This is a genomic window from Thermomonas sp. (assembly GCF_029945965.1).
In the GTDB taxonomy this organism is placed as follows: Bacteria; Pseudomonadota; Gammaproteobacteria; order Xanthomonadales; family Xanthomonadaceae; genus Thermomonas.
This window is the reverse complement of the sequence record NZ_JAQSDO010000015.1, coordinates 1095777-1153053: the sequence shown is the minus strand read 5'-3', so window position 1 is coordinate 1153053 and position 57277 is coordinate 1095777. Positions and strand designations below refer to the sequence as shown.

The window sequence follows — 57277 nt, the reverse complement described above, 5'->3', positions numbered from 1 at the left end:
CCTGCGCCTGGGCCGGATGCAATTGCTGCTCGCAACACCACTGCTGCTGGTGGCCATGACTGTTGCAGCGTGGCGTGCTCTGGCCACCCGCAGCGATGACGCCTCGCGCTACCTGGCGCTGTGTGGTTCGCTGATCGTGCTCGGGTTTCTTGCGCTGGGCTTCTTCGCCGACCGCGAGCGGGTGAGCTTCCATTGGCCGTTGCCCGGCTACCTGGCGTTATTGCCTTTGGTGCCTTTGGTGTTGGCGCGTTGGTCGCGCGGCTGGCGGATCGCCACCTGGGTCACGGCAGGGCTGGGCCTGGCGGCGGTGCTCGGGTATTACGCCATCGCATCTGTGCCCGCGTTGCGCGCGCAAACGGCATCGCGCAATTTCCATCCGACTAATTTCGCCGGATGGGATGTGCTTGCCGATACGGTGCGGAGCAGGTTGGCGTCGATGCCACCCGGCACGCGCCTGATCGCCGGCGACTTCAAGCTGGGTGCCGAGCTGGGCTTTGCACTGGGTAATGCCGAGATCCCCGTGCTCGACCATCCGCTCAATGGCAAGCACGGGCGCGCGCCGCAGTTGGCGTTATGGGGACTGTTGCGCGAGAGACTCGATGTCGATGTCGACCGGCCCGAGTTACTGGTAATCGCAGCGAACGATGTCGAATTCAGCGACCTGCTCGGCTACTACCATCGCCTGTGCGAACAGGCCGGGCCATTGCCGGCGCCGCAGGTGGTGAACGTGGACCATGGCCGCCAGCGTTTCCTGTTGTTCGCGCTGCAGGCACGTGCGCCATCGCATGCCTGCACCACGCCATCGCTGGCTTTCCTCGATGCCCCCGGGCCGTCGGCGATGGTGGATCCATCGTTCGATGTTGCCGGTTGGGCATTCAAGGATGGGGTGGGACTCGCATCGGTCGAGATCCTGCTCGATGGCCGCGTGGCCGCATTGGCGGAATATGGCGAATCCAAGCCCGAGGTGGCCGGTTTCTGGAAGATCAGCAGCGATCCCAACCAGCCACGGGTGGGTTTACGCGGCCGCATCACGAATATCGCGCCCGGCGGGCATTGGCTGGGCCTGCGCCTGCATGGCGCAGACGGCAGCGTCGAAGACTGGGCCGAGCAGCGAATCACGGTTCGCTGACAGCTTGCGCGGTCAGGGCAGGGCGAAACCCGCCAGCCGCAGCACTCGACAGGTTGCAATCAGCGGAAGGCCGACCAGTGCGGTCGGATCCTGATTGTCGATGTGCTCGAACAGGGTGATGCCGAGGCCTTCGGACTTGAAGCTGCCGGCGCAGTCAAAGGGCCGTTCGGCATCGACATAACGTGTGATCTCCGCATCGTCCAGCGCGCGGAAATGGACCTCGGTGAGATCAAGCGCCGCAAACATGTGCCCATCGGGATGGGCCACGCACAGCGCCGTGTGGAAGCGCACGCAATGACCGCGCATCGCCTGCAGTTGGACAATTGCCGCATCGCGGCCGCCGGGCTTGCCGAGGGGCTGGCCGTTCAGTTCGGCGACCTGGTCGGAACCCAGCGCCCAGACATCATCCGATTGCTGCGACGCGACCGCCCAGGCTTTGGCGCGCGCCAGCCGAACTGCCAGATCGCTTGGGGCCTCATCTGGAAGAGGCGTCTCATCGACATCGGGACGGGCCACATCGAACGGCAGACGCAGGCGCCCGAGCAGCTCGCGGCGATAGACCGAGGTGGACGCCAGGATCAGCCGCGACATCGATCAGATACCAACCAGCCGGGCCTGGTCGACCCGCTGCAATTGGCCTTCGAGCTTGACCCGGGCGGCTTCCAGCGAGTCACGCACGGCTTGCAGGTGCTCCACGCTGGCGTCGTTGGCGTGTTCCTGCAGCCACAGGCGCTGGCGCAGGATTTCCTGCATCGCGCCGAGTACCGGGTCCTGCTGGTCGCCAGCAATCGCCTCGATTTCCTCCCGGGCGGTGCGCAACCGGGTTTCCAGGGCGTCGGCGGCATCCAGCAGCTCACGGATGGCGCGGTGGCGTCCGCTGCTGATGCGGCGTAACCGCCAGAGCAGGAACAGGGCACCCGCTGCAACAGCGGCTAAAATCACAGTCAGGGCGGCATTCATGTCTCCAGTCTGCGACAGCGCGAAGATAGCGGCAAACCTGTGCGCTTTGCCTCGACGCAGCGCTCGATCAGTCAACAAGTCCATGGTTTGACGAGAAAAGGCCAGTCCCGTAACATTCTCCGGCTTATGTCCCACACCGTGCCCGATGTGCTGGATGCTTGGCGGATGGTCGCGGCGCGGCGTGAATTCGAAGGTCGGATTCCGCTTGCGGCGATGACCCGGCTGGGCAGCAGCTTGTTTGATACCGAAGGCGAAGTCCGGTTCCGGCTTGCGTTCGGTATCGATGCGTTGCGGGTTTCGTACGTCGAACTCGGGATCGATGCCGAGCTGCCGCTGGAATGCCAGAGAAGCTTGAAGCGATTCCTGTTGCCGGTACGGATTTCGCAGCGGCTGGGCTTGATCCGTAATGAGGCCGATGAAGCGGCCCTGCCGGAGGAGTACGAGGCGCTGCTGGTGGATGCCGATGCGATGCTGCGGCCGGCGGAGCTGGTGGAGGACGAATTGATATTGGCGTTGCCGGTAGTTGCGGTGGCGCCGGATGCCGAAGTGGTCGAGCGCGATTTCGCGCCCACCATCGAGGAAACGGCCAAAGCCAATCCGTTCGCGGCATTGGTGGGGCTGAAGAAGGATTGAACGTCCAGCTATTTAAAATCGTTGGTACGAATTCGAGACCTTAGAGTTCGACTGACAAATCATCGCGGCTTGGCCGCACTGTTGTGGTCCCGTTTTCACAGTTTGGAGTTGCACGATGGCTGTCCAGAAGTCCCGCGTTTCCCCGTCCCGCCGTGGCATGCGCCGCGCCCATGACGCCCTGTCCGCCAAGCAGTTGGCCACCGACCCGACCAGCGGCGAGATCCATGTGCGCCATCACGTGACCGCCGATGGTTACTACCGCGGCAAGCAGGTCATCGCGCCCAAGGTCAAGGTCGTCGACGAAGAGTGAGCCGCGACCGCAAGGTCGTGTGAGCTTCCATGCCCGGCCGCGCCCTTGGTGCGGCCGTTGGCATTTCTGCGTTTCGCCCAATTTTGGGCCGGCCTCGGCCCGCCCCGGCCCGCCGCGCTATGGTGGCAGGCCTGCAAGGAGCTTCCCGCATGAGCCAGTCGTCCACGTCGCCGCGCCTGTTTTCCCGAATTGCCGGTACCGGCAGCTATCTCCCGGAAAAGGTGTTGACCAACAGCGACCTGGCCACGCGGGTCGACACCAGCGACGAATGGATCACCTCGCGAACCGGCATCCGTGAACGCCATGTCGCCGCTGAAGGCGAGCTCACCAGCGACCTGTCCCTGCATGCCGCGCGTCGCGCGCTGGAAGCGGCCGGTGTGGATGCGTCCGAGATCGACCTGATCATCGTCGGCACCACTACCCCCGACCTGATCTTCCCGTCCACCGCCTGCATCCTGCAGCACAAGCTGGGCATTGCCGGTTGTCCGGCATTCGACGTCAATGCCGCGTGCTCGGGCTTCATCTACGCGCTGACCGTCGCCGACCAGTTCATCCAGTCTGGCGCCGCGAAGACCGCGCTGGTGGTGGGTGCCGAAACCCTGACCCGGATGCTCGACTGGACCGACCGTGGTACCTGCGTGCTGTTTGGCGATGGCGCGGGCGCGGTAGTGCTCAAGGCCGATACCGAAACCGGCATCCTCAGCACCCATATGCATGCCGATGGCAGCAAGAAAGAGCTGTTGTGGAACCCGGTTGGGGTGTCCACCGGCTTCAAGCCCGAAGAACACAATGCCGGCGTTCGCGTGCTGATGACCGGCAACGAAGTGTTCAAGCATGCGGTCAAGGCGCTCGACAGTGTTGTCGACGAGGCGTTGTCTGCCAATGGACTTGCACGCGAGGATCTCGACTGGCTGGTGCCGCACCAGGCCAACCTGCGCATCATCGAGGCCACCGCCAAGCGCTTGGCGATGCCGATGGATCGGGTCATCGTGACCGTCGACCGGCATGGCAACACCTCCTCCGGCTCGGTACCGTTGGCACTGGACGAAGCCGTGCGTTCCGGTCGCGTAAAGCGCGGCCAGCTGGTGTTGCTGGAAGCCTTCGGCGGAGGTTTCACCTGGGGCTCGGTGCTGCTGCGCTATTGAGCCTTGCGCCTGCTGGCGCATTCACACTTGATGCGTGCAGTCACCACATACGCGCTGGTACAGACGCGTTAGAGCAATTGCTCGTATCATGCGCATCCGTAACAGGGGCCACAGAGGCCAATGCCACGCGTGACTGATTTCAATACTTCGCCATCGCTTGCGTTTGTGTTCCCGGGGCAGGGTTCGCAGTCGGTCGGCATGCTCGCCGAGCTGTCTGAGCTGCATCCCGGCGTGCGCGCCACCTTTGAGGAAGCCTCCGAAGGTGCTGGCGTTGACCTGTGGGCGTTGTCGCAGGCCGGTCCGGAAGAACAGCTCAACCGCACCGAATACACCCAGCCGGCATTGCTCGCCGCGGGCGTGGCCGTGTGGCGTCTGTGGCAGCAGCAGGGTGGCGCGCAGCCGTCGGTACTGGCTGGACATAGTCTTGGCGAATACGCCGCGCTGGTTGCGGCGCAGGCGATCTCCTTGCGCAATGCCGCGCATCTGGTCCGCATCCGCGGCCAGCTGATGCAGGCCGCTGCGCCAGCAGGAACGGGTGCGATGGCCGCCGTGCTCGGTGCCGAAGACGCACTGGTGCTTGAGGTTTGCGAGGCGGTCTCCGCCAGCGCGGTCGTGGTGCCGGCCAATTACAACTCGCCGAGACAGATCGTGATCGGCGGCCATGCTGCGGCGGTGGATGCGGCGCTTGCCATGCTGGCTGAGCGCGGTGTGCGCAAGACAGTGAAACTTGCGGTCAGCGTGCCGTCGCATACGCCGCTGATGCGCGACGCCGCCAATCGGTTGGCCGACACCATGGCCGGCATGGATTGGAGACTGCCGGTGTTGCCGGTGGTGCAAAACGTAGACGCGCAAGTACACGACAGCATCGATGCGATTCGCGAAGCCTTGGTGCGCCAGTTGTACCTGCCGGTGCAGTGGACCGGTTGCGTGCAGGCATTGGCCGCACGTGGCATTACCCGGATCGGCGAATGCGGACCCGGCAAGGTGCTGGCAGGACTGGCCAAGCGCATCGACAAATCACTTGAAGCGCGCGCGCTGGGAAGCGTGGGCGACTTCGAAGCGGCAATCGAGGAATGGACGGCATGAGCGAGCAAGATCTGAAAGGAGCGTCTTTGCAAGGCGCATCTCTGAAAGGGGAAGTCGCACTGGTGACCGGCGCATCGCGCGGAATCGGGGCGGCGATCGCCGATGAACTGGCGGCACGCGGCGCGACAGTGATTGGGACTGCGACGTCGGATGCAGGCGCACTGGCGATTGGCGAGCGACTTGCAGCTGTCGGTGGACATGGCCGCCGCTTGCAGGTCAACGAGGCGGGTGCGATCGAGGCATTGATCGATGCCGTGTCCAGTGAATTCGGCGGAATATCAATCCTGGTCAACAACGCCGGGATCACCCGCGACAACCTGCTGCTGCGGATGAAGGAAGAGGACTGGCAGGCGATCCTGGACACCAACCTGACCAGCGTCTTCCGCAGTTCCAAGGCGGTGCTGCGCGGCATGATGAAGGCGCGCAGGGGCCGCATCGTCAACATCGCCTCGGTGGTCGGAGTCACCGGCAATGCCGGGCAGTCCAACTACGCCGCGGCCAAGGCCGGGATCATCGCGTTCAGCAAGTCGCTGGCCAAGGAGATTGGTTCGCGTGGGATTACCGTGAATGTCGTGGCGCCCGGCTTCATCGCCACCGACATGACCGCCGATCTGCCTGAGCAGGCGCGCGAGACGATGCTGGCGCAAATCGCGCTGGGTCGCCTGGGCGAGCCGGAAGACATCGCCAAGGCGGTCGCGTTCCTTGTCGGGCCGTCCGCGGCCTACATCACCGGCGAAACTCTGCACGTCAACGGCGGCATGTACATGCCGTGATGATGTCAGTAAAGAGCTTCCCGTCAACAGACCCGTCGTGGGAGCGGGCCGGAGCTTGTGCCGGCCGGCTTTCCCGTACACTACCCACCTGAAACAACCGACTCCCGGGAGGAGCAACCAAACATGAGCACCATCGAAGAGCGCGTCAAGAAAATCGTTATCGAGCAACTGGGCGTCAAGGAAGAAGACGTCACCACAAGCGCGTCGTTCGTTGACGACCTCGGTGCAGATTCGCTGGATACCGTCGAGCTGGTGATGGCGCTCGAGGAAGAGTTCGAGTGCGAGATCCCGGACGAAGATGCCGAGAAGATCACCTCCGTGCAGCAGGCGATCGATTACGTGAAGGCCCACGTCAAGGCCTGAGGCTGCTGATGGGAGGTTCGCGCCGGGGCCGCTGATGCGGCCCCGTGCGTTTGTGAGTGTGGCCGTGCAAGCACGCAACAGTTCCCGCAACCGGCCCGCAACAGATAGTTTCAGGATCAATCGAGGAGCCGTCATGTCGAAACGACGCATCGTGGTGACCGGGATGGGCATGGTTTCGCCACTGGGCAACGACCTGGCCAGCAGCTGGGACGGGATCGTCAATGGTCGTTCGGGTATCAGTATGGTCGCCGGTTTCGATGCCTCGACCTATCCGACCCGGATCGCCGGCGAAATCCGCGACTTCGATGTCACCCGGTGGGTGTCGCCGAAGGACGCCAGGAAGATGGATCACTTCATCCATTACGGCGTGGCCGCATCCTTGATGGCGATAACCGATGCCGGACTGGAAGTGACCGAGGCCAATGCCGAACGCATCGGCGCGATCCTGGGTTCCGGCATTGGCGGCATCTGGGGCATCGAGGAAACCGCGATCAAGCTGCACCAAGGCGGTGTGCGCAAGATTTCGCCGTTCTACGTGCCCAGCACGATCATCAACATGTTGCCCGGCCAGGTCAGCCTGCTGACAGGCATCAAGGGCCCGAATTTTTCCGCAGTGTCTGCTTGTGCGACCGCCAATCACAGCATCGGCATGGCGATGCGCCTGATCCAGTACGGCGATGCCGACGTGATGGTCGCCGGTGGCGCCGAACGCGGCAGCTCGCCGACCTCGATGGGCGGTTTCTGCGCGATGAAGGCGATGAGCACGCGCAATGACGACCCGCATGCGGCGTCGCGGCCATGGGATGCCGAACGCGACGGCTTCGTGCTGGGTGACGGCGCGGGCGTGCTGGTGCTGGAGGAATACGAACACGCCAAGGCCCGCGGCGCGCGCATCTATTGCGAGCTGGCCGGGTTCGGTGCATGCGCCGATGCGTACCACATGACCGCGCCCAGCGAGAACGGCGAGGGTCCGGCGCGCTGCATGACGGCTGCATTCAAAGATGCGGGCGTGAATGCCAGTGATGTCGGCTACCTCAATGCGCATGGCACCTCGACGCCACTCGGTGACCTTGCCGAAACCCTGGCGATCAAGCGCGCACTGGGCGACCATGCGTACAAGACGATGATCAGTTCGACCAAGTCGATGACTGGTCACCTGTTAGGTGCCGCCGGTGGCGTAGAGGCGATCTTCTCGGTCAAGGCACTTCAAACCGGGATCATCCCGCCGACCATCAACCTGGAAAACCCGGGCGAGGGCTGCGATCTGGACTATGTGCCGAACATCGCACGTGAGGCCAAGGTCGACGTGGTCGTGTCGAACGGCTTCGGCTTCGGTGGCACCAACGGCACGCTGGTGTTCCGGCGCATCTGACTGCTGGTCTTCCTTCCCCCGCCTGCGGGGGAAGGTGCCGCAGGCGGATGGGGGCGTGATGACCCAGACCCGAGCCCTCCCCACCGACATCGACCTGCTGGCCCTGCATCGGCTGGCACCCGGACGCTATCCGGTGCTGTTCGAGTCCAGCGCCAGCGGCGCGCACGGCCGCTGGGACATGCTACTGGCGCATGCCGGCGAACGCTTGGAATTGCAGCGCGATGGCGTGGTCCGCGGTCAGGATGGTCATGCTCATGCAGGTAAGTTCCTGGATGTGCTGGATGCGCATTGGCGTGCCCTGCGATGCGAACACGATGCCGATGCCTACTGGCCATTTCGCGGCGGTTGGGCGCTGTTCCTCGGTTATGAACTTGCCGCGCAAATAGAACCAATCCTGCATCTGCCCGCTGCCGAAGGCGGCTTGCCGGTGGCCTGCGCATTGCGTTGTCCCGCCGCCGTACTACGCGACCGGGTGAGCGGCGAATGCATCGCGATTGCCGAGGCCGACCAAGCCGGTTGGTTGGATCGCATCGAAATCGATATCGCTGCGCTGGACGATTTGTCGCCGTTGCCAGCATGGCAAGCGCCGGTCGATGTGCAGGAAGAACCACCGCAACGCTTCATCGATGGGGTGGCGCGGATTCTCGACTACCTGGCCGCAGGCGATGTCTTCCAGGTCAGCCTGTCGCGTGGCTGGCAGGTTGGTTTCGAGGCGCCGTTGCAGCCGGCAGCACTGTTCCAGCGCCTGCGCGACCACAACCCGGCACCATTCGCGGGCGTGTTCGCGGGTGGCGCTTCTGATGGAACGGGCTGGAGCGTGGTCAGCGCCTCGCCCGAGCGCCTGGTGTCGGTGCAGGGGCGCGAGGTTGCAACCCGGCCGATTGCCGGCACCCGCCCGCGTTTCGATGGTGATGACGATGCCGCGCGCATCCGTGAATTGGTCGGCCATCCCAAGGAACGCGCCGAACACGTGATGCTGATCGACCTGGAGCGCAATGACCTCGGTCGCGTCTGCACGCCGGGTAGCGTCGTGGTCGATGAGCTGATGATCGTGGAGAGTTATCCGCACGTGCACCACATCGTCAGCAATGTGCGCGGAATACTGAAAGACGATGCGACGCCCGGCGCGGTCATTGCCGCGGTGTTCCCCGGCGGCACCATTACTGGCTGTCCCAAGATCCGTTGCATGCAGATCATCGCGGAACTTGAAGGCCAGGGTCGCGGCGCCTACACCGGCGCGATGGGCTGGCTCAACCGCGACGGCGACATGGACCTCAATATCCTGATCCGCAGCGCCGAGATCGAGTCGGGCGCGCTGCGCTTCCGCAACGGCGCCGGTATCGTGATCGATTCCAATCCACGGTACGAACTCGATGAAACCCGAGCCAAGGCGCGCGGCATGTTGCATGCACTCGGGGTGGCTGGATGAAGGCACGCATCTTCATCGGCGAAACTACCGTCGATGTGATTCCCGCGGATGATCGCGGTTTGGCCTATGGCGATGGCGTGTTCGAGACCATGCGCGTGCACGCGAGCATGCTGCCGCTGTGGCCGCGGCATCGCAAGCGACTGATGCTTGGCGCTCAGCAACTTGGATTGGCGTTGCCGCGGATCAATGTCATCGAAGCGCACATCAGCGAGGCCATCGCAGGCGTTGATGCAGGCGTGCTGAAGCTGCTGGTCACCCGCGGCAGCGGTGGCCGTGGATATGCGCCGCCAGCAGATCCGGTTTCGATGTGGATGCTGACATTGCACCCATTGCCATCGACATCATCGATTGGCTTACGCCTGCATTGCTGCCAGATCCGGCTGGCCGCGCAGCCGGCGCTGGCCGGAATCAAGCATTGCAACCGCCTTGAACAGGTGTTGGCGCGGGCCGAGTGTGATCAGGCGGGTTGCGACGAAGGCCTGATGCTGAGTACTGCGGGCGATGTGGTCTGCGCGACCGCTGCGAACCTTCTGATTCTGCGCGAGGGCCGCTGGACCACGCCGCCGGTTGAAGCAAGTGGCGTTGCCGGCGTATGCCGCGGCTGGCTGATCGAGCAGGGTCTGGTCGCGATCGGCATGCTGACGCCACACGAGGTCGAAACCGCTGACGCGTTGGCCCTGTGCAATGCGCTGCGCGGTATCCTGCCGGTGTCGTCGCTGGGTACGCATGAGTACCACCAGCATCCGGCTGTGGCGGCGCTGCAGACGCAGTTGGCCGCGGCATTTCCCATGTTCCAGGTGCACAAGGAGGTTGCGTGAGCCGTCGTTCTCCCCGGGCCTCTGGCGGCGCGTTGAAACGCATCCTTTGGCTGCTGTTGATCGCCGCAATCGTGGCGGGTGCCTGGACATGGCAGCGCTACCAGGGCTTTGCCAATGCTCCGCTGGTTGGTATCGAAGCCGGCGATCACCTGCTGGTGGCGCGTGGCGATTCGCTGGATTCGGTGTTGCGCAAGCTGCAGGCCGAGGGTGTGCGCACGGGTGAGTTGCTGCAGTGGAAGCTGCTCGCCCGCAAGCTGGGTGCGGCCGGAAAATTGCAGGTCGGCGAATACGCGCTGGAGCCCGGCATCGACCCCGAGCAATTGCTGCTGGCGATGCGCGACGGCAAGGTCGTGCGGCGCAAGTTCACCATTGTCGAGGGTTGGAACATCCGCGACCTGCGCGCGGCGCTGGCCAAGGTCGAGCTGCTCGAACATGCATCCAGGGACATGGACGATGCCGCCTTGATGCGCGCGCTCGACCATGCCGACCAGCATCCCGAGGGTCGTTTCCTGCCGGAGACCTATGCCTGGGTACGCGGAGACAGCGACCTGGACGTGTTGCGGCGTGCATGGCAGGCGATGGACAAGGCCTTGGATGCGGCGTGGACATCGCGTGCGGACGGCCTGCCACTGAACTCGAAGGACGAGCTGCTGACGCTTGCCTCGATCATCGAGAAGGAAACCGGGATTGCAGAAGAACGCCCCGCGATCGCCGGGGTGTTCGAGCGCAGGATGAAGGTCGGCATGCGCCTGCAGACCGACCCGACCGTGATCTACGGCATGGGCAGCGCTTATGCCGGGAATATACGGCGCAGCGACCTCACCACCGATACGCCCTACAACACCTATACCCGCGACGGCCTGCCGCCGACGCCCATCGCGATGCCTGGCGCCGCCGCATTGCGTGCCGCTACCCATCCGGCAGATGGCGATGCGTTGTACTTCGTCGCAGTCGGCGATGGCAGCGGCCACCATGTATTCACCCGTTCGCTGGCCGAGCACCAGGTCGCGGTGCGTGACTACCTGCAGCGCTATCGCGCGCAGCAACAGGCGGTGCCGAAGTGATGCCAGCAGGGCTCACCATCGAACCACGATTGATCACCCTGGAAGGCGGCGAGGGCGCCGGCAAGAGCACCGTGCTTGCGGCGCTGCGCGATGCGCTGCTCGCCGATGGTTGCGAAGTGGTGAGCACGCGCGAACCCGGCGGCACGCCATTGGCCGAACGCATCCGCGAATTGCTGCTGGATCCCTCGCACGAGGCCGCATCGCCGGAAACCGAATTGCTGCTGATGTTCGCCTCGCGCGCGCAGCACGTGGCCGAACGCATCCTGCCCGCGTTGCGACGCGGGGCATGGGTGATCAGCGACCGTTTCACCGACTCCAGCCACGCCTATCAGGGCGCAGGCCGTGGGTTGGATGGCGCGTTCATCGAGGACCTCGAACGCCGCGTTGTCGGCATCGAACCCGGCCTGACGCTGTTGCTGGATCTTGGCATCGCCCATGGCCGGGAACGCGCCCGTGGCCGCGACCTTTTGCCGGACCGGATCGAACGCGAGCGCGATGAATTCTTCGAGCGCGTGCGTGGCGGGTTCCTGGCGCGCGCGGCGGAGCATTCAGGGCGGTTCCGGGTGATCGATGCCAGTCCTGTCGCAAGCGTGGTGGCGGCCACGGCAGTTTCCGCGCTTACGCAGTATCGCGAGGACATGGCGTGAGCCTGTTGCCCGCACTGAGTCCCTGGCAGCAACGCGCCTACCAGCATGCCGCCGCGGCGCTGGCCGGTAGGCAGATGGGTCATGCGACCTTGGTGGTCGGGCCGGAGCGCATCGGCAAGCGGGTGCTGGCCGAGCATCTAGCGCGTCGCGTGCTGTGCCTGTCGCCGCTGGTGGATGGCGAGGCCTGTGGCAGCTGTCGCAGTTGCACGCTGTTTGCCTCGCGATCGCAATACGACCCACTGGAAACCCGCCCGGATGGCACGCCTTCGCAGCCGTGGGGGCATAGCGCGCATCCCGACCTGATGTTCATCGGCTACGAGATCAACCAGAAAACCGGCAAGCCGCGTGCAGAACTGGTGATTGAGCAGGTGCGCTCGCTGTCGGAAAAACTCACGCTGACGCCGCGCATGGGCGAGACCCTGGTGGCGATCGTCGATCCGGCCGATGCGATCAACTACAACGCGTTCAATGCGCTGCTCAAGACCCTCGAAGAACCGCAGCCAGGCCGTTACCTGTGGTTGCTGTCGAGCAATCCGGCGCGTCTGCCGGCGACCATCCGCAGCCGCTGTCAACGGCTGGAACTGCGCCTGCCGCCGCGCGCGGAAGCGTTGGACTGGCTGGCTGCACGCGGGCATTCGAGCGCCATCGCCAGTGAAGCGCTGGACGCGGCGCGTGGGCATCCCGGATTGGCCGATGCCTGGATTGCCAGTGATGGCATGACGTTGCGCCGCAGCGTCCGCCAGGACGCCGAGGCCTTGCAGCGCGGACAGGCCGCGCCGGTCGAACTGGCACAGCGCTGGGTAGCCGATGGCCGCACGGATGAGCGCCTGCGCCATCTCGCCGAGCTGGCCTTGCACGATGCGGCGGGCTTGACCGATCCGGCCCGAACCCGCACGCTGGCTGCGCGTTTTGATGCTGCCAATCGCACGCGGAACCTGCTGCGCACCACTGTGCGCGCGGACTTGGCGGTGGCGGAAACTTTGCTGGGGTGGTGCAGATGAAGGGGACGGCATGAGCGGACCAACAGGCGCAGGCGGCGCACGGCAAGGCATCCTGTCGCTGGTGGTGAAGGACAAGGGCGCGCTGTACAACGCCTACATGCCTTTCATCAAGCAGGGTGGCGTCTTCGTGCCGACCACGCGCCGCTATTTCATCGGCGATGAAGTGTTCCTGCTGCTGACCCTGCCTGATTCCTCCGAACGCCTGCCGGTGGCGGGGCGGGTGTGCTGGGTGACGCCGCCCGGTGCGCAGGGCAACCGCGTCGCTGGCATCGGCGTGCAGTTCGCCGATACCGCCGAAGGCGAACAGGTGCGCAGCAAGATCGAGACTACGCTTGCCGGTGCCATGAATGCGGACCAGCCGACGCAGACGATGTGATGTCGGTCTGAGTCTTGCAAGTGGCGACTAGGTTCGGCCATCCGGGCCTCACCAAGTCGCTCCTGCCCTTCGCATCCTGCTACGGGCGGCCCTCGGCATGCGAGGCAGTGCCTCGCAGCAATGCCTCGTTGCCCCAGCCCGGTCGCGGCGCGAAGCGGTCGCCATGCGCGGCCTGCAGTGCCTTCAGTCGCGCAAGCAGCACTTCGGCGCCGGTCTCGCGGATGTACTGGATCGGGCCGCCGCGGAACGGGGCGAAACCGGTGCCAAAGATTACCCCGGCATCCAGCAGTTCGGCATCGGCAACCACGCCATCGTGCAGGCAGGCCACCGCTTCGTTGAGCAGGGGCAGGATCAGGCGATCCTGCAGGTCCTCGGGCGTCTTGTAGTTGGCCGGCATCTCGGGCTTTTGTGGCTTGCCGTTTTCCCAGCGGTACACGCCCTGGCCATCTTTCTTGCCACGCTTGCCTTGCTCCGGTGGGCTCTGCAGGGCAGCCGGGATCGGCAGGCCGAGGAACGGCGCAAGTTCGCCGCCCACACCTGAGGCCACATCCAGGCCCACGGTATCGACCAGCTCGATCGGCCCCATCGGCATGCCGAACGCTACTGCGGCCTTGTCGATCGCCGGTCCGGGAATGCCTTCGGCATAGGCGGTCATCGCTTCCAGCATGTACGGGAACAGCACGCGATTGACCAGGAAGCCGGGCGTGCCGGCGACCGGCACCGGCAGCTTGTCCAGCTTCTTGCAAAACGCGGCCAGCCGCTGCTGGGTCTCGGCGGCCATGCTGTCGTGGTGGATGATTTCCACCAGCGGCATCAGCGCGACGGGGTTGAAGTAGTGCAGGCCGGCGAACTGCATGGGCCGGGCAATGTGGCCACTTAATTCGGTCAGCGGAATCGACGATGTATTGCTGGTCAACAATGCATCGGCCTTCATCCGTGGCTCGACGTCGGCATATAGGTCGCGCTTGGCTTGCGCCTGTTCAATGATGGCCTCGATCACAAGATCTGCTTCGGCAATCCCGTCACCGGCAAGGTCCGATTTCAGTCGCGCAGCCACCGCCGGGCGTTTGGCATCGTCCTTCACCTTCTTGGTGAAAAAGGCCTGCGCGCGGGTCAGTGCGGCATCGATGAAGCGCTGCTCGCGATCTTGCAACGTCACCTCGAAGCCCTTGTAGGCCGACCAGGCAGCGATGTCGCCGCCCATCACGCCGGCGCCGATTACATGCACGTGCTGGATGGCCGGCCCCGAGTATTTACCGCCGATGCCCTTGAGTCGCTCCTGCAGGAAGAACACCCGGATCAGGTTGCGCGCGGTCGGCGTGGCCGACAGTTTCACCACCGAGCGGCGTTCTGCGGACAGCCGCGACTGGATGCTGCCGCTGCTGCGCCGCCAGGTCTCGATCAAGCTGTAAGGGGCCGGGTAATGCGCCTTGCGGGCCTTGCGCGCGACCTGCTTGACCAGCATCGGGGCCAATATCTGCCGCGCCAGCCAGGTATTGGTGGCCCATGCGGTCACGCGCTGCTTGAACGGGCGTTGCGTGCCGCGCTTGACCAGCTCGATCGCGGCATCGACGAGTACTGCTGGTTCGGCGACCTTGTCGACCAGGCCAATCGCGCGTGCTGCGCTGGCCGAGAGGGTCCTGCCGGTCAGCATCATGTCGAACGCGGCTGGCGCGCCGACCAGCCGTGGCAGGCGCACGCTGCCGCCCCAGCCCGGATAGATGCCGAGTTTCACTTCCGGCAGGCCGATCCGGGTCGATGGATCGTTCGACGCCACTCGATAGCGGCAGGCCAGTGACAACTCTGTTCCACCACCCATGCAGAAACCATGGATCGCCGCGACCGTGGGGCAGCGCAGCTGGGACAGGCGCTGGAAGACTTGCTGGCCGCGGCGGATCGCGTCGTCGGTGGTGCCGCGCGCGTCGAACTCGCGGAATTCGCGGATGTCGGCACCAGCGATGAAGCCGCTGGGCTTGAGTGAGCGGATCACCACGCCCTTGGGCGGATCCAGGCTGATGCGTTCCAGTATTGCGTCTAGCTCCAGCAAGACGTTTTGCGCCAGTGCGTTCACCGATTCGCCGGCCCGGTCCAGGCCGATCACCAGGATGCCATCCTCGCGTGGCTCTACTTGCCAGTGCTGGAAACGGAGCCCGTCGAAACTGTTTGCAAAGGAGTCGACCATAAACTTGCGATCCAGACAAAAGTTACGGCTATCGTAGCCCGCCAGCACTTGAATGCTTGTCTAATCGCCTTCACTCAAATCCAGTGCCGAGGAACTTTTGTGGCGCACCATTGTCACAACGTCCGGAACGCACCGGGCCCACCTTTGAGGCATCGGCGCGAAATGGCAGAGGATGACGTGTCGCAAGCGCTGGATCAGGATCTCGTCGCCCGCGTGCAACGCGGTGATAGCGCTGCCTTCGATCTGCTGGTGCGCAAGTACCAGCATCGGGTCGGTGCATTGATTTCGCGCTATATCCACGACTGGAGCGAAGTCCAGGACGTGGCCCAAGACACGTTTATTCGCGCTTATCGCGCGATTGGCGGTTTTCGTGGCGATGCGCAGTTCTCGACGTGGCTGCACCGGATCGCGGTGAACACAGCCAAGAACCACCTTGTGGCTGGCAACCGGCGGCCGCCAACCGACGACATCGAGATTGAGGATGCCGAGCAGTTCGAATCCGGCCTGCGTCTGCGCGACAACGACACCCCAGAACGCGAACTGATGCGCCAGCAATTGGAACAAACCGTGCTGCGTGCGGTCGAAGAACTGCCGCAGGAGCTGCGCGAGGCGATCACCTTCCGCGAAGTGGAAGGAATGAGTTACGAGGAGATCGCCGAACGCATGAACTGCCCGATCGGCACCGTGCGTTCGCGCATCTTCAGGGCCCGCGAGGCCATCGACGAGCGCATGAAACCGCTTCTGGAAAACGACAACGTCCGCAACCGAGCACAGGCATGAAGACCGCAGGTATTAGTGGAGAGATGGCCATGGATGCAACCGACCTGACCCAACTGAGCAGCCGCGAACAGCTGTCCGCGTTGATGGATGGCGCGCTGCCCGCGGACGAGACCCGTTTCCTGCTGCGTCGGCTGCAGCACGATGATTCCCTGGCGGAATGCTGGGAACGATGGCGATTGTCCGCGGAAGTGATGCGCGGGCTCGCCCCGGCGCAGCGATTGCCGGCGGATTTCGCGTCGCGCGTGGCCGCTTCGCTGCGTGGCGAAGACCAGCATGGCGGAGCAAGGGTCGAAACGGTTACAACCAGCAAGCACACGGTGCGTACACCGGCCTGGTTGCGCTGGGGCGGTGGAGCGGCGATGGCGGCCTCGCTGGCGGTCGTTGCTTTCATGACTCAACCGGTTGCATTGGAATCGCCCGGCAACCTGCCAGATAGCACTGTGGTAGCTGTCATCGATACTGCGCCGTCGCTTGCAAGCGACGCCGCCGCTCTTTCAAAGGTGCCAGCACCCAAGGCGCCTGCGCCGCAGGCCCCCGCGCAGAATCCGGCCGGCGCCAGCCTCGAATCGCAGACTGCGGCGCTGGCATCCGCCGTCGCTGCCATAGCCCGTCCCGCGCGCAACAACCGCCGTGGCAATCAGGCCAACGCGATGCAGGCAGCTTCAATGTTGACCGCAGCGAACGATAAGCAACCCATCGACGCCGGAATTGCCGCCGCCAGCAACATCCCGTCGTTGCTGCCGCAGGCCGACATCATCACTCGTCCGTGGCCTCGCTCGGTATTTCCGCACGATGGCAACACCGGCATCACGGTCGGCTTCGGCGACAGTGCCCGCAACGCAGCGCCGTATAACCCGTTCCAGGTGCGCAGGGGCATCGGCAACCTGCCACCGGTGTTGCTCGGACAGCCCAACCGGCAGGATGCAACGCCGCCCGCGGACAATCGCGAAGGCAACAGTACAGATGGCGTTGCCGAAAATGAGTTGCCGCAGTCCTGATCGCCGTACTGCAGGTTCCATCGACATTCGCACTCTGAATTCCGCGCTTCAAACTTCGCGTTTCAAACTCACACACCCCACAGCAAACGAGGATTCGTCCACGATGCCTGCCGCCACGCGCACGTCTGTATTTCGCCCCGTCGTCCTTTCCACCGCGCTCGCACTGATCATTGGTGGCGGCGTGGGTTGGTATTCCTCCTCGGCAGCTGCGCAACCGCCGCAACAGGCGATGTCGCCAGCACCGCAACTGGTGGTCGGCTTGCCCGATTTCACCCGCCTGGTTGATGAAGTCGGTCCGGCGGTAGTCAGCGTCGAAGCCGAAATCGGCAGCAAGCCGCAGGTTGCGCAACAGCGTGGGCAATCCCCGCAGATACCGGACGAGGACCAGATCCCGGAATTCTTCCGGCGTTTCTTTGGTCCCGGTGGCATGCCCGGTCAGCCTGGCCAGCAGCAGGAGAGGCCACGCGGTGTCTCGCAGGGCACCGGCTTCATCATTTCCAGCGATGGCTACGTGCTGACCAATCATCACGTGGTCGACGGCGCCGATACCGTGCGGATTCGTCTTGCCGATCGTCGCGAGTTCACCGCCAAGGTCGTGGGTAGTGACGAGCAGTCCGACGTCGCCCTGCTCAAGATCGCGGCGACTGGCTTGCCAACCCTGCGCATCGGCGACTCCAAGACCTTGAAGTCCGGCCAGTGGGTGGTGGCGATCGGTTCGCCGTTCGGGCTGGACCATTCGGTGACCGCCGGCATCGTGAGTGCAGTTGGCCGCGCCAATCCCTATGCCGACCAGCGCTACGTGCCCTTCATCCAGACCGATGTGGCGATCAATCGTGGCAATTCTGGCGGTCCCTTGCTGGACACGCGCGGTCAGGTGGTCGGGATCAATTCACAGATCTTCAGCAATTCCGGCGGGTATCAGGGTGTCAGCTTCGCGATCCCGATCGATGTGGCGATGAATGCGGTGCAGCAGCTCAAGGCGACTGGCAAGGTGACCCGGGGGCAACTGGGCGTGCAGATCCAGGCGATAAGTCGCGACAATGCAAAAGCGCTTGGTCTGGCCGATGCGCGTGGTGCGCTGGTCGCAAGGGTCGAACCCGGTAGCTCGGCGCAGAAGGCCGGCATCCAGCAGATGGACGTCATCAGCCGCGTCAATGGCGAGCCGATCAACGATTCCAGCGACCTGCCGCCGATCATCGGTGCGATGACGCCTGGTACCAAGGTTACCTTGGAGTTTATCCGCGACGGCAAGCCGCGCACGGTCACCGCCGTGCTCAACCAGCTCGATGAGCGCGCGGCGACTGCGTCCATGGGCGATAAAGGCGACAACGACACCAGTCCAGGTCCGGCGGCCGCAGCCCAAGCCAATGCGCTTGGCATTGTCGGCGAGAACCTGGATGGCGCCCAACGCCGCCAGCTGGGCCTGCAGGCAGGCGAGGGCGTGCTGATTGCACGGGTGGAAGGCATGTCCGCGCGCGAAGCCGGTCTGCGCCCGGGCGACGTGATCCTGGCAGTGGGCCGCAAGGATGTCGGTAGCGCCGATGCCTTGAATGCGCAGCTGCGTGGGGCCAAGGCTGGCCAGACGGTCATGCTGCTGGCGCGGCGTGGCGGCAGCACCCAATACGTCACCGTCACTCCGGCGCAGCACTGATCGGTGCGAGGCTGAGCGACGCACGCTTGCAGGACGAGGTCCAATGGAAGCGGTCATGGGGTGCTGTGCGATAATCCGCCGTTTACCCCCACGGCCGTGTTCCTTCGGCCCACTCGACCGAAGCAGCCCCAGTCCATGCAGCACGACGCCATGCGGTTCATCCGCAATTTCTCGATCATCGCCCACATCGACCACGGCAAGTCGACCTTGGCTGACCGCATCATCCAGTTGTGCGGCGGCCTGCAGGATCGTGAGATGGAAGCGCAGGTGCTGGACAGCAATCCGATCGAGCGCGAGCGCGGCATCACCATCAAGGCGCAGTCGGTGTCCTTGCCGTATACGGCGAAAGATGGCGTGACCTACCAGCTCAATTTCATCGACACGCCCGGCCATGTCGACTTCAGTTACGAGGTCAGCCGCTCGCTGGCAGCCTGCGAAGGCGCGCTGCTGGTGGTCGATGCCGCCCAGGGCGTGGAAGCGCAATCGGTGGCCAACTGCTACACCGCGGTGGAGCAAGGCCTGGAAGTGGTGCCGGTGCTGAACAAGATCGACTTGCCGACCGCCGACATCGACAAGGTCAAGGAAGAGATCGAAGCGGTGATCGGCATCGATGCCGAGGATGCAGTGGCGATCAGCGCCAAGACCGGCCTGAATGTGATCGACGTGCTGGAAGCCATCGTCAAGCGCATCCCGCCGCCGAAGCCGCGCGATACCGACAAGCTGCAGGCACTGATCATCGATTCCTGGTTCGACAACTACCTTGGCGTGGTCTCGCTGGTGCGGGTCATGCAGGGCGAGATCAAGCCAGGCGACAAGATCCTGGTGATGTCCACCGGACGTTGGCACCTGGTCGACAAGGTTGGCGTGTTCACCCCCAAGCGCAAGGACCTGGCCAAGCTCGGTGCTGGCGAGGTCGGTTGGGTCAATGCCTCGATCAAGGACGTGCATGGCGCGCCGGTCGGCGACACGCTTACATTGGCATCGGATCCCGCGCCGCATGCACTGCCCGGATTCCAGGAAATGCAGCCGCGCGTGTTCGCTGGTCTTTTTCCGGTCGATGCCGAGGACTACCCGGACCTGCGCGAGGCGCTGGACAAGCTGCGCCTGAATGATGCCGCGCTGCGCTTCGAGCCGGAAAGTTCCGAGGCGATGGGTTTCGGCTTCCGCTGCGGCTTTCTCGGCATGCTGCACATGGAGATCGTGCAGGAGCGGCTGGAACGCGAGTACGACCTGAACCTGATCAGTACCGCGCCGACGGTGGTCTACGAGGTGCTCAAGACCGATGGCAGCATCGTGTCGATGGACAACCCGGCCAAGCTGCCGCCGATCAACCAGGTGCAGGAAATCCGTGAGCCGATCATCCGCGCGAATATCCTCACCCCGCCGGACTACATCGGCAACGTGATCAAGCTGTGCGAGGACAAGCGCGGCATCCAGGTCGGGATCACCTACATGGCCAGCCAGGTCCAGGTCAGCTATGAGCTGCCGATGGCCGAGGTGGTGCTGGACTTCTTCGACCGCCTGAAATCGGTCAGCCGCGGCTACGCCTCGCTGGATTACCACTTCCTGCGCTTCGAGGCTGGCCCCTTCGTGCGCGTGGATACGTTGATCAATGGCGACAAGGTCGATGCGTTGTCGCTCATCGTCCACCGTTCGCATGCAGATCGCCGTGGCCGCGAGCTCACCGAGAAGATGAAGGAACTGATCCCGAGGCAGATGTTCGACGTTGCGATCCAGGCCGCGATCGGTGCTCAGGTGATCGCCCGCACCACGGTCAAAGCCATGCGCAAGAACGTGCTGGCCAAGTGCTACGGTGGCGATGCTTCGCGCAAGAAGAAGCTGTTGGAGAAGCAGAAGGCAGGCAAGAAGCGGATGAAGCAGGTGGGCAACGTGGAGATCCCGCAGGAAGCATTCCTCGCCGTGCTGCAGATGGACAACAAGTGATCGCTATCGACCCGTTACCGATGGAGTACGCGCAATGATGGTGTGGTTCGAAACGATCCTGGTCTCATTGACCGCGCTGACCGGCTTGATCTGGCTACTCGACAAACTGTTCCTGGCCAAGCGCCGCGCCGCTGCTGCGGGCCTGCTGGAAGAGCCGAAGGAGCCGATCGTGGTGGACTACGCCAAGGCGTTCTTCCCGATCCTGGCGCTGGTGCTCGGGCTGCGAAGCTTCGTTGCCGAACCGTTCCGGATCCCGTCCAGTTCGATGATGCCGACCCTGCTGACCGGTGACTTCATCCTGGTCAACAAGTTCGCCTTCGGCCTGCGCTGGCCGATCACCAACAAGAAATTCCTCGACATCGGCGAGCCTCAGCGTGGCGATGTGGTGGTGTTCCATCCGCCACAGCTCCCGAAGGAAGACTGGATCAAGCGGATCATCGGGCTGCCTGGCGACACCATCGGGTTTCACGACAACAAGGTCACGATCAACGGCAGAGTGCTGCCGTATCGAAACGAAGGTGAGTACCTGGGGACTGGGGAAGGGACCCCGGAAACCGGTTCGACCAAGTTGACCGAAAGTCTGCCTGGACGGCCACATTTTGTGCTGGAGTGGGAGTACAACAGGGGGGATGGTGACTGGACGGTGCCGGCAGGGCATTATTTCGTCATGGGCGACAATCGCGACAACAGTGAAGATGGCCGCTTCTGGCCGACGCACTTCTTGCCGGAAGCAAATCTGCGCGGCAAGGCGTTCCTGATCTGGATGAACTTCGACCGTACTGCCGACCACGTAGTGGATGTTTCGCGGATCGGCACCCGTATCCATTAACGCGACAACTCAGGGGTCAAGGGGAGCAGCAATGAATCGCAAGCACAGTGGCATGACCATGATCGGCTTCCTGATCACCTTGGCGGTGATCATTCTCTTCATCTATTGCGGCATGAAGATCATTCCGATGTACTCCGAGTTCTACTCGGTCAAGCAGGCATTGGCCGGCATGGCCAGCGAGCCAGAGTTGGGCAATGCGTCGAAGGACAAGATCCGGACGCTGTTCAATCGTCGGATGGACATGAGTTACGCGCTTACCGTCCTGAAAATGGATCCACTCAAGATTGAATCCACCGATACCGGCTACATGTTGACCGTCGAATACGAGCGTCGTGAGTCGTTGATCGCCAATCTCGATATCGTGGGCAAGTTCCATGCCGAGCAGGCGTTGGTGCGTGGTGCGGGCGTGTCCAATTAATTTGCCACAGGGGAACTTTGCCGGTCATGCATTCAATGATGTCGGCCTGCTGCAACAGGCACTGACCCATCGCAGCGCCGGCAGTCCGCACAATGAACGGCTGGAATTTCTTGGCGACGCATTGGTCAACCTGATCGTCGCCGAAACCCTGTACCTGGATTGGCCACGTGCCGATGAGGGCGCGCTGACACGGGCGCGCGCTGAGCTGGTGCGTGAATCCGCGCTGGCCGTAATCGCGCGTGAGTTGGCCCTCGGCGAACACCTGGTACTGGGGCCGGGCGAGATGAAAACCGGCGGTCATCGCCGCGATTCGATCCTGGCCGATGCACTGGAAGCGCTAGTCGCTGCGATCCATCTGGATGCAGGTTTTGAAGCCTGCAAGGCAGTGGTGTTGCAGTGGTTCGCGCCACTGCTGGCGGCGCTGCCGCCACCGCACAAAGTCGGCAAGGACCCCAAGACCCGCCTGCAGGAATGGTTGCAGGCACGCCAGCGCAGCTTGCCCGTCTATGCATTGGCCGAGGAATCCGGCGACGACCATGCACGTATTTTCAAAGTCAGTTGCACGCTGGCCGAGCCGGCATTGAATACCATGGGCGAGGGCAGCTCGCGTCGCGCCGCCGAACAGCAGGCCGCCGAAGCGGCCCTGCAGGAGATCGAGGCATGAGTGTGAATGCACAAGCGCAACACAGCGGGGCGGTGGCGGTCATTGGCCGTCCCAATGTCGGCAAATCGACCTTGGTCAACGCATTGGTCGGGGCCAAGATCAGCATTACCTCGAACCGACCGCAGACCACCCGGCATCGCCTGCTGGGCATCGCCACGTTCCCCGGCGGCCAACTGCAACTGGTGGACACGCCCGGCATCCATGGCGAACAGGGCAAGCGCTCGGGCAAGGCGATGAACCGGATGATGAACCGGGCCGCACGTGGCGCGCTGGAAGGCGTGGATGCGGCCATACTCGTAATCGAGGCCGGCCGCTGGGACATGGAAGACGGGCTGGCCTTCGATGCCCTGCGCGATGGCGGTTTGCCGGTCGTGCTGGTAGTCAACCAGGTCGACAAGATCAAGGACAAGAGCACGCTGTTGCCATTCATTACCAAGGTCACCGAAGGCCGCGACTTCGCCGCCGTGCACCCGCTGTCCGCGCTCAAGCGCAAGGGCCTGGAGCCGCTGGTGGAGACGCTGCTGCAACTGGTACCGGAAGCGGCGCCGGAGTACGGCGAGGACGAGATCACCGACAAGAGCCAGCGTTTCCTGGCTGGCGAGCTGGTTCGCGAGCAACTGATGCGCCAGCTTGGCGACGAGCTGCCCTATGCGACCACGGTCGAGATCGAACAATTCGGGGAAGAGCCATCGCCAAAGGGTGGCGTGATGTATCGCATTGATGCCGTGGTCTGGGTCGAACGCGAGGGCCAGAAGGCGATCGTGATCGGCAAGAAGGGCGAACGCCTGCGTGAGATCGGCACCCGCGCGCGGCTGCAGATGGAACGCCTGTTCGACAGCAAGGTGTTCCTGCAGACCTGGGTGCGCGTGCGCGAGGGCTGGTCGGACGACGAAGCTGCCTTGCGCTCGCTCGGCTACCACGACTGAACCATGCAGCGTTACGTCGGCGAGCCGGCGTTCGTGCTGCACGCGCGACCGTGGCGCGAGACCAGCCTGTTGGTGGAAGTCCTCAGTGCGAACCACGGCCGTGTCGGGTTGCTGGCGCGTGGCGTGCAGGGGCCGAAGCGGCATGTACTGCGGGCGGCGCTGCAGCCGCTGCAATCGATCCGTTTTGATGCGGTCCAGCGTGGCGAGCTGGCCCAACTGACCTCGGCTGAAGCCGTGGACGCATTACCCATGCTGCGCGGCGATGTGGCGATGGCCGCGTTTTACCTCAACGAGTTGTGCATGCGCCTGGCCCCGCGCGAGGATCCGCAGCCGGACATGCACGCGGCGTATGCCATTACCCGCGAACGCTTGCGGAGCAACCAGCCGCTTGCGTGGACCTTGCGTCGCTTCGAGCGCGACCTGCTGGAGTCGCTCGGCGTGGGCTTCGCACTGGATCACGATGGCGATGGCCAGCCGCTGGATCCGGCCGCACGCTATCTGCTGGATCCCGAATACGGCCCGCGACGTGCATTGAACGATCGTGGTGATGGACGCCATGCGGCAGCGACCGGCTGCGGCCTGCTGGCATTGGCTGCGGATGCAATCCCGGAGCGCGACGACCTGGCCAGCCTGCGCCTGCCGCTGCGCGCATTGCTTCTGCACTACCTGGATGGGCGTGGCCTGAAATCCTGGGACATGCTGGGTGAACTGGGGCGGCTATCCGCCGCTCGCCCCGGCTGAAGCCAGCACCTCGTCGACTGCGGATTGCAACGCGGTTAGTGCATCCCCGTCCAGTGGCGTGGCCTGCATCTGGCGCACCACCTGGCCCAGTCGCGCTGCGCCAACGAAGCCGCAACTGGCAATCAGGCGGTGCAGTTCATCGCGCACCCCGGCCTCGTTGCCCTCGATGCAGGCCTGGGTAATGCGATGCCGCTGGCCCGGTAGCTCCTCCGCGAACAGTCCGCGCAAGGCATCGACATTGGCGCGTTGGCCGCCAAGTGCCGCCAGTGCGGCCGCATCGTCCCAGCGTCGCAGGTCGGAGAGGAGTGTTGGTGTCGAAGTCGCCTGCGGAAGATGCCGTTGCAAGGCAAGCTTCAAGTCGACCATGCCCAGCGGCTTGCGCAGCACCTCCACGAATCCCGCTGCAAGCAGCTCATCGCGCAGCGCGGTCTCGGCGGCAGCGGTATGCGCGAGTGCAGGAGCCATCACGCCTTGTGCCCGGAGGGCCTGCAGCAAGGTTGCGCCGCGCCCGTCGGGCAGGTGGGCATCGATCAGCAGCAGCGCATGGTAATCAGCGCTCGCAATGGATAGCGCCTGGGCAACACTGCCAGCCACGTCCACTTGTGCCGGAAGCGATGCCACGACCTCGCCCAGGTAGGCGGCGCTGACCACATCGTCCTCGACCAGCAGGATCCGCGGGATCGAAGGCATCGAAGCCAAGAGTCGTTCGTTCATTGCACCCTCGCGGTGGCTGGGTATGCTGCGCGTATGTCGCGGCCGATCTTACCTGTTCACCTCCTGCTGGCCGCGCTGCTGTGCGTGTCGCCGTTTGCGCCGGTGCCAGCGCAGGCGCGGGTGGCACAGGCGCGTATTGCAAAGGTCGCCACGCCCGTTGCCACATTGGAGCAAGTTCGGGTAAAGCTCGATTGGCCCGATGGCGCGCCTGCCGGCACGCTGGACCTGTGGGCTGCACGCATTGATGCGCCTGATTTGGGCTACGAGTACCGCGACTTGCATTGGCAGTGCCGGCTGCGGCGCGCCGACCACGACGGTTGGCAATGCGATGGCTTGCTGCGTTCCGGCAGCGCAGAACCATTGCGACTTGCCGTGCAGTTCGATGCCGCCGTCACCAAGGCGAGCCTGAGCCGAGGGTCTGCACGGATTGCACTGGATCGCAACGTTGCCAGCCCCGACCTGACCAGTTTCGACCTCAGCAAGGTGCCGCTGCATTGGGTGCAAGCACTGTTGGCGAAGGCCTGGCCCCAGGCGCGACTGACCTCCGGCGAACTCGATGGCCGGTTGCTCATTGATGCAGGCACCGGCCGTCCATTGCGTATCGCAGGTCCGCTGAAGGTGAGCGGGATGGGACTGGAAACCGCCGATGCCAGTACTGCCGCCGAACACCTCGGTGGTCATTTCAACATCGACTACCGGACCACGCCGGCACTGTCGTTGCTCGCAGTCGATGGCGAGTTGCAAGGTGGCGAATTCCTCACCGGCAATACCTATGTCGCATTGCCGGCATCGTCGATTGGCCTGCGCATCGATGCCATGCAGCACGATGGCGGCGGCTGGGAACTGCCACGCATCGAATGGCACGACGGTGATGCGCTGAATGCCGAAGGCAGCGCCGCATTCGGTGTGGATGCCAGCCTGGCGAAACTCGACATCGACATCCACAGCGCCGACATGAGTCCATTGCGCGAGCGCTATCTATCCGGTTGGCTGGGCCTGTTCGGGCTGGGCGATGTTGGACTGAAAGGCGCAATGAACCTGAAAGTCCAGGTGCGCGATGGCGTGTTGAGCCAGGCCGACGCGGAGCTGCATGGGGTCAATCTCGGCGATCCGGCCGAGCGTTTCGTGTTCAACGGGTTGCAGGGTGACGTGCGCTATTCCGCGGGTGCGCCGGTGCGCAGTGAGCTGCGTTGGAACAGAGGCAAGCTGTACGGACTGGATTTCGATGCATCAACGCTGCCGTTCGAAAGCGATGGCGGCCTGTTGAAGTTCCGCGAAGATGCCGTGGTGCCGATGATGGGCGGACGCATGACCTTCCGCGACCTGGTGATCCGTCCGCCGCAGGGTGAGGCCGGTACTGATATCCGCTTCGCCCTCGTGCTGGACGACATCGACTTCGGTCGTGTATCGAAGGCACTTGGCCTGCCGGCGTTCAAGGGCAGGCTTAGCGGCACGATTCCGAAAGCGCATTACGCCAATGAACGCATCGATTTCGACGGTGGCCTGTCGATGCAGTTGTTCGACGGCCGGGTTGCGTTCTCATCGTTGGCGCTGGAACGGCCGTTCGGCAGCGCGCCCAGCCTGAGCGCCGACATTGCCTTCGACGACCTTGACATGTTGCGACTCACCGAGGTGCTCGATTTCGGCAGCATTACCGGGCGCGTGGACGGCCACATCAATGGCCTGCGCCTGGTCGACTGGACGCCCGTCGCATTCGATGCAGAGTTCATGACTGACAACCAGGCCGGCAGCAAGCAGCGCATCAGCCAACGCGCGGTGCAGAACATTTCCAGCGTCGGCGACGCCTCCTTCATGGGTAGCCTGCAGGGCAAGCTGATCGGCCTGTTCAACGATTTCGGCTATCGCCGCATCGGTATTGCCTGTCGGCTGGTGAACCAGGTCTGCCAGATGTCCGGCCTGGAGGGTTCACGCCATAGTCAGGCGGGAAACAGCTTTACTATCGTGGAAGGCGCCGGCATTCCGAGGCTGACCGTGGTCGGTTTCAACCGGCAGGTGGATTGGCCCACGTTGGTGGAAAGGTTGGGTGCGGTCGGGTCGGGTGAAGTGAAGCCGATCGTGAAATGATGAGAACTTCAAAGATGAGAACTTCAAAGATGCAAGGTCGGGCAATGCGCACAATACGAAGTGGACAAACGCGAGGAGCGATGCAATGAAACAGTGGTTGGGAATGCCGGTCGTGGGGGCGCTGCTGCTCAGCGCATGCGTGACCATCAATGTCTATTTCCCGGCAGCCGAGGCCAAGGCTGCGGCGCGCGAATTCGTCGAGAAGGTGATCGATCAGGCAGACAGCACACAGATCAAGGACAGCAGTGGCGGTGGGATGGCGATGCAGCTGAAGCATTTCGATTTCGACGCATCCGGCTTTGATCCATGGATGCTGATCGGGATTGGTTCGGCGCAAGCACAGAGCGCGCCCGACATCAGCATCAAGACCCCGGCGATCCAGGCGATCCAGTCGCGGATGGAAGCACGTTTCAACAGCACCCTGCGCTCAGGGTTTGATTCCGGTGCGCTTGGCTTCACCGAGGATGGCCTGATCAGCGTGCGCGATGCCGGCAAGCTGGAACTCAAGGATCGCGTGGCGATGAACGCCGCGGTGGCCGATGACAACCGCGACCGCAAGGCAGTCTATCGCGAGGTCGCGGTGGCCAATGGCCATCCGGAATGGGAAGTCCAGATCCGCAATGTGTTCGCCAAGCAATGGGTGGAGAGCGCGCGCAGCGGCTGGTGGTACCAGTCCGGTGGTGGCTGGAAGCAGAAGTGATGCCAGGATGGCGTCATCCCGTACAGGCCGTGGATAGCCGCTAACACGGGATCCATCGCGCAAACGGCCCGCTTCGGCGGGCCGTTTGCATATGGGCATCTGCGACAATGATCGGCCAACCGCATCGATCGATCACGTGGCCTACGTCGACCATACCCCCAAGACCCTCGATATCGTCAACCTCACCCACGACGGTCGCGGCGTGGCGCGCTGGCCTGAAAGCCATGTGCATGCCGGCAAGGCCGTGTTCGTGTCCGGCGCGCTGCCGGGAGAACAAGTCAGCGTGCAGCAGACCACGCGCTCGCGCCACTTTGATGAAGCAAAAACGCTTGAGGTATTGGTTGCATCACCGGATCGGGTGACGCCGCGCTGCCCGCATTTCGGCGTCTGCAGTGGCTGCGTGCTGCAGCACATGGCCGAGGGTGAACAGATCAAGGCCAAGCAGCGTGTGTTGCTGGATAACCTGCAACGCATCGGCCACGTGCAACCGCAAGATGTGTTGCCGCCGCTGAGCGGCGATGCCTGGGGCTATCGCCGCAAGGGTCGGTTCTCGGTGCGCCGGGTCGAGAAGAAAGACAAGACGCTTGTCGGTTTCCGCGAACTGGATCCGCGCTTCGTCGCCGACATCCGCGAGTGCCATACGCTGGTGCCGTCGATCGGTTTCAAGATTGATGCATTGTCCGCGCTGGTCGATGGCATGGACGCACGCCGCGACATTCCGCAGATCGAGTTCATCGCTGGCGACGCCTCGCCTGATGGAAGTGGGGTCGCACTCGTGTTCCGTCACCTGCAACCACTGGGCGATGCCGATCGCGCGAAGCTGCTCGCGTTCGCGCAGGCGCACGACTTCAACATTTTCCTGCAACCCGGTGGCCTGGATACGATGCATCCACTGGCCGGCGAAGCGTCGCAGCTGGCATTCCGCTTGCCACAATGGGACGTGGAGTTGCAGTTCCGGCCGCTGGATTTCATCCAGGTCAATGCCAAGCTCAACGAGGCGATGATCGCCCGCGCACTTGAATTGCTGGACGTGCAGCCGGGCGAACGCGTGCTCGACCTGTTCTGTGGACTAGGCAATTTCACTTTGCCGCTGGCGCGTGTCGTCGGTGATGCAGGCACGGTTGTCGGCGTGGAAGGCGATGCGGGCCTGGTGCAGCGCGCACGCGCCAATGCCGAACACAACGGCCTGCACAACGTGAGCTTCCATGCAGCCGACTTGAGCAAAGACTTGGCTGGCCAGCCGTGGCTCAAAACCGGCTTCGACAAATTGCTGCTGGATCCGGCGCGGTCCGGTGCGCTTGAAGTGCTCAAGCAGTTCCCGCTGAAGGGGCTCAAGCGCATCGTGTATGTCAGTTGCCATCCTGCTTCGCTGGCGCGCGATGCCGGTTATCTGGTCAATGAAGCAGGCTGGACACTACGCGCGGCCGGGGTGATGGACATGTTCCCGCACACCGCGCACGTGGAATCGATCGCCGTGTTCGAACAGGCCTGAGGCGACCATGGGTATCGAAATCGAACGCAAGTTCCTGCTCGCCAGCGACGACTGGCGTGGTGCCGCACACGAAGTTGTGTCAATGGTGCAGGGCTACCTCAACGACCTGCATGCGGTCGATAGCGGCACGATGAATGCGTCGGTGCGGGTGCGCATCGAAGGTGAACAGGCGCGGCTCAACATCAAGTCGCGCGAGCTTGGCGCAAGCCGGCAGGAATTCGATTACCTGATCCCGATGGACGATGCGCGTGCGCTGTTGGCGCTGTGCGTGGGCGGCGTGATCGACAAGCGCCGGCATCTGGTCCAGCACGCCGGGCACCTGTGGGAGGTTGATGAATTCCTCGGTGAAAACGCCGGCCTGGTGGTCGCCGAAATCGAGCTGGATCGCGAGGACGAATCGTTCGAGCATCCAGTCTGGCTGGGCGTCGAAGCCACTCACGCAGTGCGCTACTACAATCTTGCATTGGCCTCACGGCCATACTCGCAATGGGACGAGGCAGAACGCCTCGCCACCGACATCAAGGAACGCTAAAGCATGCTGGTCATCGGTGTCGCCGGGCACGAACTCACCGCACGCGAACGCGACTGGTTGCAGCACGATGCCTGCGCCGGGGTGATCCTGTTTACCCGTAATTTCGCATCGAAAGACCAGGTCATCGAACTCAACCATTCGATCCGCGACGCGGCGCCGCGCCCGCAACTGTTATGCGTCGACCAGGAAGGTGGACGCGTGCAGCGTTTCCGCGATGGCTTCAGCGCGCTGCCGCCGCTGGAAGGTTTCGACGCGCTGTATCGGCGCGACGTGGCCAGCGCACTTGAGCTTGCACGCGAACATGCATGGCTGATGGCGAGCGAGATCCGCGCCACCGGCATCGACCTCAGCTTCGCGCCGGTGGTCGATCTCGGGCGTGGCAATCGGGCGATCGGCAACCGTGCGTTCTCGCCCGATCCCGATGTCGTGGCCGACTTCACCCGCGCCTATGTTGAAGGCATGCACAGTGCGGGCATGGCTGCGACCCTCAAGCACTTCCCCGGGCATGGCTCGGTGCTGGAAGACACCCATTTCGACGAGGCGGTGGACAACCGCTCGCTGGAGGAGATGCGCGCGCTCGATCTGGTGCCGTTTGTAGCCGGCGTCGACGCGGGGGCAGACGCGGTGATGATGGCGCACGTGGTGTATCCACAGATCGCGCCGGAACCGGCCGGCTATGCGCCGCGCTGGATCGGCGACATCCTGCGCAAGGACATGGGCTTTCGCGGTGTGGTGTTTTCGGACGACATCGGCATGGCAGCGGCGTTTTCCGCCGGTGGCGTCAAGGCGCGGATTGATGCGCACCTGGATGCCGGTTGCGACGTCGTATTGGTCTGTCATCCAGATTTGGTGGACGAGTCGTTGCATGCACTCGATGGCCGCACGTCCAGTACGATGAACCTGGTCGGCCTGATGGGGCGTGGTCCGCAGGCGTGGGATTGCTTGCTTGCCGACGCGCACTACCAACAGGCGCAAGTGCGGCTCGGCGACGTGCCGGTTTCCGCGCGGGATGCAGGGGCTGCATCCGGTGCGATCAATGTGGGGAACGTGGCATGAGTATTCCGAAGCTGTCCGACGCCTTGGCGACTGCACGCGTGGTCCACGAGAAAAGCGTGCTGGAAGACGCGATCCAGCGCATGGCGGGCGAGATCCGTGGCGAATACGAGGAAGGCGACGTGCCGCTGTTCCTGACCGTGATGAATGGTGGCCTGCCATTTGCCGCGCAACTGGCGTTCGCACTGGGCGAGCGTGGCCTGGACCTGCATTTCGACTACCTGCATGCCACCCGCTATCGCGGCCAGACCAGTGGTTCGGGCTTGGCCTGGCTGCATCGTCCGGCCACCCCGATGCAGGGGCGCAAGGTGCTGCTGGCTGACGACATCATCGACGAGGGTCATACGCTGCTGGCGATCAAGCACTGGTGCGAAGACCAGGGCGCGGCCGAGGTGCGCATCGCGGTGCTAGCGGAAAAAAAACACGACCGCTGTGTCGATGGCATCAGTGCCGACCACGTGGGCGTGGACGTGCCGGATGCGTATGTATTTGGCTACGGCATGGATTACCACGAACAGGGTCGTAATCTGCCGGCGATTTACGCGCTTTGACGCACGCATGGGCACGTGTCTGCATCGGTAGCAATTCGCCGGACACGCCGTGAATACGTCCATGTAGGCTTCTCGGCGACATCCGTGTCGCCGAAAGTCCGGCAAATCGCCACCAACGCAGGCACGCACTCGAATTTGCCACGAACTGGTACGAGGCTTCCTGATGATGATCGAACTTGCGGTAATCGGCGGCACTGGCGTTTACGCACTTGGCGAACTGGGCGATGTCGAGACCCACCAGCCCGTCACGCACTATGGCGCGCCTTCGGGGCCGATCCGTGTGGGCACCTACGCAGGCAAGCGCGTGGCCTTCCTGGCACGGCATGGCGAAGGCCATTCGCTGCCGCCGCACAGGATCAACTACCGCGCCAACCTTGCCGGGTTGAAGGCAGTCGGCGCATCGCGCGTGCTGGCGTTGAACACAGTTGGTGGCATCACCAGCCACTGCGGCCCGCGCGTGCTCGCCTGTCCTGACCAGCTGATCGACTACACCTGGGGCCGCATTTCCACCTTTTGCGAAGAGCCGGGCAGCGAGGTGCTGCACGTGGATTTTGGCGATCCGTACACGCCGGCATTGCGCGCAAGCATCATTGCCGCGGCCACGCACGCTTGCGTGCCATTGGTCAATATTGGCTGTTACGGTGCGACCCAGGGCCCGCGGCTTGAGACGAAGGCGGAAATCGCGCGCATGCGCCGTGATGGGTGTGACCTGGTCGGCATGACCGGCATGCCGGAGGCCGGCCTGGCCCGCGAATTGGGCTTGGACTACGCCTGCCTGGCCATCGTCGCCAATTGGGCGGCAGGCGCGGGTCCTGATCCGGACGAGGTCATTACCCTGCAGGACGTGCTGGATAACGTGGCGGCCGCGATGGACGGCGTGCCTCGCCTGCTGGGCGCTTTGCTCGGGACCTGATCCGGCAACGGCGACGCTCGGGCGTTGCAAGTGAAGACGGTTGTTGCATACTCGGCACCGTGCGTCCGGCCATAGTGCCGAAGACGCACGTTCCAGCAACATTCCCAAGAGGTCATAGTCACCATGCAATACGGCACCGTGAAATGGTTCAACGACGCCAAGGGCTTTGGTTTCATCACGCCCGAGGACGGTAGCGCGGATCTGTTCGTGCATTTTTCCGCGATCGACTCCACCGGCTTCCGCAGCCTGCCGGAAGGCCAGAAGGTCAGTTTTGAAGTCACCCAGGGCGCGAAGGGTGCACAGGCAACGTCCGTCAAACCGGTCTGATTGCACTAGACTCCAAGTATTCAATGCCCCGCCTCGCGCGGGGCATTTTTTATGCGCAGCGTGTTTGGTTTGACGTTTAGAGCGCTGTTCTTAGCAAGCCAAGCTGTAACAGGCTTTCGGCTGTCGCCACCAGCGCATCCTCGTTGGAGCGCGGAGACCAGCCCAGCACGCGTCGCGCCTTGGCGCTGGTCGCGTTCTTGTACTTGCCCAGTTCTGGCACGATCTGGCGCACGTTCGGGTCCACCAGTGCGGCCAGCCTGACCATCCAGTTCGGTAGCTGGCGCGAGGGTACCCGGCGTGCGGCATCGCCCATTCGCTGTTTGAGTACGTGGGCTATCTCTTGCATCCGCATGAAATCGCCAGCCACTGCCAGGAAGCGTTCGCCGTTTGCGGCGGGATCCACCATCGCGCGCAAGTGCAGGTCGACCACGTCGCGCACGTCGACCACGCCGAAGCACAGGTTGGGGCTTCCAGGCAGGGCGCCATCCATCAGCTTCTGCACCAGCAGAATCGAGGTTGCGTAGTCGGGACCCATGACCGGGCCGAACACACCGACCGGATTGACAACAGCCAATTCCAGTGTTCCGCCTTCGCGTTCGATGAAATCCCACGCCGCACGCTCGGCCAACGTCTTGGATTTTGCGTAGGCGGAAACATCGTTGCCTGCAAGGTTGGTCCACGTGGTCTCATCGAATGCGGCTTGTTGTTCCCCATGGCCATAGCCGACCGCGGCGAACGACGATGTCAGCACGACCCGTCGCACGCCTGCATCGCGCGCCGCACGCAAGACGCGCAAGCCGCCTTCGCGTGCCGGCACGATGATGTCGTCCTCATGCCTTGGGATTCCCGACGGGAATGGCGATGCCACGTGCAGTACGAAGTCGCAGCCACCTACTGCATCGGTCCAGCCGGCATCAGCGGTCAGGTCGGCGGCGAAGAATCGCAGGCGTTCACCAGCATTGATGCCAGCTGCCGATAGCATTGCGCGTACCGCCGATTCTCGCTGCAGCCCGCGCACGCTTGCATGCACAACATGGCCTTGCGCGAGCAGTTGTGCGATCGCATGGCCACCGATGAAACCGCTGCCGCCGGTAACCAGTACCTGGCTCATGAGTGTGTCCCTTTCAAGGCACGATCACGCATGTCCCGCTTCAATCAAGGAACTGCAGCCGTGCCAGCTCTGCATACAGCCCGTGCTGTGCCAGCAACTGCTGATGCGTGCCCTCTGCGACGATGCGGCCGGCGTCCATCACCACGATGCGGTCGGCCATCAGCACGGTGGCCAGGCGATGCGCGATTACCAGCGTGGTGCGCCCCGCCATCAGGTTTTCCAGTGCATGCTGCACCGCGCGTTCGCTCTGCGCGTCGAGCGCGGAAGTCGCCTCGTCCAGCAGCAGCACCGGCGCGTCCTTGAGCAGGGCGCGGGCAATGGCCACGCGTTGCTGCTGGCCGCCGGACAGGCGTGTGCCGCGTTCGCCAAGCTCGCTGGCGAAACCGTCTTTCAATGCATCCAGGAAGCCGTCGGCCTCGGCGGATTCGGCAGCCTGGTGGACCTCTGCATCGGTCGCGTCCAGGCGGCCATAGCGGATGTTATCGGCGGCGCTGGCGGCAAACAGCGTCGGTTGTTGCGGAACGAGGGCGATCGCATCGCGCAGCAGCGCGGGATCAAGTTCACGCAGGTCAATGCCATCTACGCTGACGTGGCCAAGTTGCGGATCGTGGAAGCGCAGCAACAGGGTGAAGACCGTGCTCTTGCCGGCGCCGGAGGGGCCGACCAGCGCCACGGTTTCGCCCGGCCGCACATGCAGGTTGAAACCTTCAAGCGCCGGAGCTTCCGGGCGCTGCGGGTAATGGAAAGTGACATCGTCGAATCTGATCTCGCCGCGCACGGGCGATGGCAGTACACGTGGATTTGCGGGAGCAACAATCCCTGGGCGTTCCTGCAGCAGATCGTTGATCCGGCCCATGCCGCCCGCCGCTTTCTGCAGTTCATTCCAGACCTCGGCCAGCGCCGCCACCGAGCCACCGCCGAACAGTGCATACAGCACGAACTGGATCAGTGTGCCGGCGCTCATGCGCCCGGCAATCACGTCATGCGCACCAGACCACAGCACCAGCGTTATCGCGCCGAAAAACAGCGTAATCGTGGCGCCGGTCATCAGTGCCTGTGCGCCGATCCGCTTGCGCGCGGTGCCCACGGCGATGTCGACCGCATTGGCGAAACGCCCACGCTCATAGCCTTCGCGGGCATGCGCCTGCACCGTGCGCACCGCGCCAAGGGTTTCCGTGGCCAGCGCATTCGCATCGGCGATACGGTCCTGGTTGCTGCGCGAAATCTTGCGGATCTTGCGTGCGCCGAAGATCACCGGCAGCACCGCCAATGGGATGCCAATCAGCGCCCACGCCGCCAGCCTCGGGCTGGTGACGAACAGCAACACCATTGCGCCGATGGCGGTAATCGTGCTGCGCAAGGCGATCGACATGACGCTGCCGATGATGTTGCGGATCAGCTCGACGTCGGAGGTCAGGCGCGAGACCAGTTCTCCACTGCGGGTGCGATCGTAGAAACCGGCATCCAGGCTGATCAGGTGTGCATAGAGTTCGGTGCGCAAGTCCGCGACAACCCGTTCGCCCAAGATCGAGACGAAGAAGAAGCGCGTAGCAGTGCCGAGCGCGAGCACCAGTGCCACCACGAACAGGAGCAGGAAGGCGCGGTCGATGCTGCCGGCACTGCCGCTACTGAAGCCCTCGTCGATCATGATGCGGAAGGCGAACGGCAGGCTCAGCGATGCACTGGAGGACAGCGACAGCGCCAGCAGCCAGGCGATGAACAGGCCGCGATACCTGCGCACGAATGGCCACAGTGCGCGCAGGGAACCGATGGGCGCCTTGGCCGGCGCCGGCGTGGGGGAATTCATCCGTACATGTTAACGGTGCACCGGCTGCAGCGGCAGTCAGTGTTCGATTTCGAGCGCATGCAGCGCAGGTGGCAGCACTGCGGCAGGATAGCGGCGCCTGAATTCGGCCAGGCTGGCCTTGGCATCCTGACGCTTGCCCTGTTCCAGCAACTCGCCGATGCGATGCAGCCAGGCATCGCGCACAGCGGGCGATGCCGCGGTGGCGGGTGGAATGTCCACGCCGGGATCGTCGACGAAGCCGGCATCGGCTGCCAGTTCGGCTTCGTTGCGCCCGACCGGGGGCACTGGCGCCGCTGGCGCTGGCCGCACCGCATTGGCCGCGGCTTGTCGGGCACTGTCCGCCACGCCTGACTTGTCTGCAGCAGGTGCGTCGTCGCGCACCATGAAATCGCTACTGGCTTTGGCAGCGGCTGCAGGCGCGGTCGTGCGTGCACGCATGGTGCGATCGCTTGCACGCAGGGGGTCCAGGGTCTTGGCCGGCGGTGCTGCGCCCGATGCGGCTTCTGCCGACATCGCTGAAGTCGGTGCAGGCGGCGCTGGCGATGACGGCGCTGCAGCTATCGGGCGCGCGGATGGTGAGAGCAGCGGGACGGGCGTCTGCAATGATTGATCATCGGCAGGTGGCAAGGCTTCCTGCGCGCCGACTACGGACGAAGTGGCTTGCTGGGGTGCGGGCGCGATTGACGGTACCGGCACAGGTGCCGGTTTCGATTGCACCATCGGCACTGGTATGTCGGTAGGAAGGGACTCGAACATGCGCACCGCCTGCGTGTCGCTCGCGTCAGGCTGAGCTGCTGGCTGGGCGGCTTCCAAGCCAGGCAATGGTCGCAGCTGCCAGGCCATGCTCACTGCCAGGACCATTGACGCCGCCAGCGCAATCGGGGCGATCCAGCTGACGCGCGGCCTGGTCGGGGACTTTGCCGGCCTGGCAGGACGTACCGCTGCCTGAGCAGCAGCCAGGATGCTTGCATCCAGATCGGGAGCGGGCGCGGTGCGGCCGTGCAGGCGCGGCAAGGCCTTGGCCAGCGCGCGTTCCTCGGCATCCAGCAAATGTGGCGATTGTGGTGGGCGCTGGTTCATGTCGGCAGCCTCGCACGCAGTTTGTCCATCGCATAGCGCAGGCGCGACTTTACGGTCTCGCGGCCGACGCCGGTGACTTCACCTATCTCCTCAAGCGTCAGTTCCTGTTCCAGCCGCAACAGCAGTACCTCACGTTGATCCTCGGGCAGGTCGTCCAGGGCCAGTTGCAGCTGGCGCCGGCGCTCGAATTCCGACACTACGCGTTCGGGCGTATCCGGATCGGCAACACGCGCCGCGCGTTCATCGGCGTCTGCCGGCGCCGGTGGACGGTGTTTGGCAGCGCGCCAATGGTCGTGCAGGCGATGATGGGCAATCGTGTACAGCCAGGTGGCGAAGCCGGGATCCGGTTTCCAGCCTTCACGTGCGCTGATCACCCGCTGCCAGGTGTCCTGGAAGACTTCGTCGGCCAGCCCGTTGTCGCGCAATTGGCGCAACAGGTAGCGGTAGAGCTTGCCGCGATGGCGGGCATACAACTGGTCGAACGCACCCACTTCGCCCGCCGCATAGGCGAGCATCAGGGTTTCGTCGCTGGTATCCAGGCCATCCATGCCCACCAGCGTACGGACTGGCGGGTGCGCAGGAAAGGGCGAAAACAGCGATTGGGCGAGGATGCTGGAAGCTGCCATGTTCCTGCAAACGCATGGGATGGCCGGGAAGGGTTGCCGGTCGTGCTGCCCTCTGGCGTAGTAAACAGTATGCTCACTGCATGAATGGGGTCCGGGTAGTGCAATTGCCGAATGGCGCGAATGACGCGCACATGCCGCCGGGTGAGCAGGATCATGCTCAGCTTGGCAAGGAAGATCTGATCCAGCTGTTGCAGCAGGCCGGGCAGCGGATCGAGTCCCTGCGCCGTTCAGAGCGCCTGCAGCAGTCGCTGTACGAGATCGCCGACCTGGCCGGTGGTAGCCAGGACATGCAGGACATGCTCAGGCGGATCCACGTGATCGTCGGTGCGCTGATGTACGCGGAAAACTTCTACATCGTGCTGTACGACGAATTCCGCCAGAAGATCCGTTTCCTGTACTTCGTCGACAAGCTCGATCCGTTCATCAACGATCCGGATGCCGAACTCGATTTCGACAAGGCCGATGCCAACCTGACCGTGGCACTGCTACAGGGCGGGGAGGCCATGCGCGGCCCTTCGCGGGAACTCAGGGCACAGCGCAGCATTCCGCCCGATCCCAGCAACGGGCCGGATAGCGCGGACTGGCTAGGCGTGCCGATGCTGCGCGAGGATCGGGTGGTTGGCGGCATCGTGGTGCAAAGCTACGAGCATCCGTCGGTCTACAGCGATGAAGATCGGGCGTTGCTGACCTATGTGGCCCAGCACATCCTGACTGCGCTGGATCGCCACCATGCGCGCGAGCGGCTCGAGCAGCGCGTCGAGGAGCGTACCCGCGCACTCAAGCAGGCGAACCTGGACCTGCAAGCCGAGGTGGTGGAGCGCCAACGTTCGCAGGAATTGCAGCGAACCCTGTTCCGCATCGCCGAATTGTCGATGATCAGCGACAGCCTGGAGCACTTCTACGCCGAGATCCACAAGGTCGTCGGCGGTCTGCTATATGCCCGCAATTTCTACATCGCGATGCTGTCGGCCGATGCAACGATGCTGGAATTCGCCTATTCCGTCGACGAGCGCGACATCGTGCGCAAGCCACGCAAGATTGCCAGTAGCCTGACCGAATACGTTCTGAGCACGGGCAAGCCCTTGCTGGCCGACCGCAGGCGGATTTCGCAACTGGAAAGCGCGGGCAAGGTGATCAGCCATGGTGCGCTGGCGCATTGCTGGCTCGGGGTGCCCTTGCTGCATGAGGACAAGGTCGTCGGCGTAATTGCGGTGCAGAGCTATTCGCCGGAATTCACGTTCAGCATCCACGACCAGGAACTGCTGACCTTCGTCGCCTTCCACATCGGCAGCGGCCTGGCCCGCAAGCAGGCACAGGACAAGCTGGTGCTGGCGCATGCCGGGCTGGAGCAGCGGGTCAGCGAACGCACCCGTGAACTGGCCGAAGCCAACGCAGAACTGGTCGAACAGATCAGCGAGCGCATGCGCGCCGAACGCAAGCTGACCCATCAGGCCATGCATGACGTGCTGACCGGACTGCCCAATCGCGCGCAGTTGCTTGAGAAACTCGATCTGGCCATCGCCAATGCACGCAAACATGCCGATGCATGCTTCGCGGTGCTGTTCCTCGACCTGGACCGCTTCAAGCTGGTCAACGACAGCGTGGGCCATGCGGTCGGCGATGAACTGCTGGTGGAATCCGGGCGCCGCATCGCCAGCAGCATGCGTGGCGACGACATGGTCACGCGATTGGGCGGCGACGAATTCGCGATACTCGCCGAGGGCCTGGATGGGCCGGGGATGGCCGAGGAGCTCGCGCACCGGGTGTTGGCGGCACTGGGTGCGCCAATCTGGATCGCCGGGCGTGAACTGTTCCCCACCGCCAGTATTGGCATCGCCATGTGGCAGCCACGCTACGACACTGGCGAGGAAATGCTGCGCGACGCGGATGCCGCGATGTACCGGGCGAAGAGCGATGGCCGCGACCGCAGCATGTTGTTCGACGAGGCCATGCGCGACGAAGTGCTGCGCGCGTTGGACCTGGAGTCCGACCTGCGCCGCGCGATCAACAACGATGCCTTCGAACCGTATTACCAGCCGATCGTGAAGCTGGGCAATGCCGAGCAGGTGGGCGGCGAGGCATTGCTGCGCTGGCGGCATGAAAAGCGCGGCTTGCTGGCGCCCGGCGAGTTCATCGACGTGGGCGAGGACAGTGGCCTGATCGAACAGGTCGACTGGCTGATGTATGCCCGGGTGATCGCCGACATGGCGACGCATGCGATGCCCGGTTACGTGGCGATCAATGTATCGCCGCGGCATTTCCGCTCGCCGGATTTCGCCGAACGCCTGCTCGGGCTGTTGGATGTGGCGGGCGTGGATCCATCGCGGTTGCGCATCGAGATCACAGAGGTCGCGCTGCTTGACGATGCACCGCGCATCAGCGAGACGCTCAACTTGCTGCGCAGCCAAGGCGTTCTTGCGCAGTTGGACGATTTTGGCACCGGCTTCTCGGCGCTGTCCTACCTGCACCGGTTCCCGATCGCGGCGCTCAAGATCGACCGCAGTTTCGTCGCCGACCTGTCAGGCGATGCGCGCAACGAAAGCGTGGCGGTGATCCGCGCGATCGTTGCATTGGCCGGCAGCCTGGGCATCGAGATCATCGCCGAGGGCGTGGAAACCATGGCCCAGCGTGAATGCCTGCGCGAGCTGGGCTGCATCTACGCGCAGGGCTACCTGTTCGGCAGGCCCGTACCGCTCGAGGATTGAGCGCAAAAAACGGCAACGAGGTGCGACGGTTTCGATCCTGGCCGTAGATGTCCGCTCAGTGCTTTCCTTGCACCTGCAATTGCAAATGCCCGTCGTGCAGGCGCGCATCCAGTATGTCGCCGGCAGCAGCATCGCCAATGCTGCGCACGATCCGGCCATCGTCGTGCTGGAGGATGCTGTAGCCGCGGGCGACCGTGGCAAGCGGGCTGATCGCATGCAGCGAACGCGCTAGTCCGCGCAGGCGCAGGGCATCGTGCTGCAACCGTCGCGCCAGCAACACCTGCGGGCGGCCCTGCAGCGATGCCAGGCGTTCGCGCAAGCGCTCGATCGTGCGGCGCGGATGGCTGGCACGCAGCACGCTGTCGGCATGGCGTAGCGACGCACGGTCGCGTTCAAGCCGGCGTTGCATTGCATTGGATAGCCGCGCATTCGCCTGTTGCGCGCGCTGGGCAAGAGCAGACAGCCGCGCTTGCGGGCGCATGGCCTGCAGACGCAGGAAGGCGTGATCCGCTCGCTGGTTGCGTTCGCGTGCTGCATGCTGTTGAAGTGTGATCAGTCGCCGATGCAATGCATCCAGTCGCGCGGACAGTGCAGTGCGGTCTGGCACCAGCAATTCCGCCGCGGCTGAGGGCGTTGGCGCGCGCAGATCGGCGGCAAAGTCGCTGAGCGAGAAATCCGTTTCATGTCCGATCGCGCTGACCACAGGCACCGGGCTGGCGGCGATCATGCGGGCCAGTGCTTCGTCATTGAACGCCCACAGGTCCTCCAGCGAGCCGCCGCCGCGCGCCAGCAGGATCGCGTCATAGCGGCCGCAGTCGATCGCGCGTTGCAGCATTGCGCGTATCTGCGCGGCTGCAGTGTCACCCTGCACGGGGACAGGCAGCAGGTCGAGTTCGACCAGCGGGAAGCGCCTGCGCAGCACGCTGACGATGTCCCGGATCACCGCGCCACTTGGCGAGGTCAACACCGCCAGCCGGCGCGGCCACGCGGGCAGGGCGCGCTTGCGGGCAGCATCGAACAGGCCCTCGGCCTGCAGGCGAGCCTTCAGCTCATCCAGTGCACGGCGCAGAGCGCCTTCGCCGGCATCTTCAATGGAATCCAGCACCAGCTGGTAGTCGCCACGGGCTTCGTACAGCGTCAACCGACCGCGTGCGAGCACTCGCAAGCCCTCGCGCGGGGCGAATTTGAGCCACTGGCTCTTGGGCTTGAACAGCGCGCAACGCACCTGCGCGCGCGCATCTTTCAGGGTGAAATACAGGTGGCCAGAACCAGGTCGCGACATGTTGCCGATTTCGCCCTCGACCAGCACCAGCGGGAATGCGCCTTCCAGCAGGTCGCGGGCCAGCGTGTTCAGCTGGCTGGGAGTGAGGATGTGTTGCTGGTCGTCTTGCACATCACCATTGTAGCGGCGGGTCTTGACCCGCCGGCTGGCTACGACGAAATGCTGGTGGGTAGCGGGTCAAGTCCCGCTCTACAATAAGCAGCATGACGACAGATCCAATTCCGCCCTGCCGCGCCGACCAGTTTGGCCCCGCGCAACGCCGCGCCACCCGCCAGGTCGTGATCGGCGGCGTGAAGATCGGTGGCGATGCGCCCGTGGTGGTGCAGTCGATGACCAATACCGATACCGCCGACGTGGCCTCGACCACCAAACAGGTGGCCGAACTCTGGCGCGCCGGCTCGGAGCTGGTGCGGGTTACGGTCAACAACGCGGAATCCGCCGCTGCAGTGCCGCGCATTGTCGAGAAGCTCGCAATGATGGGCGTGCACGTGCCGATCATCGGGGACTTCCACTACAACGGGCACACGCTGCTGGCCAATGAGCCAGCGTGCGCGCAGGCGCTGGCCAAGTACCGGATCAACCCCGGCAATGTCGGCTTCGGCAAGAAGCGCGACACCCAATTCGGTCAGATGATCGAGTTTGCCTTGTTGTACGACAAACCGGTGCGGATCGGCGTCAATTGGGGCTCGCTGGACCAGTCGCTCGCCACTCAGTTGATGGACGAAAATGCCCAGCGCTCTGAACCCTGGGATGCCGGACGGGTGCTGCGCGAAGCACTGATTCGATCAGCGCTGGATTCGGCGGCGCGCGCGGTCGAAATTGGACTGCCCGCCGAACGCATCGTGCTCAGTGCAAAGGTCAGCGGCGTCCAGGAATTGATCGCGGTCTATCGCGACCTGGCAGTCCGCAGTGACTTTGCCCTGCATCTGGGTTTGACCGAAGCCGGCATTGGCAGCAAGGGCATCGTGGCGTCCTGCGCCGCGCTCGGCGTGCTGCTGCAGGAAGGCATCGGCGACACCATCCGCATTTCGCTCACGCCAGAACCGGGCGGGGCGCGCACGCAGGAGGTCATCGTGGCGCAGGAACTGCTGCAGACCATGGGCCTGCGCGCATTCACGCCGATGGTCACCGCATGCCCGGGTTGCGGCCGCACGACGTCGGAGTTCTTCCAGGAATTGGCGCAGACAGTGCAGGAGCATGTGCGCGCGCGCATGCCGGAGTGGAAGATCAGCCATCCGGGTGCCGAAAACATGACCCTGGCGGTGATGGGCTGCATCGTCAATGGACCGGGCGAGTCGCGCCACGCCAACATCGGTATCTCGTTGCCAGGAACGGGCGAGGCACCCTCGGCGCCGGTCTTCGTGGATGGTGAAAAAACCGTCACCCTGCGCGGCGCGAACATCGCCCAGGAATTCGTCGCCCTGATCGACGATTACGTGGAGCAACGTTACCGGGCTGCTGCGTCGCAGGATTGAACGGTACGAATTGAACATTGCAGCGTGGGCGAAGCCTGATATTGCGCGCTAGACTCGGTGTGTTGGCCGCATCAGGGGATGCCATGGACGGAAAACGCACGAGTTTCCCGCTTTACCTGCACATTACCGTGCTGTCGGTCGGATTGGTGCTCGCGACCAGCGTGGGTCTGCGCTGGTTCGGCGATGTTATCCCGGGCCAGTGGGAATTCGCACTGCTGGCGCTCTTGGTGGCGCTTGTCGCGCTGCTGGCATCGCGCCGGTTGTCGGCATCCTTGGTGCGTCTGGGCCGCGAAGCTGAAGCCGTACGCCGGTTCGATTTCAGCGATCACCCGGTCATACATTCCAGGGTGCGCGAGATCGACCAACTGGGAGGTGCGTTCGACCTGATGCGCGATGCGGTGCGCCGTTTCCTGCGGATCAACCATCGACTGGCGACTGAAACCGATCTGGAAGCCCTGCAGCCATGGCTGCTGGACAAGATGGTCGACATCGCCGTGGCACGCGGCGGTGTGCTGTATCTGGTCGATGCCAGCAGCGAGGCCCTGCGCGCGACCGCCGTGGATACCAGCGGTGGCATGGCCCATGCCGTGCAGGATCTGCCGACGCTGGTGCAGGAGACTTTGCCGGATTTGATGGCGCAAGCGCGCTTCACAATGGAGCCGGCCTGTGGCCGGCTGGAAGTCGGGGAGTTGCAGGCGCTCGGGCTGGATCCCGCGCTTGCATCATTGTCTGCGCTGGCGCTGCCGTTGCGTGACCGCCGTGCGCAGCTGCTGGGCATGCTGCTGCTGTTCAAGGATGGCGGGATCGATGAAGCCAGCACCAGTTTTATTGCTGCCTTGGCGGCCAGCGCGGCCACCGCACTGGAAACCCAGGAACTGCTGCGTGGCGAGAAGGCACTGACGCAGGCAACGATCCGCATGCTCGCCGGTGCGATCGACGCACAGAGTCCCTACACCGGCGGTCACTGCGAACGGGTGCCGGAGATCACTTTCATGCTCGCGCGCGCGGCCTGTGCGGCGCAGGATGGCCCGTATGCGGATTTCGACCTCGACCCGGAGCAGTGGGAGGCGCTGCACATCGCGGCCTGGCTGCACGACTGCGGCAAGGTCACGACACCGGAATACGTGGTGGACAAGGCGACAAAACTCGAAACGCTGAACGACCGTATCCATGAAGTCCGCACGCGCTTCGAAGTGCTCAAGCGCGATGCCGATGTCGATTACTGGCGCGGCGTGGCTGAGGGCGGCGACGAACCTGCGTTGCAGCAACAGTGCGATGCGTTGAAGGCGACGCTGGACGAAGAATTCGCATTCGTCGCCACCTGCAATGTGGGTGGCGAGTTCCTGTCGCCGGACAAGCAGGCGCGCCTGCGCGAGATCGGCGCGCGGCGCTGGCTTCGCACCTTGGATGACCGACTTGGGCTGTCACGCGATGAGCTGGCCCGCAAACCGGGACAGGCGGAAGCATTGCCAGTCGAGGAAACCCTGCTTGCCGACAAACCCGAGCATCGGTTTGAACGGCCGGACGCGGAAAAAATGCCGCCGGACAATCGTTGGGGCTTCCGGATGGATGTGCCGGAATTACTCTACAACCGAGGCGAGCTGCACAACCTGTCGATCAGCCGCGGCACCCTGACCGCGGAGGAACGCTACAAGATCAACGAGCACATGGTGCAGACCATCATCATGCTCAATGAGCTGCCGTTCCCGCGACACCTGCGTGCGGTGCCGGAGATCGCCGGTGGCCACCACGAGAAGATGGACGGTACCGGCTATCCGAAACGACTGGGTCGCGACCAATTGAGCCCGCTGGCGCGGATGATGGCGATCGCCGACATCTTCGAGGCGCTAACTGCCGCAGACCGGCCTTACAAGTCGGGCAAGAAACTGTCGGAGGCGTTGTCGATCATGGCCAGGATGCGCCAAGACCAGCACATCGATCCTGAGCTGTTCGAGCTGTTCCTGCGCAGCGGCGTGTTCCGTGAGTACGCTCTACGTTTCATGCTTGCCGACCAGATCGATGACGTGAGCATCGAGGCGTACCTCTAGCCTCAAACGACTGCCTGCAGTCTTCGCGAGCCATGAACATCGCAGTGCCCATGATCCGAAAAACTTCCACCCGGTCCCCTCACATGTCGAATCCCGTACAGGCCTCCAAGCACGATCCGCAAGTTGCGTTGCAAGCGGCGCACGAAGACGCCCGCTTCGGTCTCGATTTCCTGCGTCGTCGCTGGCGGCGTCTGCTACTGGTATTCGGCGGCGTCCTGCTGCCGCTATGGGGCTTCGGCGAATTGGCCGAAGACCTGCACGCAGGCCAGCTATTCTTCTTTGATGCACCACTGCTGCAGTTCGCGCACACACTTGCGAACGCGGGATGGGACACGTTCTTCGTGCGGATGTCAGCGCTTGGCTATTTGCATGGCGTGGTACCGCTGGACGTCGTGCTGGTCCTCGCGCTGGCGCTTCGCCGCAGGCTGGGCGAGGGGCTGTTTGCCGGTGTTGCGATCATTGGTTCCGCATTGCTCAACCTGGGCGCCAAGCAGCTGTTCGCGCGCACGCGGCCAACGCTATGGGAATCAATTGCGCCCGAATCCAGCTACAGCTTCCCGAGCGGGCATGCGATGGGATCGATGACGTTGGCCTGCGTGCTGGTGCTGCTGGCTTGGCCCACCCGCTGGCGCTGGCCGGTTGCGATTGTCGCCTCTGCTTTCGTGGTACTGGTCGGGCTTTCACGCTTGTACCTCGGCGTGCATTACCCGTCCGACATTCTCGCAGGCTGGACCGCTGCACTGGTCTGGACAGTGGGCATATACGCGCTTGTCTTCAACCAGCGCAGGCCTTGGCAGCAGGACTGAGGACCACTAGGCTTCCACACGGACCCGATTGCGCCCCTCGCTCTTGGCGCGGTACAGGGCGGTATCAGCGGCGGCCATCAACGCGGGTCGTGTGTCGCGGTCCGGCGCCAGTTCGGCGATACCAATACTGACAGTGATGTGCTGCGGTTCGCCGCCAGGGCTGAACAGGGTGGCCGCGATCGCTTCGCGCAGGCGTTCGGCGAACAGCCGTGCGGCTTCGGCATCGCATTCGGGGAGCAGCAAGGCGAATTCCTCACCGCCAATGCGCGCGACGATATCGTCGTTGAGCGCATGCTTGCGCAGCAACGCGGCGATCTGTCGCAGCACTTCATCGCCGGAAATGTGGCCGTAACGGTCGTTGACCGGCTTGAACAGATCGACATCGAGAATGCACAGCGACAATGGCCGTCCATGCCGTATCGCTCGCGAGATCTCGTTGTCGGCCAGTTCGATGAAGTGACGCCGGTTGTTCAGGTCGGTCAATGCGTCGTGGGTGGCGAGCTGATAGATCTCTTCGTGGTAGCGCGCTTCCACGCTGTCCTGGCTGATGAACTTGAGGATGCTTTCGCCCACGGTCACCTGGTCGCCGTCGGCCAGCACTGTGTCGCATTCGATGCGCGTATCATTGAGACGGGTAATATTGGTTGCGCCAAGGTCGCGGACGCGATAGCCGGCGCCCTCGCGCCATATGCGGCAGTGCTCGCGCGAGACGCTCCTGTGCACGATGACCAGGTCAGCTTCCTGCGAACGGCCCACCAGCACCGGTGCTTCGCCGATATCCGCACGTCGCCCCAGGCCTTCGCCGTGGATCACCACCACGCAGGCCGAACGCGGCGCGGGCCGCAATGGCCCAGGCGTCAGCATCGTGCGTTGGGTGGTGTCGTTGGGTTGGTCGTCCGTGTCCATTGTTGTCGGCGGGGCGGGCGGCGGCATTGATGAGTGTAGCGTCCGCGCAGTGGCCGTGCCGCGTGTTCGCTAGAATCCAGTGAAAGGGGGGCGCATGGCACAGGGTACGCACGACGATCCGGAACGCACGCAATTGCTGGCGACGCGTTCGGCTGGCGCTTCGAGTGTGGTCGATGCTGCGGCTTTGCCAGCGGGAGCGCTGTTGGGTCGGTACCGCATCGAAAGCCTGCTTGGCCGCGGCGGCATGGGCGAGGTCTACCGTGCCGAACAACTGGAGCCGGTACGTCGTACGGTGGCGCTCAAGCTGTTGCGTGCGAAGAAGCTCGACGCGCGCCACCTGGCCTATTTCGAAGTCGAGCGCCAGTTGTTGGCGCAGATGCGGCACCCCGCGATTGCCCAGATCTTCGATGCCGATACCACGCCGGACGGGTATCCATTTTTCGCGATGGAATTCATCGCCGGCAGTCCGATCACCCGGTATTGCGACGAGCATGGCTTGTCGCTGGCCGAACGCCTCCGTCTGTTCATCCGGGTCTGCGAGGGCGTGCAGCACGCGCACCAGAAGGGCGTGATCCATCGCGACCTGAAGCCGGGCAACCTGCTGGTGGACAAGGTCGATGGCCGCGCGTTGCCGAAGATCATCGACTTCGGCATCGCCACGGCGACCTCACTGACCGATGGTCGCGAAGTGGCCGGCACGCCAGACTACATGAGTCCGGAACAGGCCGGTGGCGACCAGGCATTGGTCGATACTCGCAGTGATGTCTATGCGCTGGGCGTGGTGCTATGCGAACTATTGACTGGCCAGCGCCCGCTGGCAGCCGGCGAAACCGTCACCAGCAACGACCGCAGTCTGCGGCTGCCGTCGGAACAGCTGTCGACCTTGTCTCCGACCGACGCCGCGCACCTGGCGCAGGCGCGCGGGCAGCCACTTTCGCGCATGCGGCGGGTATTGCGCAGTGAGCTCGATTGGGTGGTGGCCAAGGCCTTGCGCCACGACCGCAACCAGCGCTATGCCTCCGCCGCGGCGATGGCCGAAGACTTGCAACGGTTCCTCGACGGCAAGCCGTTGCAGGCAGTGCCGGCATCGCGCGCATACGCCTGGCGCAAGTTCGCGCAGCGCCACCGGACAGGATTCATCACCGCGAGTTTTGCCTTGCTGGCCCTGCTGGGAGGGTTGGCGCTGTCGGTTTACGGTTTGCTGCAGGCGCGTGCACAACGTGCGATTGCCGAGCAGCGCAGCGCGCAGTTGGAAAAGGTCGCGACTTTCCAGCAATCAATGCTGCAGGGCATCGACATCGAGGCCATGGGTATTGGCATGGCCGGCGACCTGCGCCGCCAGTTGCTGGTGGCCGACCCGCCGGATGCCGCCGCGCTTGAGCGCGGGCTGGCAGTGATCAGCACAGCCGATGTCGCCCGTGGCCTGGTCGATCGCGACATCCTGGCCAATGCCGAGCGCGCGATCGATCGCGATTTCGTCCGCGAGCCATTGCTCGCCGCCGACCTGCGCGAATCGGTCGCCCGCGTGCGGGTGGCGCTCGGGCTTCCGAAAGATGCTGCACGCGGCTTCGCGCAGGTCGCCGATTACCGCAGCAAGGCGCTCGGCGCCGCATCGCCGGAAACCTTGCGTGCGCGGCAGGAACAGGCCAGCGCGTTGCTGGACGACGCCCAGCCAAAACCCGCATTGGTATTGCTGCAGGCTGCATTGGCGAATGCCGGAAGACTGGCGCGGGCCGATCCGCTGCTGATCAAGTTGCGGATGAACGAAGCCGAGGCAATTTCCGCACTGGGTGATCGCAAGCGCGCACGCACGATGCTGGAAACCCTGCGCGCCGACAGCCTGGAGCTGCGTGGCGAACGCGACCCGGCCAGCATGGAAGTGACCAACAACCTGGCGATCCTGGTCGGGCGCATGGGCGAGCCGAAGATCGGCCGCGACCTGCTGGAGAGACTCGTACCGCTGCGTACGGCAGTGCTGGGTGCAGGCCATGCCGATACGCTCGGCTCGCTGCACAACCTTGCAGTGATGCGCATGATGACCGGTGACAAAGAAGGTGGTGTCGCCCTGCAACGTGGGTTGGTAGAGACGCAGACTCGCAGGCTTGGTGCCGAACACCCGGAAACACTGGGCGAGCGCGGCAACCTGGCGACCATGTTGGTGGACAGTGGCAAGTATGAGGAGGCATTGCCGATTTCCAATGCGGTACTGGAAGCGCGTACGCGGGTGCTCGGCGCCGACAATCCGCAAACGCTTCGATCGAAGCTCAACTTGTCCACCTTGCATGCACGGATGGGACACTTCGTTGAGGCCATCCGCCTGCAAGCCGAGGTCGCCGAGGCGCGCACGCGCCTGCTTGGACCAAAACATCCGGACACGCTGTTCATCCAGCTCAACCGCGCGGCGACCCTCTATCAGGCTGGCCAGCCGAAAGCGTCGCTGGCCTTGCTCGAACAGGTGTTGCCAGTTGCGCGTGAAGTGCTGGGCGACAAGCATCCACAGGTGCAGATGGGTTACGACATCCGGGCGCAGGCCGCGGACGCACTCGGTGACCACGCGCTTGCCATCGCCTCGTACCGGGAACTGCTTGCGCTGCGCGAGGGCGCGCTGGGCGCGGACGACGTGCGCACGGTCGATGCCGCCTGGCAGCTTGAAGGCCAGTTGCGTGGTTCCAGTAAGCGCGCCGAGGCTGATGCGCTGCGCGCGCGTTATATATTGCCGCTGCTGGATGCGAAGCCGGAGACCTTGTCCGATGAACAGGTGAAGAAGGCCGAAGACATCCGCAAGACCGAACGCGAGGAAGCGCTGGCGGCGCGCACTGCGGCCAAGTAAGGCTTACTCGCCGGGTATCGCGGCTTTGCTGGGTGCCTGCGAGGCAGCCCTGCGCGCCAGCACCGCTTCGCGGTGGGCGATGTAAGCGGTCGCGCTGAAGATGATCGCGGCGCCGGTCGCGGTCCAGCGGTCCAGCACTTCGCCGAACCACAGCCAGCCGGCTATGGTCACGATCACCAGTTGCACAAAACTGATGGGTGTCAGTGCCGAGACTTCGCCGATCTTCAGCGCGCGCGTCCACAGCAACTGGCCAGCGGTGCCGAGCACGCCGGACAGCGCCAGCCACAGCCAGGCGATGCCCTGCGGCGGATGCCACACCCACAGTGCCGGCAGCAGCGACAGCGGCACCCAGAACAGGTAGGTCCACAACACAATCGTGTCCGCGCCGTCCTCGCGCGAGAGCTGCTTGATCTGGATCGCGACGACCGCGGTGATCACGGCCGCCGACACTGCCACCAGGCTGCCTGCGGTGAATGCCTGCGACCACGGCCGCACGATCACCATCACGCCGACGAAACCGGCCAGCACCGCCGTCCATCGGCGCATGTGGACCTTTTCGCCGAGTAGCATTACTGCGGCAATGGTGACGAAGATCGGCGAGGAATACGCCAGCGCGATGGCCTGCGACAGCGGCAGGTTGGCTATCGACCAGAAGCCGAAGTACATGCTGATCACGCCGATCAGGCAGCGCACCAGGTAGCGCGGCAATTGTTTGGTGTGCAGGGTCTTGCGCAGTCCGGCAATCGGCCGTCCGCTGCGGATGGCGGGCCACAACAACACCGGCAACAGGGCGAGCAGGCCGAACAGGTTGCGGAAAAATGCGATCTCGAAGACCGGTTCGGTCGCGCTGGACAAGCGGATGCACACCGCCATCAAGCCGAAACTGACGGTGCTGGACAGCATCAGCAGCGCGGCGCGCATTTGTGGGGATGTGGTGCCTGTACTCATCGGGCCATGCTCAAGAAATTGTACTCACCAGCTCGCACCAATGATGCGCGGCTCGGGTTCGATCGCCACGCCGAAGCGCGCGTGCACGGATGCGGCGATGCGGCGGGCGAGGTCGAGCAGTTGCGCGCCGCTGGCATGGCCGTGGTTGACCAGCACCAGCGCATGTGATTCGGAAACGCCGGCATCGCCTTCGCCATCCTGGTCGCGATGCCCTTTCCAGCCGCATTGATCGATCAGCCATGCGGCGGACAGCTTGCGCGTGCCGGTGATAAAACCGGGGTCAGAGTCGCCATTTTAAGAAAAAGGCGACTCTGACCCCGGTTTTACACGGAACACCGGCATCGATGGGTGTTGGGCCAGCAATGCCTCGGCGACATCGAAAGCGACGATGGGATTCTTGAAGAAGCTGCCGGCATTGCCCAGCACATTCGGATCCGGCAGCTTGCGCTGGCGGATGCGGATCACCGCTTCGGCGACCTGTGATGCGCGCGGTGTGTCGATGCCCATCGCCTGCAGTTCATCACCGATACCGGCGTAGTCCAGTTTCAACGCGGGCGTGCGCGACAACACGAACTCCACTGCGGTCACCACGTAATGCTCGGGATCGCGTTTGAACAGGCTATCGCGGTAAGCGAAGGCGCAGGCATCGTTGTCCAGCTGGATCATGCTGCCACCGCGTCGGTCGAAGGCGTCCACTGCATGGATGCAGTCACGCACTTCCACGCCATACGCGCCGATGTTCTGGATCGGTGCCGCGCCGACGGTGCCGGGAATCAGGGCCAGGTTTTCCAGACCGCACAGCCTGTGGCCCAGCGTCCACAACACCAGGTCGTGCCAGCTCACGCCAGCATCGGCACGCACGACTGCGGTCTCGCCATCGTCTTCAATGATGGCGATCCGTTGTGCGGTCAGCGCAAGTACGACACCTTGCGGATCGCCTGCGAACAGCAGGTTGCTGCCGCCGCCAAGTACCAGCACTGGCCCATCGCGCAGCATTGCGTAACCGAACAATTCGGGCAGGGCAGCGCTGTCGTTGACTTCGATCAGCATCGGCGCGGTCGCAGCGATCCCGAAGGTGTTGCGCGCCTCCAACCGCGCATCCTCATGGATGCGATACGCCGCAGTCGACGCGCTGTTCGACGTGTCGGTCATTCAGGCAGCAGGGTCCCGCGGCTTGGGGCTTCCTTGCGCCGGCGCAGTGCTTCCACGCATTCGCCGATCAGGGCCGGGCCGCGGTAGACCAGACCGGTATAGGTCTGAACCAAAATGGCGCCGGCTGCCTGCTTGGTTGCGGCATCGGCGCCATGCAGGATGCCGCCCACACCGATCAGCGGGATGTGTTCCGGCAGACGCGTGCGCAGCATCCGCAAAACCGCGGTGGACCTGGCCATCAATGGCGCACCGGACAGACCGCCGACTTCATCGGCATGCCGCACGCCTTCCAGGCCTTCGCGCGAGATGGTGGTATTGCCGGCGATCACCCCATCCACGCCGAGGTCACCAAGCACGCGACCGGCGGCATCGATGTCGTTGTCCGACAGGTCGGGTGCGATCTTGACCAGCATCGGTACCCGCTTGCCATGCTGCGAACCGAGCCGTTCCTGCGCCTCACGCAGGGTGCCGACCAGGCGCCGTAGTGCCTGTTCCTCCTGCAGCTCACGCAGGCCGGCGGTGTTCGGCGAGGAAATGTTGATGGTGATGTAGTCGGCCAGCGGATACACGCGTTCCAGGCAATGCAGGTAATCGCTGGCGGCATCCTCGTTGGCGGTGTCCTTATTCTTGCCGATGTTGATACCAAGCAATGCGCGTGTGCGCTTGGCGCGCTCGACATTGCGCACCAGCGCATCCACGCCCAGGTTGTTGAAGCCAAGACGATTGATCACCGCCTGCTGTTTGGGCAGGCGGAACATACGCGGCTTCGGGTTGCCCGGTTGCGGGCGCGGGGTGGTGGTGCCGATTTCGACGAATCCGAAACCCAATGCCATCAGCGCATCGATATGCGCGCCGTTCTTGTCCATGCCTGCCGCCAACCCGACCGGGTTGGCGAAGGTCAGGCCGAAGGCCTTGGTCGGCAACGGTTTCGCAGTTGTGGCTAGCAGCGGGTTCACCCCGCTGCGATAAGCCGCCTCCAGCGACACCAGTGCGAGCGCATGCGCTCGCTCGGCGTTGAACGCGAACAGGAAGGGACGGGCGAGCGAATACAAGGATTCAGTGCCCCGACATCGTGGCTATCCAGGCCAGGCCGCCAAAGAACAGAATGAACGCGAACACTGCGAGAATCGCCATGGCGATCGATGCGTAACCAAGTATCAACCCGGCGATCGCCATGCCGTCGCCATCCAGCCGATCCGGAGCGCGACGGATTTCGCCGCGTGCCATGTGGCCGGTGATCACAGCAACAATGCTGCCGAGGAACGGCACCAGGGTCCAGCCGAGGATGCCGGACACCAGGCTGATGATGGCCATTGCGCTGGTCGTGCGTGTCACTGCGTTCATGGGTTGTCCTCAGAGGTCGAACTTGATGCCCTGTGCCAGCGGCATGGAGTCAGAGTAGTTGATGGTGTTGGTCTGCCGGCGCATGTACGCCTTCCACGCATCGGAACCCGATTCGCGGCCACCGCCGGTTTCCTTTTCACCACCGAACGCGCCGCCGATCTCGGCGCCGCTGGTGCCGATGTTGACGTTGGCAATGCCGCAGTCGGAACCGGACGCGGCCAGGAACGCTTCGGCGCGCTTGAGGTTGGTGGTGAAGATGGCCGAGGACAGGCCCTGCGGCACCGCGTTCTGCATGGCGATGGCATCGTCGAGGTTGCGGTATTTCATCACGTAGAGAATTGGCGCGAAGGTCTCGTGCTGGACGATGGGGGCGTCATTGGTGAGGCCGGTGACAATTGCCGGCAACACGAAGTTGCCCTTGCCCTCGATCGCTTCGCCGCCGGTTTCAACGGTGCCACCGGCGGCCTTGGCCGCTGCGATCGAGTCGAGATAGGCATCGACGCCATCGCGGCTGTTGAGCGGGCCCATCAGGTTCGCAGGATCGGTCGGGTCGCCGATTTTCTTTTCGACCTGCTTGTAGGCGGTCACGAGTTTCGCCAGCACGTCGTCATGGATCGATTCGTGCACGATCAGGCGGCGCGTGGAGGTGCAACGCTGGCCTGCAGTGCCGACCGCGCCAAAGACAATCGCCGGGATCGCCAGCTTCAGGTCGGCGGTTTCATCCATGATGATCGCGTTGTTGCCGCCAAGTTCCAGCAGGCTGCGGCCCATGCGGCGCGCGCAGCGCTCGCCGACCATGCGGCCGACCTTGGTGCTGCCGGTGAAGCTGATCAGCGGGATGCGCTTGTCGTCGACGAAGGTCGAAGCCAGCTCGGTGCCGGCATCGTTGATCAGGAAGAAGATGTCGGGGAAGCCGCCCTCGCGCAGCGCCTCGTTGCAGATCTTCAGGGAGGCAATCGCCGATAGCGGGGTCTTGGGCGACGGCTTCCAGATGCAGATGTCGCCGCAGACCGACGCGACGAACGCATTCCAGGCCCAGACCGCGACCGGGAAGTTGAACGCGCTGATGATCCCGACCAGGCCGATCGGATGCCACTGCTCGTACATGCGGTGGCCGGGCCGCTCGCTGTGCATGGTCAGGCCGTAGAGCTGGCGCGACAGGCCCACGGCGAATTCGCCGATGTCGATCATTTCCTGCACTTCGCCATCACCTTCCGGCTTGGACTTGCCCATTTCCAGCGCAACCAGTGAGCCCAGCTCGTCCTTGTGCGTGCGCAGCGCGTCCGCGCACAGGCGGATCGCTTCGCCGCGGCGCGGTGCCGGGGTGGTGCGCCAGACCTTGAAGGCGGCCTGGGCACGCTCGATGATCACATCGTAATCAGCCTGCGACGACGCATGCACGCGGCCCAGCACTTCGCCGGTGGTCGGATTGACCGGCTCGATCACGCCGGCGTCGGTGGTCCTGGACCACTCGCCATTGCCGAGATAAGTGCCGGATTCCTCGGCCTTGAGGCCAAGCGCGGTGAGGACGGGGTGGGACATGGGAGACTCCAGATTACGAAAGACAGGGGGAACGCTTGATCGTGGTGACCCCGGCGCGATTCGAACGCACGACCTGTCCCTTAGGAGGGGACCGCTCTATCCAGCTGAGCTACGGGGCCAACTAACCGCTTATTTTCGCAGAGAACCGTCGCGACGGCCATTAAAACGGCATTTCCCCATGGTCTCACGGGAGGTTCCTGCGTGTGATTCGGGTGCTTATGGTCTCGCCCATTGCGACATCGGCCCGTTACAGTGGTTGCCTCGTCCATCAGGTTCCGGCATGGCCAAGCTAGGGTCCAACTCGGCTGCTTCCAAGCGCCGCACCGCTTACGTCTGCAGCGAATGCGGCGCCGACTACGCCAAGTGGCAGGGCCAGTGTGAGGCCTGCGGGGCGTGGAATTCGTTGGCCGAGATCGTGCTGGAAAGCGCGGTGCAGGCGAAGTCGCCGGCCTCGCGGCGCAGCGGCTGGGCCGGCAAGATCGATGCACCGAAGGTGACCACATTGGCCGATGTGCGCCATGGCGAGCAGGCGCGAGTCAGCACAGGCATCAGTGAGTTCGATCGCGTGCTCGGTGGTGGACTGGCCGAAGGCGCGGTGGTTTTGGTTGGCGGCGATCCCGGTATCGGCAAGTCGACCCTGTTGTTGCAGGCGCTGGCATTGATGGCGCCGACCATGCCCGGCCTGTATGTCACTGGCGAGGAATCGCTGGCGCAGGTCGCTGGGCGCGCCGTGCGTCTGGGATTACCGCTGGACGGGCTTCAGGGACTCGCCGAGACCTGCGTCGAACGCATCCTTGAACATGCGGTGGCCGCGCGGCCGAAACTGATCATCGCCGACTCCATCCAGACCTTGTGGACCGAGTCGTTGACCGCCGCGCCGGGTTCTGTAAGCCAGGTCCGTGAATCCGCGGCGCGACTGGTGCGCTATGCGAAAGAGACCGGCACTGCAGTATTCCTGGTCGGCCATGTGACCAAGGAAGGTGGCATCGCCGGCCCGCGCGTGCTCGAGCACATGGTCGATGCAGTGTTGTATTTCGAGGGCGATTCCGGATCGCGTTTTCGTGTACTGCGAGCATTCAAGAATCGCTTCGGTGCGGTGAATGAGTTGGGCGTGTTCGCGATGGGCGACAAGGGCCTGCGCGAGGTGCCGAATCCGTCCGCGATCTTCCTGTCCGGTGCCAGCGCCGGCCAGCCTGGCAGCTGCGTGATGGTCACCCGCGAAGGTACGCGACCATTGCTGGTGGAAGTGCAGGCGCTGGTGGATGCCTCGCCGCTGTCGAATCCGCGGCGAGTCGCGGTGGGCCTTGAAGGTAACCGACTGGCGATGCTGCTGGCGGTGCTGCATCGGCATGGTGGGATCATGGTCGGCGACCAGGACGTGTTCGTGAACGTGGTTGGCGGCATCCGCGTGCAAGAAACCGCAGCGGACCTGCCGGTGTTGCTGGCGGTGTTGTCGTCATTGCGCGACAAGCCACTGGCCGACAAGACCATTGCCTTCGGCGAGGTGGGTCTCTCCGGTGAAATCCGTCCGGTACCCAATGGCGAGGAGCGCCTGCGCGAAGCGGCCACGCATGGCTTCAAGCGCGCAATCGTGCCCAAGGCGAATGCGCCGAAGCTGCCGCCGAAGGGGATCGAAGTGATCGCGGTGGAACGGTTGTCGGAAGCGCTGGAACAGGCCTGAGCGACATCGATACCGTCATTCCGGCGAACGACCGGGGTTCGACTTTGGCCGGTTCGCGAGAGATCTCTGGAATTTGCCGATGAATGGTTTGCATCCGGATCCGCGAAAACAGCGTAGGCATTGGTGAACGGATCATGAGCATCACCCGGAATTGATTGCGTGCATTCACGTGATGCCTGGGTTTCCAAGGTTCGTTCGGGAATGTCCGCGGCCCGACCGCGGCACCACACACGAAGGACCCACCATGAAACGTACCGCCATTTTCTCAGCACTCATTACTGCCGGTATTGCCCTGGCAGGTTCAGCCGTTGCCTCCAGCCACCGCGAAGCACCGTTGATCACCCAGACCCCGAAGGTCGACGCCACCGACTTCTACATGTTCCGTAGCTATGAATCCGGTCGTGCAGGCTACGTGACCTTCATCGCCAACTACCAGCCGCTGCAGGACGCTTACGGTGGCCCGAATTACTTCCAGATGGACCCGGAGGCGGTGTATGCCATCCATGTCGACAATGATGGTGATGCGCGGCCGGATCGCAGCTTTTATTTCAAGTTCTATAACAAGACGCGTGGACTCACTGTGCCAGTCGGTGGCATGGATATCCCGGTGCCATTAAGCAACATTGGTCCGTTCGGTAGCGACCCGTCGCAAGACGGCAGCCGCAACGTCGTCGAACAATACACCGTGGTCGCGGTGAGCAGCGAGCAGCCGCATCGCTCGCAGATCGGTGTGAACCTGGATACCAACAAGCGGGTGTTCGACAAGCCCTCCGACAACATCGGCACGAAGTCGATCCCGGAGTACGCCAAGTACGCAGATGCTGCAATCTCGCGGATCGCAATACCGGGTTGTGCAGGCGAAGGTCGCGTGTTTGTCGGCCAGCGCCAGGATGGTTTCGCAGTGAATCTAGGCGAGATCTTCGACCTGATCAACACCAATCCGGTGGGTCCACGCGATGCCGAAAAGAACACGATCTCCGACAAGAACGTCACTACCATTGCACTTGAATTGCCGATCTCATGCCTGACCAAGGGCGCGGATCCAATCATCGGTGCGTGGACGACCGCTTATACGCGGGGCAAGTTTCGCAGGATGGAAGCGGTATCGCGCCTGTCCGCGCCGCTGGTGAATGAAATCGTGATCGGGTTGCCGGACAAGGACAAGTTCAACGCCTCGCAGCCCTATGACGACGGACAATTCGCCAAGTACGTCACCAACCCCAGCTTGCCGATCCTGATCCAGACGCTGTTCCCGGGCGTGCAAGCACCCACGCTTTATCCGCGCACAGACTTGGTCGCAGCATTCCTGACCGGGCTGGAGGGCCTGA

General features: G+C 63.8%; 52 protein-coding genes, 1 tRNA gene and 1 pseudogene (2 of these 54 only partly in view). 38 read left to right on the top strand and 16 right to left on the bottom strand.

The window, feature by feature from the left end:
* Positions 1 to 1129: the 3' portion of a glycosyltransferase family 39 protein gene (locus tag PSV05_RS11590; protein ID WP_300065251.1), read on the top strand. The gene continues 719 nt to the left of window position 1, outside the view; the window shows 1129 of its 1848 coding nt (coding positions 720-1848); its start codon lies off the left edge, out of view; the stop codon is at positions 1127 to 1129.
* Between the two features lie 12 nt (positions 1130 to 1141).
* On the opposite strand, the gene PSV05_RS11585 is transcribed toward PSV05_RS11590, so the two are convergent.
* Together PSV05_RS11585 and PSV05_RS11580 are read right to left on the bottom strand one after the other, a co-directional pair.
* Entirely contained in the window at positions 1142 to 1720 is a 579-nt protein-coding gene (locus PSV05_RS11585; protein WP_300065249.1) for a Maf family nucleotide pyrophosphatase, read from the bottom strand.
* A gap of 3 nt (positions 1721 to 1723) precedes the next feature.
* Positions 1724 to 2089: a hypothetical protein gene (locus PSV05_RS11580; protein WP_300065247.1), complete on the bottom strand. Its 366-nt coding sequence runs from the start codon at positions 2087 to 2089 to the stop codon at positions 1724 to 1726.
* Between the two features lie 126 nt (positions 2090 to 2215).
* Here PSV05_RS11580 and PSV05_RS11575 point away from each other — a divergent pair, with 126 nt between their 5' ends.
* From PSV05_RS11575 to PSV05_RS11515, 13 genes are all read left to right on the top strand, one after another.
* Positions 2216 to 2722, top strand: a complete 507-nt coding sequence (locus tag PSV05_RS11575) for a YceD family protein (RefSeq protein ID WP_300065245.1) — start codon at positions 2216 to 2218, stop codon at positions 2720 to 2722.
* A gap of 115 nt (positions 2723 to 2837) precedes the next feature.
* Positions 2838 to 3032, top strand: coding sequence for a 50S ribosomal protein L32 (rpmF, locus tag PSV05_RS11570; protein WP_300065244.1), 195 nt, complete (start codon positions 2838 to 2840; stop codon positions 3030 to 3032).
* Positions 3033 to 3181: 149 nt separating this feature from the next.
* Positions 3182 to 4177 (top strand): beta-ketoacyl-ACP synthase III, encoded by a 996-nt coding sequence (locus PSV05_RS11565; protein ID WP_300065242.1) that lies wholly within the window; start codon positions 3182 to 3184, stop codon positions 4175 to 4177.
* Between the two features lie 120 nt (positions 4178 to 4297).
* Positions 4298 to 5263, top strand: coding sequence for an ACP S-malonyltransferase (gene fabD / locus PSV05_RS11560; protein WP_300065240.1), 966 nt, complete (start codon positions 4298 to 4300; stop codon positions 5261 to 5263).
* Positions 5260 to 6036, top strand: coding sequence for a 3-oxoacyl-ACP reductase FabG (gene fabG, locus PSV05_RS11555; protein ID WP_300065238.1), 777 nt, complete (start codon positions 5260 to 5262; stop codon positions 6034 to 6036). Before fabD ends, fabG begins: the two co-directional genes overlap by 4 nt.
* 123 nt (positions 6037 to 6159) lie before the next feature.
* On the top strand, positions 6160 to 6399 hold the full coding sequence (acpP, locus tag PSV05_RS11550; protein ID WP_300065236.1) for an acyl carrier protein: 240 nt from the start codon (positions 6160 to 6162) through the stop codon (positions 6397 to 6399).
* Positions 6400 to 6532: 133 nt separating this feature from the next.
* Positions 6533 to 7771 (top strand): beta-ketoacyl-ACP synthase II, encoded by a 1239-nt coding sequence (fabF, locus tag PSV05_RS11545; RefSeq protein ID WP_300065234.1) that lies wholly within the window; start codon positions 6533 to 6535, stop codon positions 7769 to 7771.
* A 58-nt stretch (positions 7772 to 7829) separates the two neighbouring features.
* Positions 7830 to 9200, top strand: coding sequence for an aminodeoxychorismate synthase component I (locus PSV05_RS11540; RefSeq protein WP_300065232.1), 1371 nt, complete (start codon positions 7830 to 7832; stop codon positions 9198 to 9200).
* Positions 9197 to 10018, top strand: a complete 822-nt coding sequence (pabC, locus tag PSV05_RS11535) for an aminodeoxychorismate lyase (protein WP_300065230.1) — start codon at positions 9197 to 9199, stop codon at positions 10016 to 10018. Before PSV05_RS11540 ends, pabC begins: the two co-directional genes overlap by 4 nt.
* On the top strand, positions 10015 to 11082 hold the full coding sequence (gene mltG / locus PSV05_RS11530) for an endolytic transglycosylase MltG (RefSeq protein ID WP_300065228.1): 1068 nt from the start codon (positions 10015 to 10017) through the stop codon (positions 11080 to 11082). Before pabC ends, mltG begins: the two co-directional genes overlap by 4 nt.
* Positions 11082 to 11729, top strand: a complete 648-nt coding sequence (tmk, locus tag PSV05_RS11525; RefSeq protein WP_300065226.1) for a dTMP kinase — start codon at positions 11082 to 11084, stop codon at positions 11727 to 11729. The genes mltG and tmk overlap by 1 nt, the downstream gene beginning before the upstream one ends.
* A gap of 2 nt (positions 11730 to 11731) precedes the next feature.
* Positions 11732 to 12730 (top strand): DNA polymerase III subunit delta', encoded by a 999-nt coding sequence (locus tag PSV05_RS11520; protein ID WP_300065500.1) that lies wholly within the window; start codon positions 11732 to 11734, stop codon positions 12728 to 12730.
* Positions 12731 to 12740: 10 nt separating this feature from the next.
* Positions 12741 to 13106 (top strand): PilZ domain-containing protein, encoded by a 366-nt coding sequence (locus tag PSV05_RS11515; protein ID WP_300065224.1) that lies wholly within the window; start codon positions 12741 to 12743, stop codon positions 13104 to 13106.
* Between the two features lie 79 nt (positions 13107 to 13185).
* Here PSV05_RS11515 and PSV05_RS11510 read toward each other — a convergent pair whose 3' ends face one another.
* A complete protein-coding gene (locus PSV05_RS11510; protein ID WP_300065222.1) occupies positions 13186 to 15288 on the bottom strand; it encodes a 3-hydroxyacyl-CoA dehydrogenase NAD-binding domain-containing protein in 2103 nt (700 codons plus the stop codon).
* 162 nt (positions 15289 to 15450) lie between these two features.
* Here PSV05_RS11510 and rpoE point away from each other — a divergent pair, with 162 nt between their 5' ends.
* The 9 genes from rpoE (at position 15451) to recO (ending at position 24239) form a co-directional block, all read left to right on the top strand.
* The gene (rpoE, locus tag PSV05_RS11505) at positions 15451 to 16068 is read left to right on the top strand and encodes an RNA polymerase sigma factor RpoE (protein ID WP_300065220.1); all 618 of its coding nucleotides are present in this window, start codon (positions 15451 to 15453) and stop codon (positions 16066 to 16068) included.
* A gap of 29 nt (positions 16069 to 16097) precedes the next feature.
* Positions 16098 to 17066 (top strand): sigma-E factor negative regulatory protein, encoded by a 969-nt coding sequence (locus PSV05_RS11500; RefSeq protein ID WP_300065218.1) that lies wholly within the window; start codon positions 16098 to 16100, stop codon positions 17064 to 17066.
* Positions 17067 to 17169: 103 nt separating this feature from the next.
* Positions 17170 to 18717, top strand: a complete 1548-nt coding sequence (locus tag PSV05_RS11495; RefSeq protein ID WP_300065216.1) for a DegQ family serine endoprotease — start codon at positions 17170 to 17172, stop codon at positions 18715 to 18717.
* Positions 18718 to 18867: 150 nt separating this feature from the next.
* Complete coding sequence (lepA, locus tag PSV05_RS11490; protein ID WP_300065498.1) at positions 18868 to 20661, top strand: translation elongation factor 4; 1794 nt, start codon at positions 18868 to 18870, stop codon at positions 20659 to 20661.
* Between the two features lie 37 nt (positions 20662 to 20698).
* Positions 20699 to 21490 (top strand): signal peptidase I, encoded by a 792-nt coding sequence (lepB, locus tag PSV05_RS11485; RefSeq protein ID WP_300065496.1) that lies wholly within the window; start codon positions 20699 to 20701, stop codon positions 21488 to 21490.
* A 31-nt stretch (positions 21491 to 21521) separates the two neighbouring features.
* Positions 21522 to 21908, top strand: coding sequence for a DUF4845 domain-containing protein (locus PSV05_RS11480; RefSeq protein WP_300065214.1), 387 nt, complete (start codon positions 21522 to 21524; stop codon positions 21906 to 21908).
* Positions 21865 to 22572 (top strand): ribonuclease III, encoded by a 708-nt coding sequence (rnc, locus tag PSV05_RS11475; protein WP_300065212.1) that lies wholly within the window; start codon positions 21865 to 21867, stop codon positions 22570 to 22572. The genes PSV05_RS11480 and rnc overlap by 44 nt, the downstream gene beginning before the upstream one ends.
* Positions 22569 to 23498: a GTPase Era gene (era, locus tag PSV05_RS11470; protein WP_300065210.1), complete on the top strand. Its 930-nt coding sequence runs from the start codon at positions 22569 to 22571 to the stop codon at positions 23496 to 23498. The genes rnc and era overlap by 4 nt, the downstream gene beginning before the upstream one ends.
* Positions 23499 to 23501: 3 nt before the next feature.
* Positions 23502 to 24239 carry a DNA repair protein RecO gene (gene recO, locus PSV05_RS11465; RefSeq protein ID WP_300065208.1) on the top strand — a complete coding sequence of 246 codons (738 nt, stop codon included), beginning with the start codon at positions 23502 to 23504 and terminating at the stop codon, positions 24237 to 24239.
* Here the strand turns inward: recO and PSV05_RS11460 are convergent.
* Entirely contained in the window at positions 24216 to 24953 is a 738-nt protein-coding gene (locus tag PSV05_RS11460) for a response regulator (RefSeq protein ID WP_300065206.1), read from the bottom strand. The genes recO and PSV05_RS11460 overlap by 24 nt on opposite strands.
* A gap of 33 nt (positions 24954 to 24986) precedes the next feature.
* On the opposite strand from PSV05_RS11460, the gene PSV05_RS11455 reads away from it, so the two are divergent.
* The 8 genes from PSV05_RS11455 to PSV05_RS11420 all read left to right on the top strand — a co-directional run bounded on the left by PSV05_RS11455 (position 24987) and on the right by PSV05_RS11420 (position 32606).
* Positions 24987 to 27038: a hypothetical protein gene (locus PSV05_RS11455; RefSeq protein WP_300065204.1), complete on the top strand. Its 2052-nt coding sequence runs from the start codon at positions 24987 to 24989 to the stop codon at positions 27036 to 27038.
* 85 nt (positions 27039 to 27123) lie between these two features.
* On the top strand, positions 27124 to 27738 hold the full coding sequence (locus PSV05_RS11450; RefSeq protein WP_300065202.1) for a YdbL family protein: 615 nt from the start codon (positions 27124 to 27126) through the stop codon (positions 27736 to 27738).
* Positions 27739 to 27829: 91 nt separating this feature from the next.
* The gene (rlmD, locus tag PSV05_RS11445; RefSeq protein WP_300065200.1) at positions 27830 to 29230 is read left to right on the top strand and encodes a 23S rRNA (uracil(1939)-C(5))-methyltransferase RlmD; all 1401 of its coding nucleotides are present in this window, start codon (positions 27830 to 27832) and stop codon (positions 29228 to 29230) included.
* A 7-nt stretch (positions 29231 to 29237) separates the two neighbouring features.
* Positions 29238 to 29762, top strand: coding sequence for a CYTH domain-containing protein (locus PSV05_RS11440; RefSeq protein ID WP_300065198.1), 525 nt, complete (start codon positions 29238 to 29240; stop codon positions 29760 to 29762).
* 3 nt (positions 29763 to 29765) lie between these two features.
* The gene (gene nagZ, locus PSV05_RS11435; RefSeq protein WP_300065196.1) at positions 29766 to 30818 is read left to right on the top strand and encodes a beta-N-acetylhexosaminidase; all 1053 of its coding nucleotides are present in this window, start codon (positions 29766 to 29768) and stop codon (positions 30816 to 30818) included.
* Positions 30815 to 31366, top strand: coding sequence for a hypoxanthine-guanine phosphoribosyltransferase (locus PSV05_RS11430; RefSeq protein ID WP_300065194.1), 552 nt, complete (start codon positions 30815 to 30817; stop codon positions 31364 to 31366). The genes nagZ and PSV05_RS11430 overlap by 4 nt, the downstream gene beginning before the upstream one ends.
* 163 nt (positions 31367 to 31529) lie before the next feature.
* Positions 31530 to 32279 (top strand): S-methyl-5'-thioinosine phosphorylase, encoded by a 750-nt coding sequence (locus PSV05_RS11425; protein ID WP_300065192.1) that lies wholly within the window; start codon positions 31530 to 31532, stop codon positions 32277 to 32279.
* A 123-nt stretch (positions 32280 to 32402) separates the two neighbouring features.
* Positions 32403 to 32606 carry a cold-shock protein gene (locus PSV05_RS11420; RefSeq protein WP_300065190.1) on the top strand — a complete coding sequence of 68 codons (204 nt, stop codon included), beginning with the start codon at positions 32403 to 32405 and terminating at the stop codon, positions 32604 to 32606.
* A gap of 76 nt (positions 32607 to 32682) precedes the next feature.
* Here PSV05_RS11420 and PSV05_RS11415 read toward each other — a convergent pair whose 3' ends face one another.
* The 4 genes from PSV05_RS11415 to PSV05_RS11400 are packed head-to-tail and all read right to left on the bottom strand — an operon-like array spanning position 32683 to position 37152.
* On the bottom strand, positions 32683 to 33717 hold the full coding sequence (locus PSV05_RS11415) for an aldehyde reductase (protein ID WP_300065188.1): 1035 nt from the start codon (positions 33715 to 33717) through the stop codon (positions 32683 to 32685).
* Positions 33718 to 33757: 40 nt separating this feature from the next.
* Positions 33758 to 35524 carry an ABC transporter transmembrane domain-containing protein gene (locus PSV05_RS11410; RefSeq protein ID WP_300065186.1) on the bottom strand — a complete coding sequence of 589 codons (1767 nt, stop codon included), beginning with the start codon at positions 35522 to 35524 and terminating at the stop codon, positions 33758 to 33760.
* A gap of 36 nt (positions 35525 to 35560) precedes the next feature.
* On the bottom strand, positions 35561 to 36604 hold the full coding sequence (locus PSV05_RS11405) for a hypothetical protein (protein WP_300065184.1): 1044 nt from the start codon (positions 36602 to 36604) through the stop codon (positions 35561 to 35563).
* On the bottom strand, positions 36601 to 37152 hold the full coding sequence (locus tag PSV05_RS11400) for an RNA polymerase sigma factor (RefSeq protein ID WP_300065494.1): 552 nt from the start codon (positions 37150 to 37152) through the stop codon (positions 36601 to 36603). Before PSV05_RS11400 ends, PSV05_RS11405 begins: the two co-directional genes overlap by 4 nt.
* Before the next feature lie 158 nt (positions 37153 to 37310).
* Here PSV05_RS11400 and PSV05_RS11395 point away from each other — a divergent pair, with 158 nt between their 5' ends.
* Positions 37311 to 39935: an EAL domain-containing protein gene (locus tag PSV05_RS11395; protein WP_300065182.1), complete on the top strand. Its 2625-nt coding sequence runs from the start codon at positions 37311 to 37313 to the stop codon at positions 39933 to 39935.
* 55 nt (positions 39936 to 39990) lie between these two features.
* Here PSV05_RS11395 and xseA read toward each other — a convergent pair whose 3' ends face one another.
* Entirely contained in the window at positions 39991 to 41328 is a 1338-nt protein-coding gene (gene xseA / locus PSV05_RS11390) for an exodeoxyribonuclease VII large subunit (RefSeq protein WP_300065180.1), read from the bottom strand.
* Positions 41329 to 41420: 92 nt separating this feature from the next.
* Between xseA and ispG the strand changes: the two genes are divergently transcribed.
* From ispG to PSV05_RS11375, 3 genes are all read left to right on the top strand, one after another.
* A complete protein-coding gene (gene ispG / locus PSV05_RS11385; protein ID WP_300065178.1) occupies positions 41421 to 42692 on the top strand; it encodes a flavodoxin-dependent (E)-4-hydroxy-3-methylbut-2-enyl-diphosphate synthase in 1272 nt (423 codons plus the stop codon).
* A gap of 83 nt (positions 42693 to 42775) precedes the next feature.
* Positions 42776 to 44740: an HD domain-containing phosphohydrolase gene (locus PSV05_RS11380; protein ID WP_300065176.1), complete on the top strand. Its 1965-nt coding sequence runs from the start codon at positions 42776 to 42778 to the stop codon at positions 44738 to 44740.
* An 83-nt stretch (positions 44741 to 44823) separates the two neighbouring features.
* Complete coding sequence (locus PSV05_RS11375) at positions 44824 to 45546, top strand: phosphatase PAP2 family protein (RefSeq protein ID WP_300065174.1); 723 nt, start codon at positions 44824 to 44826, stop codon at positions 45544 to 45546.
* Between the two features lie 6 nt (positions 45547 to 45552).
* Here the strand turns inward: PSV05_RS11375 and PSV05_RS11370 are convergent, their stop codons facing one another.
* Positions 45553 to 46479 carry a GGDEF domain-containing protein gene (locus tag PSV05_RS11370; protein ID WP_300065172.1) on the bottom strand — a complete coding sequence of 309 codons (927 nt, stop codon included), beginning with the start codon at positions 46477 to 46479 and terminating at the stop codon, positions 45553 to 45555.
* A gap of 67 nt (positions 46480 to 46546) precedes the next feature.
* Here PSV05_RS11370 and PSV05_RS11365 point away from each other — a divergent pair, with 67 nt between their 5' ends.
* Positions 46547 to 49282, top strand: a complete 2736-nt coding sequence (locus PSV05_RS11365) for a tetratricopeptide repeat protein (RefSeq protein WP_300065170.1) — start codon at positions 46547 to 46549, stop codon at positions 49280 to 49282.
* 3 nt (positions 49283 to 49285) lie between these two features.
* On the opposite strand, the gene PSV05_RS11360 is transcribed toward PSV05_RS11365, so the two are convergent.
* From PSV05_RS11360 to PSV05_RS11335, 6 genes and pseudogenes are all read right to left on the bottom strand, one after another.
* On the bottom strand, positions 49286 to 50203 hold the full coding sequence (locus PSV05_RS11360; protein WP_300065492.1) for a DMT family transporter: 918 nt from the start codon (positions 50201 to 50203) through the stop codon (positions 49286 to 49288).
* A gap of 51 nt (positions 50204 to 50254) precedes the next feature.
* Positions 50255 to 51382, bottom strand: a pseudogene (gene murB, locus PSV05_RS11355) (UDP-N-acetylmuramate dehydrogenase).
* Positions 51379 to 52434 (bottom strand): quinone-dependent dihydroorotate dehydrogenase, encoded by a 1056-nt coding sequence (locus PSV05_RS11350; protein ID WP_300065168.1) that lies wholly within the window; start codon positions 52432 to 52434, stop codon positions 51379 to 51381. Before PSV05_RS11350 ends, murB begins: the two are co-directional and overlap by 4 nt.
* A gap of 4 nt (positions 52435 to 52438) precedes the next feature.
* On the bottom strand, positions 52439 to 52726 hold the full coding sequence (locus PSV05_RS11345) for a DUF4190 domain-containing protein (RefSeq protein WP_300065166.1): 288 nt from the start codon (positions 52724 to 52726) through the stop codon (positions 52439 to 52441).
* Positions 52727 to 52735: 9 nt separating this feature from the next.
* Positions 52736 to 54268 carry an aldehyde dehydrogenase family protein gene (locus PSV05_RS11340; RefSeq protein ID WP_300065164.1) on the bottom strand — a complete coding sequence of 511 codons (1533 nt, stop codon included), beginning with the start codon at positions 54266 to 54268 and terminating at the stop codon, positions 52736 to 52738.
* Between the two features lie 42 nt (positions 54269 to 54310).
* A tRNA-Arg gene (locus PSV05_RS11335) sits at positions 54311 to 54387 on the bottom strand.
* A 161-nt stretch (positions 54388 to 54548) separates the two neighbouring features.
* Between PSV05_RS11335 and radA the strand changes: the two genes are divergently transcribed.
* Together radA and PSV05_RS11325 are read left to right on the top strand one after the other, a co-directional pair.
* On the top strand, positions 54549 to 55949 hold the full coding sequence (radA, locus tag PSV05_RS11330) for a DNA repair protein RadA (RefSeq protein WP_300065162.1): 1401 nt from the start codon (positions 54549 to 54551) through the stop codon (positions 55947 to 55949).
* Positions 55950 to 56193: 244 nt separating this feature from the next.
* Positions 56194 to 57277 carry the 5' portion of a DUF4331 domain-containing protein gene (locus PSV05_RS11325; protein ID WP_300065160.1) on the top strand. 341 nt of this gene lie beyond the right edge of the window, so the window shows 1084 of its 1425 coding nt (coding positions 1-1084); the start codon lies at positions 56194 to 56196; the stop codon falls past the right edge of the window.

Bases quoted from the DNA above. Each gene is read 5' to 3' on its own strand.
- PSV05_RS11380 (WP_300065176.1), top strand. From the start codon at position 42,776: ATGGACGGAAAACGCACGAGTTTCCCGCTTTACCTGCACATTACCGTG.
- PSV05_RS11415 (WP_300065188.1), bottom strand. From the start codon at position 33,717: ATGAGCCAGGTACTGGTTACCGGCGGCAGCGGTTTCATCGGTGGCCAT.
- PSV05_RS11510 (WP_300065222.1), bottom strand. From the start codon at position 15,288: ATGGTCGACTCCTTTGCAAACAGTTTCGACGGGCTCCGTTTCCAGCAC.
- PSV05_RS11405 (WP_300065184.1), bottom strand. From the start codon at position 36,604: ATGAACCAGCGCCCACCACAATCGCCACATTTGCTGGATGCCGAGGAA.
- PSV05_RS11450 (WP_300065202.1), top strand. From the start codon at position 27,124: ATGAAACAGTGGTTGGGAATGCCGGTCGTGGGGGCGCTGCTGCTCAGC.
- PSV05_RS11455 (WP_300065204.1), top strand. From the start codon at position 24,987: ATGTCGCGGCCGATCTTACCTGTTCACCTCCTGCTGGCCGCGCTGCTG.
- PSV05_RS11370 (WP_300065172.1), bottom strand. From the start codon at position 46,479: ATGCCGCCGCCCGCCCCGCCGACAACAATGGACACGGACGACCAACCC.
- PSV05_RS11540 (WP_300065232.1), top strand. From the start codon at position 7,830: ATGACCCAGACCCGAGCCCTCCCCACCGACATCGACCTGCTGGCCCTG.
- PSV05_RS11360 (WP_300065492.1), bottom strand. From the start codon at position 50,203: ATGCGCGCCGCGCTGCTGATGCTGTCCAGCACCGTCAGTTTCGGCTTG.
- lepB (WP_300065496.1), top strand. From the start codon at position 20,699: ATGGTGTGGTTCGAAACGATCCTGGTCTCATTGACCGCGCTGACCGGC.
- fabF (WP_300065234.1), top strand. From the start codon at position 6,533: ATGTCGAAACGACGCATCGTGGTGACCGGGATGGGCATGGTTTCGCCA.
- pabC (WP_300065230.1), top strand. From the start codon at position 9,197: ATGAAGGCACGCATCTTCATCGGCGAAACTACCGTCGATGTGATTCCC.
- fabD (WP_300065240.1), top strand. From the start codon at position 4,298: ATGCCACGCGTGACTGATTTCAATACTTCGCCATCGCTTGCGTTTGTG.
- PSV05_RS11365 (WP_300065170.1), top strand. From the start codon at position 46,547: ATGGCACAGGGTACGCACGACGATCCGGAACGCACGCAATTGCTGGCG.
- PSV05_RS11460 (WP_300065206.1), bottom strand. From the start codon at position 24,953: ATGAACGAACGACTCTTGGCTTCGATGCCTTCGATCCCGCGGATCCTG.
- PSV05_RS11495 (WP_300065216.1), top strand. From the start codon at position 17,170: ATGCCTGCCGCCACGCGCACGTCTGTATTTCGCCCCGTCGTCCTTTCC.
- rpmF (WP_300065244.1), top strand. From the start codon at position 2,838: ATGGCTGTCCAGAAGTCCCGCGTTTCCCCGTCCCGCCGTGGCATGCGC.
- PSV05_RS11430 (WP_300065194.1), top strand. From the start codon at position 30,815: ATGAGTATTCCGAAGCTGTCCGACGCCTTGGCGACTGCACGCGTGGTC.
- ispG (WP_300065178.1), top strand. From the start codon at position 41,421: ATGACGACAGATCCAATTCCGCCCTGCCGCGCCGACCAGTTTGGCCCC.
- PSV05_RS11400 (WP_300065494.1), bottom strand. From the start codon at position 37,152: ATGGATGGCCTGGATACCAGCGACGAAACCCTGATGCTCGCCTATGCG.
- PSV05_RS11410 (WP_300065186.1), bottom strand. From the start codon at position 35,524: ATGAATTCCCCCACGCCGGCGCCGGCCAAGGCGCCCATCGGTTCCCTG.
- PSV05_RS11580 (WP_300065247.1), bottom strand. From the start codon at position 2,089: ATGAATGCCGCCCTGACTGTGATTTTAGCCGCTGTTGCAGCGGGTGCC.
- PSV05_RS11440 (WP_300065198.1), top strand. From the start codon at position 29,238: ATGGGTATCGAAATCGAACGCAAGTTCCTGCTCGCCAGCGACGACTGG.
- PSV05_RS11420 (WP_300065190.1), top strand. From the start codon at position 32,403: ATGCAATACGGCACCGTGAAATGGTTCAACGACGCCAAGGGCTTTGGT.
- PSV05_RS11515 (WP_300065224.1), top strand. From the start codon at position 12,741: ATGAGCGGACCAACAGGCGCAGGCGGCGCACGGCAAGGCATCCTGTCG.
- nagZ (WP_300065196.1), top strand. From the start codon at position 29,766: ATGCTGGTCATCGGTGTCGCCGGGCACGAACTCACCGCACGCGAACGC.
- acpP (WP_300065236.1), top strand. From the start codon at position 6,160: ATGAGCACCATCGAAGAGCGCGTCAAGAAAATCGTTATCGAGCAACTG.
- PSV05_RS11500 (WP_300065218.1), top strand. From the start codon at position 16,098: ATGGATGCAACCGACCTGACCCAACTGAGCAGCCGCGAACAGCTGTCC.
- PSV05_RS11340 (WP_300065164.1), bottom strand. From the start codon at position 54,268: ATGTCCCACCCCGTCCTCACCGCGCTTGGCCTCAAGGCCGAGGAATCC.
- rnc (WP_300065212.1), top strand. From the start codon at position 21,865: ATGCCGAGCAGGCGTTGGTGCGTGGTGCGGGCGTGTCCAATTAATTTG.
- PSV05_RS11585 (WP_300065249.1), bottom strand. From the start codon at position 1,720: ATGTCGCGGCTGATCCTGGCGTCCACCTCGGTCTATCGCCGCGAGCTG.
- PSV05_RS11565 (WP_300065242.1), top strand. From the start codon at position 3,182: ATGAGCCAGTCGTCCACGTCGCCGCGCCTGTTTTCCCGAATTGCCGGT.
- PSV05_RS11395 (WP_300065182.1), top strand. From the start codon at position 37,311: ATGAATGGGGTCCGGGTAGTGCAATTGCCGAATGGCGCGAATGACGCG.
- rpoE (WP_300065220.1), top strand. From the start codon at position 15,451: ATGGCAGAGGATGACGTGTCGCAAGCGCTGGATCAGGATCTCGTCGCC.
- lepA (WP_300065498.1), top strand. From the start codon at position 18,868: ATGCGGTTCATCCGCAATTTCTCGATCATCGCCCACATCGACCACGGC.
- PSV05_RS11375 (WP_300065174.1), top strand. From the start codon at position 44,824: ATGTCGAATCCCGTACAGGCCTCCAAGCACGATCCGCAAGTTGCGTTG.
- radA (WP_300065162.1), top strand. From the start codon at position 54,549: ATGGCCAAGCTAGGGTCCAACTCGGCTGCTTCCAAGCGCCGCACCGCT.
- PSV05_RS11575 (WP_300065245.1), top strand. From the start codon at position 2,216: ATGTCCCACACCGTGCCCGATGTGCTGGATGCTTGGCGGATGGTCGCG.
- era (WP_300065210.1), top strand. From the start codon at position 22,569: ATGAGTGTGAATGCACAAGCGCAACACAGCGGGGCGGTGGCGGTCATT.
- fabG (WP_300065238.1), top strand. From the start codon at position 5,260: ATGAGCGAGCAAGATCTGAAAGGAGCGTCTTTGCAAGGCGCATCTCTG.
- PSV05_RS11425 (WP_300065192.1), top strand. From the start codon at position 31,530: ATGATGATCGAACTTGCGGTAATCGGCGGCACTGGCGTTTACGCACTT.
- PSV05_RS11480 (WP_300065214.1), top strand. From the start codon at position 21,522: ATGAATCGCAAGCACAGTGGCATGACCATGATCGGCTTCCTGATCACC.
- PSV05_RS11345 (WP_300065166.1), bottom strand. From the start codon at position 52,726: ATGAACGCAGTGACACGCACGACCAGCGCAATGGCCATCATCAGCCTG.
- rlmD (WP_300065200.1), top strand. From the start codon at position 27,830: ATGGGCATCTGCGACAATGATCGGCCAACCGCATCGATCGATCACGTG.
- tmk (WP_300065226.1), top strand. From the start codon at position 11,082: ATGCCAGCAGGGCTCACCATCGAACCACGATTGATCACCCTGGAAGGC.
- recO (WP_300065208.1), top strand. From the start codon at position 23,502: ATGCAGCGTTACGTCGGCGAGCCGGCGTTCGTGCTGCACGCGCGACCG.